This is a genomic window from Phytohabitans sp. LZ39, assembly GCF_059359075.1.
On the sequence record NZ_JCADBM010000005.1, the window covers coordinates 281,992 to 339,662 of the forward strand.

At 69.3% G+C, this 57,671-nt stretch carries 46 protein-coding genes (2 of these 46 only partly in view); 16 read left to right on the forward strand and 30 right to left on the reverse strand.

From position 1 onward, the window contains the following. Positions 1–1,043, forward strand: partial view of an MFS transporter gene (locus AC5L36_RS12810; protein WP_441215680.1) — the 3' portion only. 412 nt of this gene lie to the left of the window's left edge; the window shows 1,043 of its 1,455 coding nt (coding positions 413–1,455); the start codon falls outside the window, past its left edge; the stop codon is at positions 1,041–1,043. A 486-nt stretch (positions 1,044–1,529) separates the two neighbouring features. On the opposite strand, the gene AC5L36_RS12815 is transcribed toward AC5L36_RS12810, so the two are convergent. Continuing rightward, the gene (locus tag AC5L36_RS12815; protein ID WP_441215681.1) at positions 1,530–2,225 is read right to left on the reverse strand and encodes a DJ-1/PfpI family protein; all 696 of its coding nucleotides are present in this window, start codon (positions 2,223–2,225) and stop codon (positions 1,530–1,532) included. Positions 2,226–2,420: 195 nt separating this feature from the next. On the opposite strand from AC5L36_RS12815, the gene AC5L36_RS12820 reads away from it, so the two are divergent. From AC5L36_RS12820 to AC5L36_RS12835, 4 genes are read left to right on the forward strand one after another with little or no spacing between them, the layout of a single operon-like run. After that, complete coding sequence (locus tag AC5L36_RS12820) at positions 2,421–3,161, forward strand: YcnI family copper-binding membrane protein (protein ID WP_441215682.1); 741 nt, start codon at positions 2,421–2,423, stop codon at positions 3,159–3,161. Beyond that, positions 3,161–4,864, forward strand: coding sequence for a copper resistance CopC/CopD family protein (locus AC5L36_RS12825; protein WP_441215683.1), 1,704 nt, complete (start codon positions 3,161–3,163; stop codon positions 4,862–4,864). The genes AC5L36_RS12820 and AC5L36_RS12825 overlap by 1 nt, the downstream gene beginning before the upstream one ends. Next, positions 4,861–5,487, forward strand: coding sequence for a DUF1775 domain-containing protein (locus AC5L36_RS12830; protein WP_441215684.1), 627 nt, complete (start codon positions 4,861–4,863; stop codon positions 5,485–5,487). The genes AC5L36_RS12825 and AC5L36_RS12830 overlap by 4 nt, the downstream gene beginning before the upstream one ends. Positions 5,488–5,528: 41 nt before the next feature. Beyond that, positions 5,529–6,272, forward strand: a complete 744-nt coding sequence (locus AC5L36_RS12835; RefSeq protein WP_441215685.1) for a DJ-1/PfpI family protein — start codon at positions 5,529–5,531, stop codon at positions 6,270–6,272. Positions 6,273–6,787: 515 nt separating this feature from the next. On the opposite strand, the gene AC5L36_RS12840 is transcribed toward AC5L36_RS12835, so the two are convergent. Both AC5L36_RS12840 and AC5L36_RS12845 read right to left on the reverse strand, forming a co-directional pair. Continuing rightward, on the reverse strand, positions 6,788–7,267 hold the full coding sequence (locus AC5L36_RS12840; protein WP_441215686.1) for an NUDIX hydrolase: 480 nt from the start codon (positions 7,265–7,267) through the stop codon (positions 6,788–6,790). A gap of 46 nt (positions 7,268–7,313) precedes the next feature. Continuing rightward, positions 7,314–8,606 carry a serpin family protein gene (locus AC5L36_RS12845; protein WP_441215687.1) on the reverse strand — a complete coding sequence of 431 codons (1,293 nt, stop codon included), beginning with the start codon at positions 8,604–8,606 and terminating at the stop codon, positions 7,314–7,316. Between the two features lie 316 nt (positions 8,607–8,922). On the opposite strand from AC5L36_RS12845, the gene AC5L36_RS12850 reads away from it, so the two are divergent. After that, positions 8,923–9,453, forward strand: a complete 531-nt coding sequence (locus AC5L36_RS12850; protein WP_441215688.1) for an RICIN domain-containing protein — start codon at positions 8,923–8,925, stop codon at positions 9,451–9,453. A 65-nt stretch (positions 9,454–9,518) separates the two neighbouring features. Here the strand turns inward: AC5L36_RS12850 and AC5L36_RS12855 are convergent, their stop codons facing one another. The 4 genes from AC5L36_RS12855 to AC5L36_RS12870 all read right to left on the reverse strand — a co-directional run bounded on the left by AC5L36_RS12855 (position 9,519) and on the right by AC5L36_RS12870 (position 14,112). After that, positions 9,519–11,993, reverse strand: a complete 2,475-nt coding sequence (locus AC5L36_RS12855; RefSeq protein ID WP_441215689.1) for a CHAT domain-containing protein — start codon at positions 11,991–11,993, stop codon at positions 9,519–9,521. A gap of 76 nt (positions 11,994–12,069) precedes the next feature. Then, positions 12,070–12,570: a hypothetical protein gene (locus AC5L36_RS12860; RefSeq protein WP_441215690.1), complete on the reverse strand. Its 501-nt coding sequence runs from the start codon at positions 12,568–12,570 to the stop codon at positions 12,070–12,072. Beyond that, positions 12,567–13,151 carry an RNA polymerase sigma factor gene (locus AC5L36_RS12865; protein ID WP_441215691.1) on the reverse strand — a complete coding sequence of 195 codons (585 nt, stop codon included), beginning with the start codon at positions 13,149–13,151 and terminating at the stop codon, positions 12,567–12,569. The genes AC5L36_RS12860 and AC5L36_RS12865 overlap by 4 nt, the downstream gene beginning before the upstream one ends. A gap of 28 nt (positions 13,152–13,179) precedes the next feature. Then, positions 13,180–14,112 (reverse strand): S8 family peptidase, encoded by a 933-nt coding sequence (locus tag AC5L36_RS12870; protein WP_441215692.1) that lies wholly within the window; start codon positions 14,110–14,112, stop codon positions 13,180–13,182. Between the two features lie 325 nt (positions 14,113–14,437). Here AC5L36_RS12870 and AC5L36_RS12875 point away from each other — a divergent pair, with 325 nt between their 5' ends. Then, positions 14,438–15,040 carry an RICIN domain-containing protein gene (locus AC5L36_RS12875; protein WP_441215693.1) on the forward strand — a complete coding sequence of 201 codons (603 nt, stop codon included), beginning with the start codon at positions 14,438–14,440 and terminating at the stop codon, positions 15,038–15,040. A gap of 73 nt (positions 15,041–15,113) precedes the next feature. Here AC5L36_RS12875 and AC5L36_RS12880 read toward each other — a convergent pair whose 3' ends face one another. The 7 genes from AC5L36_RS12880 to AC5L36_RS12910 all read right to left on the reverse strand — a co-directional run bounded on the left by AC5L36_RS12880 (position 15,114) and on the right by AC5L36_RS12910 (position 22,504). Next, positions 15,114–16,031, reverse strand: a complete 918-nt coding sequence (locus AC5L36_RS12880; RefSeq protein WP_441215694.1) for a carbohydrate kinase family protein — start codon at positions 16,029–16,031, stop codon at positions 15,114–15,116. Then, positions 16,025–16,990 carry a glycoside hydrolase family protein gene (locus tag AC5L36_RS12885; protein WP_441215695.1) on the reverse strand — a complete coding sequence of 322 codons (966 nt, stop codon included), beginning with the start codon at positions 16,988–16,990 and terminating at the stop codon, positions 16,025–16,027. Before AC5L36_RS12885 ends, AC5L36_RS12880 begins: the two co-directional genes overlap by 7 nt. Positions 16,991–17,068: 78 nt before the next feature. Further along, complete coding sequence (locus AC5L36_RS12890) at positions 17,069–18,112, reverse strand: LacI family DNA-binding transcriptional regulator (RefSeq protein WP_441215696.1); 1,044 nt, start codon at positions 18,110–18,112, stop codon at positions 17,069–17,071. Positions 18,113–18,189: 77 nt separating this feature from the next. Further along, positions 18,190–19,311 carry a glycoside hydrolase family 172 protein gene (locus AC5L36_RS12895; RefSeq protein WP_441215697.1) on the reverse strand — a complete coding sequence of 374 codons (1,122 nt, stop codon included), beginning with the start codon at positions 19,309–19,311 and terminating at the stop codon, positions 18,190–18,192. Positions 19,312–19,341: 30 nt separating this feature from the next. Beyond that, positions 19,342–20,181: a carbohydrate ABC transporter permease gene (locus tag AC5L36_RS12900; protein WP_441215698.1), complete on the reverse strand. Its 840-nt coding sequence runs from the start codon at positions 20,179–20,181 to the stop codon at positions 19,342–19,344. Beyond that, positions 20,181–21,146, reverse strand: coding sequence for a carbohydrate ABC transporter permease (locus AC5L36_RS12905; RefSeq protein ID WP_441215699.1), 966 nt, complete (start codon positions 21,144–21,146; stop codon positions 20,181–20,183). The genes AC5L36_RS12900 and AC5L36_RS12905 overlap by 1 nt, the downstream gene beginning before the upstream one ends. Beyond that, on the reverse strand, positions 21,143–22,504 hold the full coding sequence (locus AC5L36_RS12910; protein ID WP_441215700.1) for an ABC transporter substrate-binding protein: 1,362 nt from the start codon (positions 22,502–22,504) through the stop codon (positions 21,143–21,145). The genes AC5L36_RS12905 and AC5L36_RS12910 overlap by 4 nt, the downstream gene beginning before the upstream one ends. Before the next feature lie 413 nt (positions 22,505–22,917). Between AC5L36_RS12910 and AC5L36_RS12915 the strand changes: the two genes are divergently transcribed. From AC5L36_RS12915 to AC5L36_RS12925, 3 genes are all read left to right on the forward strand, one after another. Continuing rightward, complete coding sequence (locus tag AC5L36_RS12915) at positions 22,918–23,112, forward strand: hypothetical protein (RefSeq protein WP_441215701.1); 195 nt, start codon at positions 22,918–22,920, stop codon at positions 23,110–23,112. 50 nt (positions 23,113–23,162) lie between these two features. Beyond that, positions 23,163–24,368: a NosD domain-containing protein gene (locus AC5L36_RS12920; RefSeq protein WP_441215702.1), complete on the forward strand. Its 1,206-nt coding sequence runs from the start codon at positions 23,163–23,165 to the stop codon at positions 24,366–24,368. Positions 24,369–24,566: 198 nt separating this feature from the next. Next, positions 24,567–27,350, forward strand: a complete 2,784-nt coding sequence (locus AC5L36_RS12925) for a GH32 C-terminal domain-containing protein (protein ID WP_441215703.1) — start codon at positions 24,567–24,569, stop codon at positions 27,348–27,350. Between the two features lie 378 nt (positions 27,351–27,728). Here the strand turns inward: AC5L36_RS12925 and AC5L36_RS12930 are convergent, their stop codons facing one another. Together AC5L36_RS12930 and AC5L36_RS12935 are read right to left on the reverse strand one after the other, a co-directional pair. Next, entirely contained in the window at positions 27,729–30,386 is a 2,658-nt protein-coding gene (locus tag AC5L36_RS12930; protein ID WP_441215704.1) for a cellulose binding domain-containing protein, read from the reverse strand. Positions 30,387–30,452: 66 nt separating this feature from the next. After that, positions 30,453–31,958 carry a cellulase family glycosylhydrolase gene (locus AC5L36_RS12935; RefSeq protein ID WP_441215705.1) on the reverse strand — a complete coding sequence of 502 codons (1,506 nt, stop codon included), beginning with the start codon at positions 31,956–31,958 and terminating at the stop codon, positions 30,453–30,455. A 180-nt stretch (positions 31,959–32,138) separates the two neighbouring features. Here AC5L36_RS12935 and AC5L36_RS12940 point away from each other — a divergent pair, with 180 nt between their 5' ends. Continuing rightward, positions 32,139–33,380: an ROK family transcriptional regulator gene (locus AC5L36_RS12940; protein ID WP_441215706.1), complete on the forward strand. Its 1,242-nt coding sequence runs from the start codon at positions 32,139–32,141 to the stop codon at positions 33,378–33,380. A 3-nt stretch (positions 33,381–33,383) separates the two neighbouring features. On the opposite strand, the gene AC5L36_RS12945 is transcribed toward AC5L36_RS12940, so the two are convergent. Genes AC5L36_RS12945 through AC5L36_RS12960 form a run of 4 tightly spaced genes read right to left on the reverse strand, consistent with a single transcriptional unit; the run spans position 33,384 to position 38,689 of the window. Further along, a complete protein-coding gene (locus AC5L36_RS12945; protein ID WP_441215707.1) occupies positions 33,384–34,232 on the reverse strand; it encodes an ABC transporter ATP-binding protein in 849 nt (282 codons plus the stop codon). After that, positions 34,229–36,004: a dipeptide/oligopeptide/nickel ABC transporter permease/ATP-binding protein gene (locus AC5L36_RS12950; protein WP_441215708.1), complete on the reverse strand. Its 1,776-nt coding sequence runs from the start codon at positions 36,002–36,004 to the stop codon at positions 34,229–34,231. Before AC5L36_RS12950 ends, AC5L36_RS12945 begins: the two co-directional genes overlap by 4 nt. A 2-nt stretch (positions 36,005–36,006) precedes the next feature. Continuing rightward, a complete protein-coding gene (locus AC5L36_RS12955; RefSeq protein WP_441215709.1) occupies positions 36,007–36,996 on the reverse strand; it encodes an ABC transporter permease in 990 nt (329 codons plus the stop codon). Positions 36,997–37,006: 10 nt separating this feature from the next. Beyond that, positions 37,007–38,689: an ABC transporter substrate-binding protein gene (locus AC5L36_RS12960; protein ID WP_441215710.1), complete on the reverse strand. Its 1,683-nt coding sequence runs from the start codon at positions 38,687–38,689 to the stop codon at positions 37,007–37,009. A 237-nt stretch (positions 38,690–38,926) separates the two neighbouring features. On the opposite strand from AC5L36_RS12960, the gene AC5L36_RS12965 reads away from it, so the two are divergent. Next, the gene (locus tag AC5L36_RS12965; protein ID WP_441215711.1) at positions 38,927–41,359 is read left to right on the forward strand and encodes a glycoside hydrolase family 2 protein; all 2,433 of its coding nucleotides are present in this window, start codon (positions 38,927–38,929) and stop codon (positions 41,357–41,359) included. A gap of 13 nt (positions 41,360–41,372) precedes the next feature. On the opposite strand, the gene AC5L36_RS12970 is transcribed toward AC5L36_RS12965, so the two are convergent. The 9 genes from AC5L36_RS12970 to kdgD all read right to left on the reverse strand — a co-directional run bounded on the left by AC5L36_RS12970 (position 41,373) and on the right by kdgD (position 51,594). Beyond that, positions 41,373–42,953: an amidohydrolase family protein gene (locus AC5L36_RS12970; RefSeq protein WP_441215712.1), complete on the reverse strand. Its 1,581-nt coding sequence runs from the start codon at positions 42,951–42,953 to the stop codon at positions 41,373–41,375. Between the two features lie 159 nt (positions 42,954–43,112). After that, on the reverse strand, positions 43,113–43,502 hold the full coding sequence (locus AC5L36_RS12975; protein WP_441215713.1) for a universal stress protein: 390 nt from the start codon (positions 43,500–43,502) through the stop codon (positions 43,113–43,115). Positions 43,503–43,518: 16 nt separating this feature from the next. Then, complete coding sequence (locus tag AC5L36_RS12980; RefSeq protein ID WP_441215714.1) at positions 43,519–44,691, reverse strand: L-talarate/galactarate dehydratase; 1,173 nt, start codon at positions 44,689–44,691, stop codon at positions 43,519–43,521. Positions 44,692–44,724: 33 nt separating this feature from the next. After that, positions 44,725–46,239 (reverse strand): tripartite tricarboxylate transporter permease, encoded by a 1,515-nt coding sequence (locus AC5L36_RS12985; RefSeq protein WP_441215715.1) that lies wholly within the window; start codon positions 46,237–46,239, stop codon positions 44,725–44,727. Between the two features lies 1 nt (position 46,240). Continuing rightward, a complete protein-coding gene (locus AC5L36_RS12990; protein WP_441215716.1) occupies positions 46,241–46,738 on the reverse strand; it encodes a tripartite tricarboxylate transporter TctB family protein in 498 nt (165 codons plus the stop codon). Beyond that, a complete protein-coding gene (locus tag AC5L36_RS12995) occupies positions 46,735–47,730 on the reverse strand; it encodes a Bug family tripartite tricarboxylate transporter substrate binding protein (RefSeq protein WP_441215717.1) in 996 nt (331 codons plus the stop codon). The genes AC5L36_RS12990 and AC5L36_RS12995 overlap by 4 nt, the downstream gene beginning before the upstream one ends. Positions 47,731–47,738: 8 nt before the next feature. Continuing rightward, positions 47,739–49,082 carry an enolase C-terminal domain-like protein gene (locus tag AC5L36_RS13000; RefSeq protein ID WP_441215718.1) on the reverse strand — a complete coding sequence of 448 codons (1,344 nt, stop codon included), beginning with the start codon at positions 49,080–49,082 and terminating at the stop codon, positions 47,739–47,741. Between the two features lie 5 nt (positions 49,083–49,087). Then, positions 49,088–50,674 carry an aldehyde dehydrogenase (NADP(+)) gene (locus AC5L36_RS13005; protein WP_441215719.1) on the reverse strand — a complete coding sequence of 529 codons (1,587 nt, stop codon included), beginning with the start codon at positions 50,672–50,674 and terminating at the stop codon, positions 49,088–49,090. 5 nt (positions 50,675–50,679) lie between these two features. Further along, positions 50,680–51,594 carry a 5-dehydro-4-deoxyglucarate dehydratase gene (gene kdgD / locus AC5L36_RS13010; protein ID WP_441215720.1) on the reverse strand — a complete coding sequence of 305 codons (915 nt, stop codon included), beginning with the start codon at positions 51,592–51,594 and terminating at the stop codon, positions 50,680–50,682. A gap of 115 nt (positions 51,595–51,709) precedes the next feature. Here kdgD and AC5L36_RS13015 point away from each other — a divergent pair, with 115 nt between their 5' ends. The 3 genes from AC5L36_RS13015 to AC5L36_RS13025 all read left to right on the forward strand — a co-directional run bounded on the left by AC5L36_RS13015 (position 51,710) and on the right by AC5L36_RS13025 (position 55,796). Further along, positions 51,710–52,597, forward strand: coding sequence for a LysR family transcriptional regulator (locus AC5L36_RS13015; RefSeq protein ID WP_441215721.1), 888 nt, complete (start codon positions 51,710–51,712; stop codon positions 52,595–52,597). A 460-nt stretch (positions 52,598–53,057) separates the two neighbouring features. Further along, entirely contained in the window at positions 53,058–54,071 is a 1,014-nt protein-coding gene (locus tag AC5L36_RS13020) for a mannonate dehydratase (RefSeq protein ID WP_441215722.1), read from the forward strand. Between the two features lie 15 nt (positions 54,072–54,086). Further along, positions 54,087–55,796 (forward strand): PHB depolymerase family esterase, encoded by a 1,710-nt coding sequence (locus AC5L36_RS13025; protein ID WP_441215723.1) that lies wholly within the window; start codon positions 54,087–54,089, stop codon positions 55,794–55,796. Positions 55,797–56,022: 226 nt separating this feature from the next. Here AC5L36_RS13025 and AC5L36_RS13030 read toward each other — a convergent pair whose 3' ends face one another. Beyond that, positions 56,023–56,976: an aldo/keto reductase gene (locus tag AC5L36_RS13030; protein WP_441215724.1), complete on the reverse strand. Its 954-nt coding sequence runs from the start codon at positions 56,974–56,976 to the stop codon at positions 56,023–56,025. A 201-nt stretch (positions 56,977–57,177) separates the two neighbouring features. On the opposite strand from AC5L36_RS13030, the gene AC5L36_RS13035 reads away from it, so the two are divergent. Then, on the forward strand, positions 57,178–57,671 hold the 5' portion of the coding sequence (locus AC5L36_RS13035; RefSeq protein ID WP_441215725.1) for a helix-turn-helix transcriptional regulator. 427 nt of this gene lie beyond the right edge of the window; 494 of the gene's 921 nt are visible here — the first part of the coding sequence; its start codon is at positions 57,178–57,180; its stop codon lies beyond the right edge, outside the window.

Consider the following 57,671-nt stretch of genomic DNA (forward strand, 5'->3'; position numbering starts at 1 on the left):
ACCGCGCGTTCACCGTGGCTGCTGTCTTCGGCGGCACCGCCGGTCTGGCCGGTGCCATCTGTGGCGGCATGCTCACCTCCGCCTTCGGCTGGCGATCGATTTTCCTGGTCACCCTCCCGGTCAATCTGGCGGTGATGGTCGCCGCGATACGGGTACTGCCGCTCGATCCGGCCCGGGCCGACCGGCGCCGGCGACTCGACCTGGTCGGGGCGGCACTGGTCACCGCCGGTCTGGTCGTCGTCATCTTCGGGCTCGGCCGGATAGGAGAGTCCGGCCCGTGGCACGCCGACGCACTCGGCGCTGTCGCGGCCGGTGCCGCGCTGCTCGCCTGCTTCGCGGCGGTGGAGCGGCGCACCGCCAACCCTCTGATGCGGCTGAATCTGTTGCGGTCTCGCCGCCTCACCGGCGGCAGCCTGGGTATCGCGGCGCACTCGGCGGTCCACTCGGTGATCGTCGTGGTGGGCAGCCTGCACCTGCAAGACGCCCACCGGCTATCCCCGGCCGCCGCCGGCCTGGCACTTACCCCCGCCCTGATAGCAGCCACCGCCAGCGGACCGCTCGGCGCCCGGCTCGTCGCCTGGACCGGTGCGCGCCCGGTGGCCGCGGCCGGCCTCGCACTCGACGCTGTCGCCCTCACCCTGCTGGCGGTCAACGCCGGCAGCCCCAGCTATGCCACCGCCGTCCTGCCCTGGCTGATTCTGCAAGGCATCGGCGGCGGCTGGATCTACCTCGCCCTCACCCAGGCCACCATCGGAGGCGTCGGCGACGCCGACCGGGGCACCCGAGCCGGCATCTTCGAGGCCGCGACACACATCGGCGGGGCCACCGCGGTAGCCACGTACCTAGCGCTGATCGCGTCAAGCCTGGGCTACCGCGGCGCCTACCTGGCCGGCGCCATCTTCGCCGTCGCCGGCGCGCTGGCGGTAAGCCTGGTCATGCCCAGAACTCTGGACCTGAGAAGCATCCGCCCCCCACTTCAGGCCGCACGACCCGCTCCACCGCACCCCGAACCATCGGCCCGGCCCGGACGTCCCAACGCATGATCGACGCAGCGATCGGGTCATCGTCGGGCCACTTGTCGATCCGCCCGCACCACGGCTCGTCGTGGGTCGCCGACGACCCCGCCCGGACCGGCTGCCGGCCACCTACACCCGCACGCACGGATCGCAGCGCTCGCCGAACCCCCCGGCCGTCCACTGCCAGCTCCGCGAGACAAGCCCGAGCGGGTCTACGCGGCCCCACCTGCACCACCCTGACGCAACGTAACCAGCCAAACGGACCAGACTTCCCCGTTGCTTTCCCGGATCGCCGATCCGGGAACAGACATTGTGGACAAACGTCGACCACCGGCGCGACCAACGGCGGACGGGTGAGGCCGCGGGAGCAACGGTCTGGACCACGACGGACATCGCGGTAGCTCAAATCTCTGTCCAAATAGGGGGGTCGAAGCCACCCCGACTCCGAAAGGTCTCGGATTCTCCCCGTCACCGCAACTGTCCTTGGTGGACAAAGGTGTGCCTACTGAGGTGTCAGGGAGTCCAGACGGTGCCGCGGGCCTCGTACTCCAGCACACCCTCGGTTCGGGTGGCCACGTCGGCGCTGACCTCGCGACGGACCAGGTGAAGGGCAAGCTCCAGGCCGGAGGTGATGCCGGCGGCGGTGACCAGGTCGCCGTCGTCGACCACCCGGGCGTTCTTGACCAGGCCACCGCGGGCGGTCAGCTCGGCCTTCGCCCCGGTGTGCGTGGTGCACGGCCGGCCGTTGGTCAGCCCAGCGGCGGCCAGGATGATGGCCCCGGTGCACAGCGACGCGATCGTCAGGCCGGGGCGGCGCGCGGCGGCTAGCTTGCGCGGCAGGTCGCCCTTGTTGATCTCAGGCCAGATGCCCGGCTCGTTCGGCCGGGCGAACCCGCCACCCGGCACCACGATCACGTCGGCGGAGTGGGGGGACCAACCCTGCTCAACCCTGACCTTCGTGCCGAACGCGAGCGTCACCACTCGCGGACGCCCACCGGTCACACAGGACACCGCGAGCGCGCCGCCGGACAGCCGCCCGGCCAACGAGAACACCTCGAAAGGGCCGGCGAAGTCCTGCTCCTCCGCGCCGTCGAACATCACGATCTGCACCCGCAGCGGCCCCGACGCCGCCCGCGCCGTCCCCGGCACGGCCGCACCAGCACCGGCGGCCAGCGCACCCGCCCCTGCCACGAAGCTCCTGCGCTCCACACCATCACCCTTTCCCGGCCGTCACCGCGCCACAGGGAAGTAGTCGGCGGCGACACCGGTCCAGTTCCCGCGACTCATCGACATTTCTAAATCGCCCCGCCGGGACTGCGTCGAGGCGGTCGGAACTTTTCCGGGCTCGGTGCCGACTACTACGAGAGCCGGATCCCCATCTCCCCGGCGGAAGGATTGAATGTCATGAGGACCGCGTTGCGGCGTACCGTGCAGGCCGGTGCGGCCGGCCTTTTCGTTGGTGGTGTCGTGTTGCTGACCGCCGGGCCGGCCGCCGCCCATGTCACCGTCAGCCCGACGGTTACCGCGGCCGGGTCGTACACGGTGCTGACCGTATCGGTGCCGCACGGCTGCGACGGCGCCGGCACGACCAAGGTGGCCATCAAGATCCCCGAGAAGATCATCGCGGTGACGCCGACGGTCAACACCAACTGGTCGGTGCGGAAGGTGATGGCTGACCTGAACCCGCCGGTCAAGGACAGCCACGGTAACGAGGTCACCCAACGCGTCTCCGAGGTCGTCTACACCGCGAAGGCACCGTTGCCCGACGACATGCGGGACAAGTTCGAGCTGTCGCTGAAGCTGCCGGACACGCCGGGCGAGACGCTGGTGTTCCCGTCCGTGCAGACCTGTGAGAAGGGCGAGACCGCCTGGGTACAGGTGCCGGCCACCGGGCAGAACCCGGACGACCTCGAGCACCCGGCTCCCGGCTTCAAGGTCACCGAGGCGGCCAAGGAGGGCGACGAGGCCGCCGTGAACGCCAACACGGCACTGACCAGCGCCCAGAGCGACACCGGTGACAATGACAGCGGCGGCACCAGCACAGTGAGCTGGATCGCGCTCGCCGTCGGCATTCTCGGTCTGCTGCTCGGCGGGTTCGCGGTCCTGCGCCCGACCCTCACCAAGTCCCGCGACACGACGGCCTGATGCCGGTCGCTGCCCGACGCCCGCTGGCCCGGCTGGTGGGCCTGGCCGGTGCCGTGCTCTGCGGCCTGCTGGTGGCGCTCGGGCCGGCGGCCCCGGCCCGAGCGCACGCCGCCCTGCTCGGCACCGACCCGGCGGACGGTGCGGTCCTGCCGGACGCGCCGGCCGAGGTCACGCTGACCTTCAACGAACCGGTCCAGGTCCGCACCGGTGCGGTCCGGCTGCTGAACGCCGCCGGCACCGAACAGCCGGCGGAAGTACGCACCGTGGACACCCGCATCGTGCTCACCGTGCCGCCCGGACTCGGCGACGGCAGCTACGTGATCACCTGGCGGGTGATCTCCGCGGACAGCCACCCGGTCGCCGGCGGTCTCACGTTCGCCATCGGTGCCCCCACCGCGACCGGCATCGACGTCGCGACCGTCCCGGAACCCAGCCGCGGTGTCCGCCTGACCAGGCAGGTCACCGAGGCGCTCGGCTACGCCGGCGTGCTCGGCACTGCCGGCCTGGCCGCCTTCGCGCTGCTGCTGCTGCCCCGGGCGGGTGGCTCCTCCGGCACCGTCCTGGTACGCCGCCGCGTCTACGCCGTCCTGCGCTGGTCGGTACCGGCCACCCTGGCCGTCCTCGTCGTGGCGCTGCCGGTGGTGGTCGCCTGGCAGGACGGCAGAGGTTTGGACGCGCTCGCCGAGCCGGGGACCTGGCGGACGGCCCTGAGCAGCGACACCACGCTGACCGCCCTACTGGCCGCCGTGGGCCTTGCCGTGACGTTCCTCGCCGTCCGCGTCGCCCGGGCGGACACCCATCCCCGGTACACGCCGGCCGGGGGCGCGGCCGCCGCCGCGCTGGCCGTCGGATCGCTGGCATTGGCCGGGCACACCCGCACCTTCGGCCCGGCCGCTCTGGTGCTCTCCGCCGACCTGCTTCACGTCACCAACGCGGCCCTCTGGCTCGGCGGGCTGATCGGCCTGACCCTACTGCTGCTGCCCTCGTCCGAGGCGACCGCGGGCGCGGCCGCGACGGTGGTCGCCGGGTTCTCCCGGATCGCCGCGTGGCTGGTCGCCGGCCTCGCCCTGACCGGCGTCCTGCTCGGCTGGCGGATCATCCGCTCCTGGTCCGCCCTGTTCGGCACCACCTACGGCGCCGCCCTGTTGGTGAAGGTCGGTCTCGTCGCCGTGATCCTCGGCATCGCCGCGTGGAACCGCTATCGCCTCGTTCCGCGCATCACGCCGCAGCAGAGCACCGGCCCGGCATGGCCGGCGCTGCGCCGCACCGTACGGGCCGAGGCCGGCCTGCTCGCCGCCGTCCTGGCCACCACCGGCGTCCTGGTCACCCAAAGCCCTGTCCAGGAAAGCACCGACCCGTCCACACCGCCGGACCGCCCGGCATCGGTGGAACTCACCGCGCAGCTCGGCGACCACAGCGCGGTCGTCGTGCTCACCCCCGGCACCACCGGCGTCAACTCGCTCCAGCTCAACATCCTCGACGCCGGCAAACGCCCGATCGAACCGATCGCGGCCCCCGAGCTCAGCTTCAGCCTGCCCGCACGAGACGTCGGACCGCTCGAACGCCCGGTCTCGCGTACCGCCCCGGGACGCTACGAGGCGGTCGCCGAGTTCCCGCTACCCGGCCGATGGATCATCGAGGTCAGCGTGCGCACGTCCAAGTACGAGAACCCGATCGCCCAGATCCCTGTGGAGATCTCGTGAAGCGCCGGACCGGACGACTGACCGTCATCGCGGCGGCCGCGGTGGCCGCCCTGCTGTTCGCCGGCTCCCCCGCGGCCGCGCACGTCCTGCTCGCCAAGGCACAACCCAACGGCGACGGCAGCACCACGCTCACCTTCACCTTCGATCACGGCTGCGGCGACTCACCCACCACCGAACTGATCGTCTCGCTTCCCGCCGGCGCGACGCCGCCGTCCCGCACCGAACAACCCGCGGGTTGGAAGGCGACCACCGAGCCCGGTCGCATCGCCTGGACCGGCCCTGGGCTCAAGGCCGGCGCCGAAGCCGCGTTCTCCCTTGTCACCCGGCTCACCGGCACGATCGGCCAGCCACTGCGCTTCCCCACCGTGCAACGCTGCGCCAACAAAGAGCAGTACCAGTGGACCGACCCGCAACCCGGCGACGAGCATCCGGCACCGAGCCTGATCGCCACGGGAGCGATCCTCGCTCCCCAGCCCGGAGCGGCGGCGCGAGCGCCCGCCGCGCCGACGGACACCGGCGCCGCCAGCCTCCCACAGGCAGCCCTCGCCCTCGCCATCCTCGTCGCCGCGGCCGCGGTCGCCGCCACCCTCATCACCCGCCGGGCAGCCGTTGCCCGCGGGTAGACCCGCTTGTCCATCCAGTCGATTTCTCGGGAGGAACCAGCATGAGTGAACGGCGTACGGTCCTGCGCGCGGCGGCGCTGGGCGGTGTCGGGTTAGGACTGTCCGCGGCGACCCCGGCAGCGGCCGCCACCGGACGGGGTCCGCGGATCGCGATCCTGCTCTACGACGGCCTCACCGCGCTCGACGCCGTCGGCCCATACGAGGTGCTCTCCCGGGTACCGGACGCGTCCGTGTTCACCGTGGCCAAACGGGCCGGGCAGCTACGCACCGACACCGGCGTGCTCGGACTGGTCGCGGACCGCTCCCTGCGCCAGGTAGGGCACGCCGACGTCCTGCTGATCCCCGGCGCCGGAAACCGGGGTGTCATCGCCGCCATGGACGACGCCGAGACCCTCGACTGGGTACGGCGGATCCACCGGCGCACCACCTGGACCACCTCGGTGTGCACCGGAGCCCTGATCCTGGGCGCCGCCGGCCTGCTCACCGGCGTACCCGCCACCACCTACTGGGCCTCCCGCACGTACCTGCGCGACACCTTCGGAGCCGTCCTCACCGAAGGCCGCTTCGTCGAGTCCGGGAAAATCATCACCGCGGCCGGAGTGTCCGCCGGCATCGACATGGCCCTGCACCTGGCCGCGAAACTGGCCGGCGATCGGGTGGCCCAGGCACTACAACTGGCGGTCGAGTACGACCCCGCGCCACCCTTCGACACCGGCAGCCCCGACAAGGCTGGACCGGAACTCCAGGCGCTCGCCCTACAACTTCTCGAGGCGGCCGCGAGGTGAGCTCGGCTCGCGATCGTGGCCGCCCACAGTGGACAGATGACGCGGCGGTTGGCGGCGGGAGAGGCACGTCGGTGTCCTTCACCGTGCCGTAGGTCGGTTCACGCTGCACGCCCCGGTCGGTGCGGGCGCCGGTACACACTTGTCGGTGTACGCAGATTTGGTGGCCGGATGCCGGCGGGAAGCCATAGCCCAGGCACGGGTACGGTCGCCGTGCCTACCGGCCGTGCCGGGAGCCGACCACGGTAGTCGTACGTGGGCCCGTCCATCCAGGACTGTCGTTGGTCCACGGCCTGCCTCCTCCGGCGCCGGTTTGTTGGGCCGCCCGCTGGCGCTCTGCTTTCCGACCCGACGTAGGCAATCCTCTTACCTCGCCGCCGTGATCGGAAGCTACGCCCACCGAAAGGGCACGCACCGTCGGCTTTCTGTCCTACGTCGGCGTGGCCTCCGTCGCCGCTTTCCTGGTACCGCCGCGCGCGATGACTTTCTCATCCCAAGGGCGTTGGGAGCTGCTGCGGTCAGCTGTGAGGTGGGCGAAAGTGGACGACGCGTCGCGCGATCTCCGCGTCCAGTGGGCTCATGTCGTGGCTCAGGAGCTCCGATGGAGGCCACCACCTGAAGGCCAGAGCCTCCTCGTTCACGGTCAGCCGGGGCATGAGCTCAAGGTGAACCTGGTAGACAGCGAGGAGTTCCCGGCGCTTCGGCCTCGCCAGAACGAACTCGGCCACGCCGGCGAAGGTAAGGCTCGGCAGGTCGATGCCGGTCTCCTCGCGCAGTTCCCGTACGGCGGTCTGGCGTGCCGTCTCACCTGGCTCACGCCGTCCGCCCGGCAGCTCCCACTGCTTTCGCCAGCTATCGAAGATCATTAGGACGGCATTCGCGTAAGTGGCAACCACCAACGACGCTGGCATGGGCACCTGCCCCAGGTCCTTCTCCGCGAGGAACCGGAAGTCGACCAAGGTGTTGCCCACACGATCACGAATCGGAAGCACAGCCATCCCGACACACGTCCGGAGATCTTTGGAGCGGCTGATCGCGGTGCGGTCAGGCCGCGCCGGTGACCAGCGGGTCGTGAACCCGGCCGATAAACAGCGGTACGCCGGTGAACCGGTCGTGGATGACATACAGGAACGGTCGGTCGACGAAGAACTGCGGGCCCTGCGGGATCGACGGCGGTCGGACGATGACGGCCGACGCGGCTGCCGCCTCGGTGCCCTTCTCGTCCACCGCGATGAACGTCTCGTGCACAACGTCGTCGATGCACAAGGCCGGATCGGTGCTCATGCCGGTGAAGTCGGCCCGTGACGTGAAGGCCGTAGGCATGCCGAGGCTGGCCAGCGCGGCACCCAGCTCGGCCGGGAGGCGGAACGTCCACCGTGGCAGGCGCAGCTGGACGTCGGTCACCTGGAACCCGGTCAGCAGCGCGCCCAGCCACGTGGCGTCGAGACTCGCCTCGACCGCGGCGAGATTGTCCCGGGTCGGCATGACGATGGCCATGGCCAGCCCGTCGCCCGCGTACGGCACGTCGACCGCGCGCCAGCCGTCCCCCTCGAGGTAGCCCATCCTGTCGAAGGGCCCGCGCATGATCGGGACGTCGACGACGCTGCCGTCATCCCGGGTGAACGCCCCGACCGCCGTGGCCGTCGCCTTGAATGGGTACTTCCAGGCCGCGACGAGGTAGATCGTGTTGGTCAGTATCAGGCTGGTGTCGGGGCTCAGGACGCCGGCCTGCAACAGCTCCGGGATCTTCGCGTTGGTCCGGTCGGACACCCAGGTGTTGATCTCGTGGCGGGCCACCTCCGGCGCGCCGCGGAAGTCGACCGGGCGCGGCGCGGCACCGTAGTAGCCGGCCAGGGTGTCCCGGAACCCGGCGCGCAGGCCCAGATCGAGCCGTGTCCACAGAGCGTTGGCCGTGGTCAGCCGCGGCTGCTTGATCCCGTCGCCGTCCTGGTATCGGCCGGCGAGCACCTGATCGACGGTGTTCAACCCGCTGTCGAGCGCACCCGGCCGCGGATACGGCGCGTGGAGCACGGCATCCATCTCGTCCGCCGTCGTCGAGCCGGCGCCCGCCCGGGTCATCGCGAGCGCGAGTCCCACCGAGTACGGCGCGCACACCACGTTGCCGCCCGCACGGGTGGACGCCAGCTTGCGGTAGAGGTCGGCCGTGAAGCCGCGTACCGCGGTCGCGGCCGCCTGCGTCGTGGCCGGATCGGGCGGAACGCGTAGCGGGTCCGTCGCCGTGGACGATCCGCCGATCCGGCGGGGATGACCTGGGGCGGCGGTAAGGGCAGCGGCCGCGAGCGGGAGCGCCCCGAGAACCGATCGACGCGAGACCATGCCGCGACGGTAGAACAGTCCTATGGGGACACGCCAGGCTCAGGTCCCAAATGCATCGAAGTTAACGAATGTTCTCTACGTGCACGCAGTCCCCGGCGGGCCACCCGATCCCGCCAATATTTCGGCTCACTCGACCTGCGTCTGACCCACTCGCTGCTCACGCCGAAGACTTCGCCCAGCTCGTGGAACGGGAGTACGCCATCGCAGCTGGGAAGATGCAGGGCCAACGTTCTGGCATGTATCTCGCGGTTGGTTGCGATCCCTTGTGCGGTAGCGGACCGACGCCGCCGGTAGCCACCGGAGAGGCGGACGGTCGATGGTGGATCGAGGGGGTCTCGTGCGGATTTCAGGTAGAGCAGGCCGGTGGGCGCTGGTTACAGCGTTGGTCGTTGGGCTGCTCGCAGTCGCTCCGGCAGCACCAGCGGTCGCAGCGCCGTACTTCGAGGTACGTGCGCAGCACAGCGACAAATGTCTGGACGTGGACAACGGCTACACGTACAACGGCGCCAACGTCAAGCAGTGGGACTGCGTCGGGGTTCCGCAGCAGCGCTGGATGCTGGCCTACATGGGTGGCGGCTTCTACGAGCTGCGCGCTCAGCACAGCGGCAAGTGTCTGGACGTGGACAACGCCTACACGTACAACGGCGCCAACGTCAAGCAGTGGGACTGCGTCGGGGTTCCGCAGCAGCGCTGGGCGCTGGAGGCTGTGGGGGGTGGCTTCTACCAGCTGCGCGCTCAGCACAGCGGCAAGTGTCTGGACGTGGACAACGCCTACACGCACAACGGCGCCAACGTCAAGCAATGGACATGTGACGGAGTTCCGCAGCAGCACTGGCGGCTGATCTGAGCTGCGGCTGATATCGGCGGTGGGCGGTCGCGTTTCACGGATCGCCCGCCGCCGCGCCGATTGCCTCAACCGGCGCCAAGGCAGATGAACCCAGTAGCGAGGTTGGCGGCCGCGAGGGCGTCCGCGGGCGTTTGTCCCGTTGCCGCTCGCTGGTGGTAGCGCACCATCACTTCCATCGCCGTGTGGTCGGCGACCCGGGCGACGCTGGCCACCACGGTCGCGGTCCCCGCGGCGAGCAGGGCTGTCGCCAGGCCGAGTGGCTCGTCGCCGGGTCTGAGTTCGGCTAAGCCCAGATCGCAGGAGGACAGGACGACGGTGTCTGGGGTAGCGAAGCCGTCGTGGAGGTCGTAGCCGAACAGTGGCCCCCCGGCGAGGTCGAGGCTGGAGAAGAGGGCGTTTTCGGGGTGATGGTGGCCGTGAGCTGTCAGGTGCGCGAGCGAGGCGTGGCCGAGGCCGGCCATGGTGGCGGCCGGCGTGCCTGAGTCTCCTTTGAGGACGGTCGCATCGGGATACAGTGCGGCGATTGCGTCTACCTCTGCTTCGCCACGGTCGTTGCCGGGGCCGGCCACGAGCAGCACCCGGGCGTCGCGCTGGATGCGACGTCGGCGTTGCCGGGCCGTATGCCAGGCGGTGGCCGATGCTGCGACGGTGACTGGCCGGCCGGTCCCGGCTGGCAGAGCCGACCAGGCGGCCGTCGCAAGCGCCCCAGTCGGTACCACGACAAGTGCCCGGTCTGCGATGTGGGGCAGGAGCGGGTCGAGGATCGCGGCGCTGAGGCGGGCGGCGTCGTAGCGAGTGGCGGTGGCCAGTGCCGTGGCCATGCGTGCTGGTAGGGCGCGTCCGGCTTGGGCGTCGAGGTCTGCCCGGAGCCGCGCGACCGTCTCCGCCACCGCGTTGTAGCTGCCGAGGTTGATCACCGTGGCCGTGCCGGTGGTGAGAACGAGGGCGCGCAGTGCCTGGCCGTCTTGCAGGTAGATCACCAGCGCCACGTCGCTGAGCTGATCTTTGAGTTCGCCAAGCGAGGCTAGTGCCGGCCCGGCGCCGGACCGGGTTCCGGGGGCTAACCAGCTCCGTTCCCGGATCGTCCGTTGTAGAGCGTCAATCCGTGTCCGTAGGCCGCTGGTCGGCCGGCCGGCCAGTTCAGTGTCCCGCAGTGTGTACCGGAGCTGGCGAAGTTCTTCCAGGGCGGCCGCGGCCATAGGGTCGGCGGGCGGCCGCACCGGTGGCAGCAACAGTGCCTGCGCCCTCGCCCGCTCGGACCATCGGTAGATCGCCGGCACCGACCCTTGCGCCAGTGCCTGGGCCAGGCCGGCCCGTGCGAGGTCGCGACCGTGTACGGAGGCTCCGGTTTGCAAATCGAAGGAGCCGAACTGGGTGCGGTGCCGGTGCACGGCGGTCAGCCCGGCACGCAGCTGCCTGCTCGCCTCGCCGGGGCGCCCGGCGGCCTGGGCCAGCTCGGCCAGCGCGAGGCGCCGCACGAGGCGGGTGTCGAGACGTTCGGCCCGACCCGGCCTTCCGAGTCGCTGGGCCAGCCGCGCGCCACGAGCCGGCTGCCTCGCCGCGACAAGAGCGCGCACGGCGACGAGGTCTGCGACGCGGGCGTCCTCCACCAACCCGAGCGGCCGGAGCCGGCGCGCCAGCCGTTGCGCCCGTGCGGCCAGCGCGGCGTGCCCGACGGCGCTGTTTGTCGTGGCCGCCTCGGCCCGAAGCCGCAGCAACGAGAGCAGGCCGGCCCGGCGCGCGTTGGCCCGGCTCAGAAACAGCGCACGGGCCCGTTCGGCCAACGCCGCCGCCTCCACGGGCCGATCGGCCAGCAGCGCGGCTTCGGCGCGCGCGTGCATCGCATCGGCATAGGTATGGCTGAGCCGCTGGCGCGCGGCGGCCTCGATCGCCCAGGCCAGCTCCCCGTCGGCCTCGCGGAACAGCCCTGCTGCCACGAGCGCACGGGCGTTTTCGACGGCCAGGATCGGCAGCCGGCCGGGCGCGATCGTCTCGTAGTCGGCGCGGCACTCGGCGAAGCGGCGCAGTGCCGAGAGCAGGTCTCCGGCCGCGATGTCGATGCAACCGAGGTTGACCCGGCTCATCGTCAGGTGTAAGGCGAGCCCATGGCGGGCCGCGATCTGCCCGCAGCGGCGCAGGTCGGCCCGGGCCTGCGTCACCCGGCCGGCCTCGAGGTGTACGAGGCTGCGGTTGTTGAGCACTTTGACCAGGTCGAGCGGGTGGTCGCGCTCGCGCAGCAGCGCCACCGCATCGTCGTAGTGGCGCAGGGCCAGGTCGTTGCGGCCGCGCCGTTTCAGCAGAAGCGCCCGCTGGGCCAGCAGGATCGGTCGTTGGGACCGGACCATCACCACCTCAGCCTCGTCGAGCAGCCGCAGTCCGAGCTCGACCCGCCCTCGCTCGGACTCGGCCCAGGCAAGGCTCAACAGCAGCCGGGCCCGGATCTCGTCCGCGGTACCGCCGTCGCCGCCGGCGAGCAGGGCGAGGCCGGTGCGAAGCTGGCGGATCGCGGTGGCCGGCCGCCCGTGGTCGCTCGACGTCATGGCGGCGGCATGCAGCCGACGTGCCTTCTCGATCCGCTGTGCCGTCGCCGATACGTGACTGGCGAGCGCCATCAGCTCACAGGGCCAGCGATGGCGTGACGACGCGCGGAACCGTGTCATCCGGCGGATGGACCAGCAACTGCGCTAACCCTCGCGCCACCTCGTCGAAGACAAACCGGCCGACCTCGTCGGCCTGCGCCGTCTGGGCCGGGGCAGGCTCGGGGAGGCGCAACTCGACCCGCAAGGGCGCGGCTGGCGCCAGCCAACCCTCCAGCCGGACCGACCCGTCCAGCCGCCCGACGATGGTGATCATGACGGTGCGACTGTCCGCTTCGAATGTAATTGTCCGGGTCCGTTCCGAGGCCCGGGCGCCGGAGCCGACCGGCACCTCCTCGACGAGTCGGGCAACCTCGAACTCCCAGACCGACTCGGACACGTCTGGATCCGGCCGCGAAAGGGCGAACCGTACGCGTGCGTCGAGGTCGGCGGGCGGTGGGTCGAGCTTGCCGTGTACGGCCGCGATGTGGTCCAGAATGGACAAGTCGACCTCGTCTAGCGGGGCGGCTGGATCGGTCATCGTTCTCTCCACAGAGGATCGGCCAGCAGAAGCTCTCGCAGCTTGGCCAGGCAACGGCCCCGGGTCGGGCCGATGCTTCCCCGTGGCATCGCCAACGCTTCGGCCACCGCGTCGTAGTTGGGCCGCTCGACGTGGGCGACGATGCGCAGAAGCTCACGGCAGCGGGGGGTTAGCTGCTGCAAGTGTCGCCATAGGCTCCGGTCACGCTCGTCGGACAGCAGCCGCTCGTCCAGCGGGAGCTGCGGGTCGGGCACCTCGTCGAGAACCGTATGCGGGTCGGCCATCTCGCGTCGTGCCCGGCCCCGCACGTGCCACGCCTCCCGTCGGGCCGCTGTGACCAGCCAGGCCGCAAGTGCCTGCGGCGACCGGATCTCGTCCATCCGGCGCAGAAACTCCATCCACGTCGTCTGCACGACGTCGGCCGCCTCTTCGACGCCGAGCCCCTGATCTCGGACCACACGCCACAACAACGGATTGAGCACCATCACGATGTCGTTGAGCGCTGTCTGATCCCCCACGCGGGCGCGATCCAGGCAGGCGGCAAGCCATGCGGTGCGGTCGGCCCGGTTCACCGTGGACATGGGCCAAATGGTACGGGCCGCTGGTGGCCTACACGACGGTTTCCACCTGCGCGGCGAATTCGCCGGCGACGATGGCGGCGGCGAAGGAGGTGCCGCTCCATTTCCCGTAGCCTTCCCCGGTCGATTTGCCCTGTGTTTCCTCCTTGGAGCCCGGCGTCAGGGGGATGGTGCTGACGATGTCGCCGGCGAGTCGCCAGTCGGTGACCCACCCTCCCCGGCTGCTGTAATCCTCCGGGAAGGTGGCCGATAGGCCCGCGCCGACGCTCACGACCATGCCGGTGGAGTGCCCGGCCACCCGCGCGTAGCTGGCCGGGAAGACCGGCTCATCGGTGCCGCCGTTACCAGCCGAGATCACCATCCGGACACCACGTCGGACCAAGTTGTCGATACCTTCCCTGGTCTGTTCGGCCTCGGCGGTCGTATCGTCCCCATCTTCGATCCGGCGGCCGAAGGCCAGCAGCGCGACGTCAACTGTCCCCGGATACTTGACCAGCCATTCTAGGGCGGCTACCACGTTTTTCTCGTCGACCTTGCCCTGATCGTCCATCACCTTCATCGACAACACCTGGGCATCGGGCGCGACCCGACGGATGATGCCGGCGATAAAGGTGGCGTGGCCCAGGTGGCTCCCGAAGTTCTCCTGATCGCCTACCTTGGCCAACTTTGGCATGGCGTTCGGGCGCGCCTCCTCCCACCCGGGAGCGTCGAGGACGAAGTCTTCCCCGCCCCGCTCAAGCAGCCAGGGATGCTCACGTACGCCGCTGTCCAGCAGGGCGACCACCGCTCGCCGGCGCGCCGGGCGCCGAGCGGGCGGGTCTCCCAACTCGGCACGATCGACTGGCATCCATGCGGCGTCGCAGCGTCCGTGCCCGCTCTTCTCGCCATACAGCTGGTAGATACCGGGGCGCGCCTCGCCATTGGTGGCGACCTCGTAGCCGCTCTTGCGGTGGGCGTCGTTCATCGTCAACTCCAGCGATTTGTGAACACGGTGTTGAAATCCAAGGGGACGTGGGAGGTCGCCCGGATACGTCCACCATCAGAGCACTCCGCCGCCGTGTCGATCCCCGGATCGGGTGTATCTGGCCACGCGCTTGCTCCCCTGACTTGTTACCAACCACCAGGAGTACCGAAGCAACCGTGCCAGCCTCCGGGACTGCTTTTCTGGGCCGCCGGCCGACGCTCAACTATCCGCGTCATAGCCACGCTCACCGAGGTAGCCGTGTTCCGGCAGAAGGAGTCTTGACCAATGGCGGGTCACGGGCTATTCCGACTGAAAGGGAGAGAGGATGAGAAAACGTTTCAGGAGGGTCGCACCTCTCAGCTTGGCCGCGGCTCTGGCGATCACCCTCTCGGCAGCGATCACACCGACACCGGCGTACGCGGCTGACACGCTCAGACAGGAGATCGCGATGGTCGGCAACGGCCTTCGGGCCGACGTCATGTGGGCGTCCGTCGACCCCTACACAGGCGTTTTCCTGTGGCCGAACAACACCAGCGCCTCGCAGGAGTTCGACCTGCTGGACAGCGGGAACGGTTTCTTCCGCATCAGGGCGCGGCATTCGAACCAATGCCTCATGCTCGACTGGCGGTCGGGGTCCTACGTCAACGGCACGCCGATCATCCAGTACCCGTATTGCGATGCCGGCTACGCGCCGGCGGAGTGGTACATCCGGTGGGTGGAGATCCCCGCGCACGGCGTCTGGGCTGCCGAGTGGAAAAGGACCATCGTAAACCGCCAAACCGGAAGGTGTCTGGAAGCGCCTTCCTCCTCCGGCCAGCCAGGCCAGCAAGCACGGCTGCAACAATGGGATTGCGTCACGTCCGGCGTCCAATGGAACTCCTACAACCAGATGTGGTACATCCAGTCACCTCCGGGCCCGATCCACTGAGCCCGGATCCGTATTGGACGGACCGCTCGGCTGGGCCACCTTCCACACGGCGCGTCGTATCGGTAGATCCCGGCTACAGGTCCGCGCGCCGTGGGGTGTCGGCGCCGGCGCGGGTGCAGGTGACGGACGCGACGTTGATGGCCTGGTCGATCACCGCGACGAGTTGTTCGCGGTCGAGGTCGCGGTTCGTCGCCGGCGTGCCGTGTCCGGTTGAGCGCAGTGCGGACAGCAGGCCCGCGGTGAAGGCGTCGCCGGCGCCGACGGTGTCCACGACGTCGATCGTCGGCGCGGTGCGGCGTACTTCCAGGTCGGCGTGCACGGCGTAGGCGCCCTCGCCGCCGAGGGTGACTACGACGAGGCTTGGGCCGAGGGTGGCCCAGTGGCGGGCGACGGCCGTCACCGGCTGGTCCGGGTAGAGGGTCTGGATGTCCTCGCTGCTGGCCTTGACCACGTGCGCGGTGGAGACCAGCCGGGTGGTCCGAAGCCGGGCCTCGGCCAGGTCACCCACCACAGTCGGGCGGATGTTCGGATCGAGGCTGAGCAGGATTTCTCCCTCCCCGCGCAGGCGGGTCAGCAGGTTGCTCACCGCGTCGGCGCCCGGCGGCCGGTAGCACGCGAGCGATCCGGTGTGCAGGATCGTGGTGCCGGCCGGCACGGCGAGCTCGGCCGGACGCCATTGCCAGTCGACTGTGCCGTCGAGGTAGAAGTCGTATCCGGCCACGCCGTCGCTGTCGAGGGTGACCACGGCCAGGGACGCCGGCTCGGGTTGGTCGGCCGGGCCGGTGACGGTGACTCCGTTGCGGTGGGCGTGCGCGTGCAGCAGTTGTCCGAACGCGGATCCGGACGTCCGCGCCAGCAGCGCGGTCGGCTCGCCGAGGCGGGCGTGGGCGACTGCCACGTTGAGTGGGCTGCCGCCGGGGTGGGCGCGATAGCCGCCGTCCGGGTCGGTGGGCAGCAGGTCGACGACGGCTTCGCCGAGGACGGTCAGCACGCTGCCACCGTGGTGGTGTCGGCCGTCAGGGTGCCGCCGGCCAGCCAAACCGGCATGGGGTCGCTGAGTCCACCGACGAACCGGCCGTCGGCGTCGGTGTTGTGGAAGGTGAGCAGCTGCCACCGCTCGGCCGGGTCCTTGACGAGGCGGCCGGCGTACAGGCTTTCGTCGGTGACCGGTCGGGCTTTGGCTGTGTCGAACGGGCCGAGGAGGCTGTCGCCGGTGACGGCCCAGACGCCGCCGGTCTCGCCGTCTTCGCGGCGGGCGGCGGAAAGCTCGGGTCGCAGGCAGGAGAACAGCAGCACCGGCTGGCCGTCGACGACCTCGACCTGCGGCACCTCCAGCTGGCCGAACCCGCTGCCGGGCTCGGTCAGCGGCGGCTGTGCTTCCCAGTGCAGCAGGTCCGCGGAGCGGGCGTGGCCGATGACGCCGCGGTCGTCGGCGGGGCCGTGGTTGGCCCGTGCGGTGACGAGCATGTGCCAGCCGTCGCCGTCGGGGTCGGCGAACACCCATGGGTCCCGCCATGCCTCGTTCGGCCAGGACGACTCGCCCAGCCGTTCGTACCAGCGCGGGTCGGCCTGGAGAACGGGTCCGCCCGGGTGTCGAGTCCACGTGGTCAGGTCGGCGGAGGTGGCCAGTCCGATGCGTTGCACAAGGCCGTCGTGGGGGCTGCCGACGCCGGTGTAGAACATGCGCCACAGCCCGTCCGGGCCGCGGATTGCCGACCCGGTCCAGGTGGCGATGTCGTCGAAGGCTGGCCGGTCGTCGTGGACCAGCGCGTCGTCGACCTGGGTCCACCGGCGCAGGTCGGTCGAGACGGCGTGGCCGATGCTGGCCCGGTAGTGCCGGCGGTCTGGGTCGCGCAGCGCCCGGGATGCCTGGAGGAAGAACAGGTGGTAGCTGCCGCCCTCGCGGGCCAGCCAGAAGTCCCACGACCAGGCGTTAGCGGGTTTGAACACAGAGAAGTCCTTTGGGTGCAGGGTGAACGCCGGTGCCGCGTCGTGCGCGGTACCGGGGTGACGGGGTACGCGTGCGGGTCAGGCGGTGGCGGGTGCCGCCACGGAGTCCCGCCGGACGATCGGACATTCCATGGTCGTTTGGGAGGACCGGCGGCGCCGGCGACGGGCCGGCTGTGTCTCGTCCAACATGTCGATCATGGTGTTGACCGCCCAGGCGCCCATCTCGTAGTGCGGCAGGGCGACGGTGGTCAGCCCTGGGTACAGGCCGTCGGCGATGAGTTCCTGGTTGTCGAAGCCGACCACTGACACGTCGTCGGGTATCCGCAGCCCCAGCTCGTGCGCGGCCCGGTAGGCACCCATGGCCATGCGGTCGTTGAAGCAGAACAGGCCGGTCGGCCGGTCTGGGCGGCGCAGCAGCTCCAACGCGGCGCGGTAGCCGCCGGGGGTGTCGGACTCCTCGACCACCACCAGTTCGGGCGTGAACGGGATGCCCGCGTCGGCGAGTGCCTGCCGGTAGCCGACGAGCCGGCCGTGGGTGGCCGGGATGTCGTCGATGTTGGTGGTGAACCCGATCCGGCGATGCCCGGCCGCGACAAGCTCCCGTACGGCCGCACGGCCGCCGCCGACCTCGTCCGGCACCACCGACGGGTATCGCGGGTCGGTGCAGCTGGCGTCCAGCAGCACGACCGGGACGCCGGTCAGCCGGTCCGGGACGGTGACCTGCCGGTGGTACATGGTCGCGTAGAGCACGCCGTCGACCTGGTGCTGGAGCAAGGCGTTGATCTCCCGGTCCTCCAGGTCGGGGTCGCCGCCGCTGTTGAGCAGCATGACGACCCAGCCCTTCGCCGAGGCCGCCTCCTGCGCGCCGAGGATGATGCGTCCCGCGTGCGGGGTGGTGGCGATCTGGTCCGACAGCAGGGCGAGGATCTGGGTGCGCTGGAGCCGCAGGCCTTGGGCGAGCTTGTTCGGGGCGTAGCCGAGCCGTGCGGCGACCGTGGACACGCGTTCGCGGGTCTCTTCGCTGACGCGTGCTCCGGTGGTGTTGTTGAGCACGTGCGAGACCGTCGTCACCGACACGCCCGCCGCGCTGGCTACATCCCGGATGCTTATGTTCCGTCCCATCGCCCAACCTATGCCGTTTTGATGTCCACCCGGGTGCCGCCGCGGCTGGCCGTGCCGGCACCACGCTAATCCAGCCGCTACTCATCCCACAGCCCGTGCTCCGGCCAGCGGCGCGGCAGCCGCTGCTCGACCGGCGGCAGCCGCGGTGTGGGCCGGTGCGGCAGGTGCTGGTACCAGAAGGCGACGCTCGAATAGTCGTTGCCCTGGTCGTTGGCGTGCCCGTGCTCGATGGTGACCCGGATCGAGGTGCTGAACCGCACCGGGTCTTCGATGTGGAACCGGTACATGCTCCACAGTCCGAAGTGTTCCTGCACGCTGCTGGCCAGCGTGATGCCGTGGTACGGGCCGGCGTACGCGCCGCTGGGAAAGCCCCAGGCCGCGCCGAAGTAGTCCTCGGTGCCGGTGCCGTGCAGCGACGGCGGCCACTGTTCACCGTCGATGAAGATCATGTCGTCGCCTTCGCCGGGCCAGGTGAAGACCTGGTTGGAGGCGTCGAAGTTGTCGATGCTCAGCACGCAGCCGACGTAGTGGCCGGTGCCTTCGGCGTCGAGGATGACGTAGTTGTCGGCGCCGGTGAGGTTGGTGCCGGGCAGGTCCCACGGTGCCGGCTTCTCCTCGGTGGCCGGGTGGACCACCTTCTGGGTCGGCTTCTCCTGGTGGTAGAGCGCGTGGAAGCGGCCGATGTCGTCGGGTACCGGCTCGTCGGTGAGGTCGTAGTCGACGTAGTAGAACAGGTTCTCGATCGGCTGGTCGCTCTCGTTGCGCAGGACGATCCGGGCCGCGGAGCCGAACGGCATCGGGAAGTAGCAGTTCATCGCCGCCGCGAACGGCCCCTTCGGCCCGCGCCGGGCGCCGAAGACCATGCTCAGCGGCAGCGACACGTAGTGGGTGCAGGTGGCGTGCCCGACGCCGAAGAAGTCACCGAGCGGGCTGCGCACGCTCGGGGTGTCCTCGCCGTCCCAGTACATCTCCAGCACCAGCTTGCGCAGGTACTGCGGGGAGTAGCAGCGCGTGGTGAGCCAGATGTGGGTAATGATGCCCGCGCCGGTCAGGTCGGCCAGCACGTGCGTGCCGCCGGCCGGGACGACCACGAAGTCGTGGTTGCCGCCGGTGCGGTCCCAACTCGACTCGCGCCGGGACCGGGCGGACTTGATTTTCGGAAGTCCGCCGAGCGGGCTGCTGGCTTGCCAGAACGTCACAGTGGTTTGCCTTTCGTGCTGTGCGGCGGGTCAGCCTTTGACCGCGCCGAGGCTGAGGCCGGCCACGATGCGCCGCTGAAGCAGCAGCGTGAGCACCACGGCGGGCAGGGAGTACAGGGCTGCGAGGGCGGTCATCGGACCCCAGTCGAGCCCGAACTGGCTTTGCAGGTTCGCGATGGCCAGCGGCGTGGTCTGCGCCTTGACCGAGGTCAGCAGCAGCGCGAACAGGAACTCGTTCCACGAGGCGAGGAACGCGAAGATCGCCGTCACCGCGGTGCCGCCGCCCACGACGGGCAGGATGACCGAGACCAGCGCTCGCGGTCGGGAGCAGCCGTCGACCAGGGCGGCTTCTTCGATCTCCCGGGGCACCGACTCGAAGAAGCTGGCCAGCAGCCAGATCGACAGCGGCAGCGCGACGGTGGTCTGGGCCAGCGCGAGCCCGGTGGGCGTGTCGGTCAGGTGGACCGCGCTGAAGATGCCGACCAGCGGCACGCCGATCGCGACCGCCGGGGTCATCCGGACCAGCAGCGAGCCGGCCAGCATGATCCGCCCCGCTCGGGTGCGATATCGGGTGATGCCCCAGGCCGCCGGGATGGCCAGCGCCAGCGAGATGACCGTGGCAAGCGTCGCGGTGGTCACGCTGTTGACGAACGAGGCGCGCACGCCTTCGCGGTTGAGGGCGGTGACGTAGTTGTCCAATGTGAACCGCTGCGGCAGGACCGTCGGCGGCACCGCGATCGCGTCGCTGGCCGGCTTGAACGAGGTCAGCAGCAGGTAGACGAACGGGAACGCGTAGGCCACGACGACCGCGGCGGCCAGCAGCCACAGCGCCGCGCGGCGGATCCGGCGGGCACGGTCACGACGGCTCATCACGACCCCCGGCCGGGACGCCAGATGGTCATCACCGCGATCAGCGCGACCACCATCATCACCGTCATGAACACGGTGCTGATCGCGGCGGCCGAGCCAGGGTCGCTGTAGGTGACCATCGTCTTGTAGATGTGCAGGCTGAGCGTCTCCGACGCGGACTGCGGCCCGCCGCCGGTCTGGATCAGGATCACGTCGAACGCGCGGGCGGCGTCGACCCCGCGGATGATCAAAGCCACCGCGATCACCGGCCGCAGCAACGGCAGCAGGATCGAGCCCAGCAGCCGCAGCCCTCGAGCGCCGTCCAGGCGCGCCGACTCCATCAGCTCCGGCGGGATGGACTGCAACCCGGCGAAAAGCATCAGCGTCATGAACGAGGTGGTCAGCCACACGTCCGGGATGGCGACCGAGAACAGCACGAGGTCCGGGTCGCTGAGCCAGGCGATGTCTCCCGTGCTGTCGATCGCGCCGACCCGGGCCAGCAGTTCGTTGACGATGCCGAAGTTGTCGATCAGCATGAACCGCCACAGCAGGCCGGCCACCAGCGGCGCGATCATCAGCGGATAGAGAAAGACCGTCCGCAGTATCTGCGACCGGGGGCCGAGCGCGTAGAACAGCAACGCCATCGCCAGGCCCAGCACCAACTCGGCGAACACGACCACGACCGTGTACACCAGGGTCCGCCAGGACGCCGCGCGCACGGCCGGGTCGCTGAACATCTCGCGATAGTTGGCCAACCCGGCGAACCGGCGGCCACCAATGTCGAATGTGGAGCCGCTGTACAGGCTGTCGACGACCAGCTTCACCAGCGGCCAGGCGACCAGGGCGAGCAGTACCAGCGCCGCCGGAGCGATCAGCAGCAGCGCGTAGCTGTTGTCGCTGAGGCTCCGGCGGCGTCGCCGGTGCGTGCTGGCGGCCGCACCGCGCAACGCGGGGCGCTGCGCGGTGGCCAGCGGCGTACGGGTCACTTGATGATGCCTTCGATCTGCGTACGGGTCGCCGCCAGCAGTGCGGCGTAGTCAGCGCCCGGTGCGACGGCCTTCTGCAACATGGGGATCAGCGCGCTGTCCACGATCTGCTGCCACTTCGGGTGTGCCGGCCTCGACGTGGTCGCCGGTGCGTCCAAAGTGGTCAGCAGCGGGCTGAACGCTTCGAATCCCTTCTTGTCGGCGTACTGCTGGTATGCCGACTTGCGCGCGGCCAGGCCGAGCGTGGTCTCCAGACTCAGCGCGTTGTTGTCGTAGCAGAACTGGATGAACTGCTTGGCCAGGTCCTGCTTCGTCGACGACTGCGGGACCGACAGGTACCACGGGCCCGGAATGCCGGCGACGCCGGCCGAGCCACCGATCATCGGCGCCACGCCGACCTTGCCGGCGACCGCGGCGTCGGCCGGGATCTGCCGGTACGCGTGCGCCCAGAACCGGGTCATCGCCGTGCTGCCCTGGTTGAAAAGGGTTTGCGCGGCGTTCCAGTCGGTCTGCGCCGCCCCGGCCGGGCTCACCTTGTACTTGTTTTGCAGGTCCGCGTAGAACGTCAGGGCCGCCAGGTGTTGCGGATTGTCCACGTTTACCGCGCCGCCGTCGTCCAGGATCACGCCGGGCGAGCCGGCCTGAAGCACGTGCGCCAGCCATTCGGTCTCGACCTTGCCCTTGACGTCCGTGCCGTACAGCTTCTGCGCCGGGCGGGTGAAGAACTGCGCGACGTCGGTGAACTGCTGCCAGGTGGTCGGCGGCGCCAGCTCGTAGCCGTACTTGGCCTGGAACGCCGTCTTCTCCTTGGCGTCCTCGAACAGGTCCGTGCGGTACAGCAACACCTCGGCGTTCGTCCACACCGGCATGCCGACGACGTGACCACCGACCTTCGGCTCCTTCACCAGTGCCGGGAACAGGTCGGCCTGCACCGCCGAGGTGAACAGGTCGTCGATCGGGGCCAGTTTGCCGGCGAACAACGGAAGCCAGACCGCGTCCACGGCGCACAGGTCAAAGCTCGCGTTGCCGCCACCCAGCTCGCTGGTCAACCGGTTGAACAAGCCTTCGTACGGCAGCTCGATCAAGGTGACGGTGGCGCCGGTCTCCCGCTGGAACTTGTCCACGATCGGCTGCAACTCGATCTTGCCGCCGCCCTCGCACACCAGCGACAGCGTCTTCGCACCACCCGAGCCAGAGCCGCTGTCGCCGCCGGCGCCACAGGCGTTCGCGAGCAGGGCCACACCCGCACCCGCGGAGAGGCCGAGCAGTCGCCGCCGAGTCAGGCTGGACGCACCGCCGCCGGCCGCCGGCCAGTCACCGCGGGCCGCGGAGCCGGCACCGCCACGTGCAGAAAACACGATCTCGCTCCTTCAATCGCGCCAACGACCGTCGAGCGCCGGGACGCGCGGGACGGCACGACCGCGCCGCCCGCGCCGACAGCTCGGCGTGCAGCGCTATATCGCCCATGACCAGCGAAGATCCCGCCGCCGGCCACGTGCCAAAACGTTTCGCCAAATGGTTTTGGCAACGATAGATCGCGGCTCGTGTAGCCGTCAAGTGTCGGCTGTGTTGCGGCGGCCATCAGCCATCGCCTGCCCGCGAGGCGGATGGTTGACGCTGCCGCCGTCACGGTGCTAGGAACGTCGCTGACACGAGCTCGCTCCTCTTGGCGTGGCGTCGCCGGCCCGCCCGAGGACGCGTCGGTCTGCCCCGGCCGTGTCGTTTCCGGCTCCCACACCAATCGCCGCTACCCACTTTCGAGGAGTGGCTCATGCCTGCCTACGTCAATCCAGTCGGCCGGCGCTCGGTGCTCAAAGCGCTGGCCGCCGCACCGGTCCTGGCAAGTCCACTGACCGCCGGCTCAACCGGCCGCGGCGAGCCCACCGGTCAACCGCACAGCCGCACGCCGCGCCGACCGTCCGGCGCGCCGGTCCTGGCGCACGAGACCCTCATCGGCGTCCTGTGACGCCGCAATCGCCTGCCCTGCCACGACTTTCTCAGGAAGGACGGTGGACCATGTCCACTGTGTACGACGTGACCCGCTGGACGATACCCGGACAGCCCGGGGTGACCGCGAAGCACGACATAGGGGCGGTCATCAACAGCATCATCGCCGACGTCAAGGCCCGGCAACCCAACCAGGCGTCCAAGCCCGGTGCGGTCATCTACATCCCGCCAGGTGACTACTCGCTCAAGACCCGCGTCGTCATCGACGTCAGCTACCTGCAAATCAAGGGATCCGGCCACGGCTTCGCCTCGTCGAGCATCCGTTACAACGCCGGCGACACCTCCAGCTGGCACGAGCTGTGGCCCGGGGCCAGCCACGTCAAGGTGGAAAACACCGACGGACACGCCGAAGCCTTTCTGGTCACCCGCGGCGGGGCACCCCGGCTCAGCTCCATCGAGTTCCGCGACTTCTGCATCGACGGGCTCAGCTTCACCCCGACCCAGAACTCCTACACCAACGGCAAGACCGGCATCCGCATCGCCTCCGACAACGACGCGCTCAAAGTCGCCGGCATGGGCTTCGTCTACCTCGAACGCGCCCTGGTCAACAACGGCGCCGACGCGTTCAACGTCACCGACAACTTCATCGCCGAATGCGGCAGCTGCGTCGAGCTGACCGGCGCCTCCCAAGCCAGCAAGATCACCAACAACCTCATCGGCGCCGGCTTCGTCGGCTTCTCCATCTTCGCCGAGAACGCCGAGGGCCTGCTCGTGCAGGGAAACAACATCTTCCCGCGCGGGCGCAGCATGGTGCACCTGAAGACCAGCAACCGCTGCTCGATCACCGGCAACCGGTTCCAAGCCTTCTACCCCGGCATGATCGACTTCGAGGGGGTCAACAAGGAGAATCTGATCGTCGGCAACCACTTCCGGCGCGTGCCGGAAGGTTTCCCGCCCTTGCAGGCCTTCGACAACGGCAAGGACGACCTGTACGGCCTGATCCACCTCGTCGGCGACAACAACATGGTGTCCACCAACATCGTCAGCTTCGACGTGCCGCCTTCGGCTATCACGCCGTCCGGCGCCACCCCGACCATGGTCCTGGTCGCTGCCGGCGACGCGAACTTCATCAGCAACAACCACTTCGTCACGAACACCGAAACAAACCACGTCGTCTTGGATGCCGGCACGACCAACACGAAGATCCTCGACAGCGGCACCGCCGCGCAGATCCTCGCGTTCACCACCAACTACACCCTCCGCCCGACCCCGTAACGCGGACGATCTCCAGGCCGGCATCGGCACCGGCGCACCATGCGCTGGCGCCGATGCCGGCTTGCGTGTTTCCGCGAGGCGCATTCCCTGCCAAACGATTTTGGCAGGGAATGTACGTTTCCAGGCCTTGATTAAACGTTTTGGCAACGGCACGCTCACATGACCGACACATTTCCCTTCTCGGAAAGGACGGTCGTGATGAGACGGTTGACCGGCGCCGCCGTCGCTGTCCTGCTCCTGCTCCACCCAGTCGCGCTGCCCGCACCGGCATCCGCGGCCGCAGCCGACATCGTCAACGCCGACTTCGAGACCGGCGACCTGTCCGGCTGGACCGCCACCGGGACCACCTTCACGCACGCGGTCACGAAGGACACCGGCTGGGGTTGGGGGTGCTGCTTCGGCCAGCAAGGCGCATCCCATGTCTGGGGTCACCGCACCGCCGGAGACGCGGCCACCGGGACGCTGACATCCAGTCAGTTCGAGCTGGGCGGCTCCGGGCAGGTCAGCTTCCTGCTCGGCGGCGGCAACGACACCACCAACCTCTACCTGGCACTCGTACGGGCCGGTGACGGCGCGATCCTGTTCCGCGCCACCGGCCGCAACGAAGAGAACTACCACCGCGTCACCTGGGACGCCTCCGCCCACATCGGACAGACCCTCTACCTACGCGCGGTCGACACCGCCACCGGCGGCTGGGGCCACCTCAACCTCGACGACGTGCGCCTGGACGAGCCCGCACCGGGCGACCTGGTCGCGCACTGGTCGTTTGACGAGCCGGGCGGCGCGGTGGCCCGGGACAGCGTCGCCGGCCGGGACGATCCGATCAACTACGTATTCAACAACGCCGTCTACAAGCCCTCCTCGCCGCCGCAGCGACGCCCGGGCGTGGTATCCAATGCACTGCTGTTCGACGGGTACTCCACCTGGCTGACCCGTTCCGGGCTGGACACCCCGACGCAGGCGCTGACCGTGCAGGCGTGGGTCGCGCCGCGTGCCTTCGAGTGGGGCGACGACCGCAAGCTGTCCGCGATCGTCGACCAGCACGACGAGGCCGCTCGACAGGGTTTCATCCTGGGCGTGGGCCGGCACGGCGCCTGGTCGTTCCAGGCCGGCATCGCCGGGACCTGGCAGTCGCTGTGGGCCGACTCCGCCAAGCCATTGCGCCGCGATCGATGGCACCACCTGGTCGCCACCTTCGACGCCGCGACCCGCACGATGCGGCTCTACCTCGACGGGACGCCGGCCGGGAGTCTCGGCACACCAGCCGGCGGCATCACCCCGTATCCCGGCAACCTTCAGATCGGACGGCACAACCAGGGCGTGGTCATCAACGGCACCTTCACCGTGAACATGTTCGCCGGGCTCATCGACGAGGTGAGCCTGCGCCGGCGGGCGCTCGGCCCGGCGGAGGTGACCGCCGCCTACCAGGCGGTGCCGGCCGCGCCGACCCCCGACCTGGCGATGCGCCGCAGCCGCTACGACGGGGACATCTATCGTCCCCAGTACCACTTCATGCCGCCCGAACACTGGATGAACGAGCCGCACGCCCCGGTGTACGCCGGCGGGCAGTACCACCTGTTCTACCAGCACAACCAGCACGGCCCCTACTGGCACAACATCAGCTGGGGACACGGCGTCAGCCCGGACATGGTGCACTGGCGCGACACCCCGGTCGCACTGGTACCCACCGCCGGGTCGGTAGCACCGGACGGCGTGTGGACCGGCAGCGCCGCCGTCGACGCCTCGGGCAGGCCGCTGCTGTTCATCACGGCCGGCGACGACTCGGTCTTCCCCAACCAGCGCACCGGCGTCGCCCGCGGCAGCGGCGGACCCGGCGACACCGACCTGAACACCTGGACCATGGACCCCGCGCCGGTCACCGTGCAGTCCCCCACATTGGACGTCGGCGCCGGCCGCAAGGTCCGCTACGGCGACTTTCGCGACCCGTTCGTCTGGCGGGAAGGCAACACCTGGTTTCAGCTCGTCGGCTCCGGCGTGCAGACCAGCTCGGGCGGCGACGTCGGGGGCACCGCCCTGCTCTACACCTCCGCCGACGCCAGAAACTGGACCTACTCCGGCCCGCTGATGGTCGGCGACGTCAACGCCTACCCCAGAACCGGCCAGGTGTGGGAGCTGCCCGTGTTCCTGCCCCTCGGCGGCGGCAAGCACATCCTGCTGACCAATCCGATGTGGAGCTACGGCACCGAACACAACGTCAAGTACGTGTGGTACTGGATCGGCGCCTGGAACCCGACCACCCGCACTTTCACCCCGGACAGCACCGCCCCGCGCCTTTTCGACTACGGCGAACACTTCACCGGCCCCAGCGGCTTCGTCGACCAGCAGGGCCGCTCCGTCGTGTTCTCCATCGCCCAGGACAAGCGCACCGAGCGCGCCCACTACGACTCGGGATGGGCGCACAACGCCGGCCTGCCCATCGTGCTGTCCCTCGGCCCGGACGGCGACGTCGCCGTCCAGCCACTGCCCGAGCTGACCACCCTGCACACGACAACCAACCCGCCGGTGTCCATCACGTCCGACACCTCCATCGAGGCCGCCAACCAGCAACTGGCCGGCGTCCGCGGTGACATGCTGCACCTGAGCCTCGAGCTCGCCGCGGGCGGCACCGGCCGCTACGGGGTCAAACTGCGCCGAAGCCCCGGCGGCGAGGAAGAGACCCTGCTGTTCTACGACACCGCGACCAGAACCCTCTCCATCGACCGCACCAGGTCCGGCAACAACTCCAGCCTCTTCGGCAACCTCGGCGTCCAGGGCGGGCCGCTGAACCTGGCCGGACAGAACCTCAAACTCGACATCTACCTCGACAAGTCGATGATCGAGGCATACGCCAACGGACGCCGCGCCATCACCAGCCGCGTCTACCCGTTCCGAGGCGACTCCCTGGGCCTGCAACTATGGGCCGAGGCGAACGTGACCGTGAAGAACCTCAAGGTATGGCAGATGAACCCCGCCTACGGCTGAGGCACCGGCCGTCCAGAATGGACGTAACTTCGGGGTCACCACAACGAGCGCGTAACAGGCTCTTGACTTCGTCGCAGTCGGAGAGCAAAGTCAACCTAAGCACGAAGCCAAAACGTTTGGGCAAAGGGATTCAGGCAAACGGCGGGCGGGGCGCCATGGTGCGATGGCGACGCACCACGGCGCACCGTTCGATTCCAGTTCGGGCGGCCGGTCAGCCAGCCGCCACCTCCCCGGCCGGCCTCAGCCGGCGGTCGACCCCACACGGAAGGCGGTGACGCGGGCGGATCGGACCCGTGCCCACGGGTGCCGGAGGCAGAACCGGCTTCCGTGGGCACGCACCCTGAACAGCATCGCCGCCACCGGGGTCAAGGGCGCCCCCTACGGCTTGCGGGCGCAGGTCACCGTGGGTGGGTTGTTGGCTCCGTTCCAGTTGCCCACAAACCCGAACGTCGCCGTCTGGCCGGGTGACAGCGCGCCGTTCCAGCCTTCGTTGAGTACGGTGTACGGACTGCTGCCGGGGATCGTGGTCCGGCCGCCCCAGATCTGGGACAGGGTCTGGCCGTTGGCGAAGGCCATGGTCACCGTCCAGCTCGTGGTGCCGGTCGTTCCGGTGTTCGCGACCCGGACCTCGCCCTGGAAGCCGCCGCTGCCGGTCCCCCACTGGCCCATCCGTACAAACGTGGCCGAGCAGCCATCCGTGCCCGTAGGCGGCGGCGACGTTGTCGTGGGCGGTGGGGACATGGTGGTCGTCGGCGGACGCGATGTCGTGCTGCTTGTCGGCGGACCGTTGGGATCGGCCACGAGTACGCCGCGCCCGTCGGTGCCGAGATACACCCGGCCGTAGACACTTGGGTCACCGGTGATGGCCTGGCCGGCGTTGCCGTACTGGTGCTGGTCGTCGTTGATCCGCACCCAGCTGACCCCGGTGTCGTTGGACCGGTACGCGCCCCGGACACCGTCGATCGTGGCCATCGTGTACAGCGCCGGGTCGGTGCGGCCGGGAGCCGGCGCGCCGAATCCGATGCTGACCGCGCTCGAGCTCGCCGCGATTTTGCCGAAGGTCGAGCCGGAGTTGGTCGAGTGGTAGAGACCCGTGTCGCTGGCGAGCCAGATGTCGCCCTCGACGCCGGGCGTGGTTTTGAACTGGCCGGTCGAGCCGAGGCCGGTCGCGGCCGCGGTGAAGCTCTGCCCGCCGTTGGTGCTCACGTAGAACGTGCCGCCCGAGAACCCGTAGAACTTGTTCGCGTTGACCCGGTCGGCCTCGACCCGAGCCTGGTTCGGCAAGCCGCTGGACTGGCTGAACGAGCCGCCCACGCTGGTCGAGAAGAACACGCCCGCGTTTTCGCTGCTCCACACGACGCGGCTGGCGTTGGCGTTCATGGCCACATGGCCGCGTTGCGCGCCGTTGGGCACGCTGCCCTGAAACCAGTTCGCTCCCGCGTCGGTGGAGTACGCGATGTTCGCCGAGTTCGTACGGTCGGTCTGGCCGACGCGGACCATCCACATCGGATTGCTCTCGGCGTAGTCGAGGCTGGTGACCGCGCTCATGAACGGCGTGTACATCAGGGCCGGCACGGCGTCGAGGTTCGTGTGCCGGAACCCGCCGATGTCGAGCAGGCCGGAGAACAGCGGTCCGCTCGGGTGGCTCACCAGATCGGTGACGACGCTCGACTCCATGCCTCGCACCATCGGCGCGAGGTTGACCGTGCCGCCGGTGTCCAGCGCCGTCAGGTTCGTCGTGCCGTAGACCGAGGCGCCGCCGTACATCATCCGGTTGGAGTTGAACGGGTCGATCTCCAGCGCCTCGGTCATCCAGCCGAGCTTCGGTGCCTGCTCCGGCGGCGAGGGCTGGGCGGCGTACGTCAGCCACGGCACCGAGCTGATGTCGAGGTTGTAGTGGTTGGTGCGGTTCGAGCCCGCGAAGTCGTAGAAGGATCGCCACGTCGCGCCGGCGTCGGTGCTGCGGAAGATGAACGTGTCCGGCCACCACGAGCTGTAGCCGGTGACCATGACGGTGTTGGTGGCCCGCTTGTCGACGGACAGGCCGGAGAAGCCGTACCAGTTGTCGCCGCCACCCGGCGTGGGCGGGGTGATGTCCGTCCAGGTGCCGGTGGAGATCTGGTACCTCGACACCGCGCCGGTGCCGCCGTCGTACGGGCCGCCCTTGTCGCTGGTCGCGATGTACAGCGCGCCGCCGGCGACCTCGCCCTGGTGGGCGAACGCGCCGGTCGGCTGGCCGGCGACCCGCTCCCATGTGGACCCACCGTTGGTGGAGCGGTACACAGTGTTCTGGAGGTCGGCCACGCCCACGTAGATGCCGGGCGTCGTGCTGCCGGAGGTCCCGCTGGCCTTGTCGAACGCGACCCACACCACGCCCTGGTTGAACGTCAGGTACTGGTTGGGGTCGGCCGCGTCCTGCACGTAGGTGCCGGCGTTGGGGAAATTCGTGACCCGCGACCAGGTCACGCCGGCGTTGGTGCTGCGCCACAGGCCCTGACCGGCCTCGGCGCCGAAGTACAGCACGTTGTTGTTGTTCGGGTCCACGGCCAGGCGTTCACCCATCCCCCGTCCGGGCATGTTGCCGCCCACCTTGAACGGCAGCTCGGTGACCTGCCACGTGGCGCCCCGGTCGGCGGAGCGCAGTATCGCGCCGTTGTTGGGATCCCAGCTGTTGAGGTACATGCCCGCGGCGGCGTACACCCGGGCCGGGTTGACCGGGTCGCTGGCCAGGCTCAGCACGCCGTTCCAGCCCCAGCGGTCCCAGCCGACCCAGTCCAGCATGGGCGTCCAGCTGCTCGTGCTCTGGTTCCACCGGTACGCGCCGCCGACGTCGGTGCGCGCGTAGATGAGGTTCTGCTCGGTCGGGTTGAAGACGATGCCGGAGACGAATCCGCCTGCGTCGAGGCGGACGTTTCTCCAGGAGTACGGCACGGACGTGGCTGCGCTGGCGCTCGGGGCATTCATCGTGACCAGAGCGACCGCCGTCGCGCCCGCGGCCAACGCGACTGATAGCGCGCCGGCGAGCTTCTTGCGCATGAGGGTCTCCTTTTGGAGGGTGGCCTCGGCCGATGCCCGACCGGCAGAGGCCACCGCCGGTGCGTGCTACGCGTACGGGTTCTGGGTCAGCAAGTGGGCCTTGAAGCCCTCGCCGACACCGGCCTCTGGGGTGCCGGTCCAGTCTTTGATGAGCACCGCGCCGCTGGTGCATCCCCATGGGTTCCAGGTCCAGGCCAGGTAGCTGAGGTCGTGTGCGTCGGCCCAGGTGACCAGGCGTTGCATGTAGTCGAAGCCGCAGTTGTCCTGGCCGAACTCACCGAGCACGACCGGTACCTGCTGGGCGAGCGGGGCGATCTGGGTGTCCCAGCAGGATTCGCTGGCGCACGCGTTGAAGCTGTAGGCGTGCCAGGACGCGGCGATGTTGTTCAGCGGGTCGTTCGGCTTGTATGCCAGCCACTCCCGCATGTCGTTGGTCCACTCCAGACCGCTGACCATGAGCAGGTTGGTGGCGCCGGTGGCCCGGACCGCGTCGACCAGGTCCTGCATGCCGGCCGCCTCGTACGGGAGGCCGGTGCAGGTGCCGCCATCACGAAGGCACTGCCAGCCCAGGGTCTTGTTCCATTCGGCGGGCATGTCCGGGTAGGGCTCGTTGAACAGGTCGAAGACGACGGCGTCGTTGCCCTTGAAGGCGTTCGCGACGCCGGTCCAGAACTGCGGGGCGTACCGCGCGTCCGGCATCGGCTTCTGGCAGACGGCGGCCGCGTCCTTGCAGTGCCAGTCCGGGCTGTTGGTATAGGCGCCCCAGTTCCAGTGCAGGTCGAGGATGACGTTGATGCCGTTGGCGACCAGCAGGTTGACGTACTCTTTGACGCCCTGCTGGTAGGTGGCGCCGCTGGGAGAGCCGTTGACGCCCAGCCAGCACTCTTCGTTCAGCGGGATGCGGACGGCGTGGATGTTCCAGGTCTTCATCGCATCCACGGAGGCCTGGTCGACCGGCCCGGAGTCCCACATGCCCTTGCCCTGCACGCAGGCGAACTCGCCGCTGGACCGGGACACGCCCAGCAGCCGGTACGGCTTGCCGTCCGCGAGGATCCTGTTGCCGGACACGCGCAGCTTCGGCGCCGGACCGCTCGGCGGGGGCGTGGTAGCGGTCGGTGAGGGGCTGGCGGTGGTCGGGCTGGCGGTCGGCGTGGTCACCGACCCGGTGCAAGTGGTGCCGTTGAGCGCGAACGACGCCGGGACCGGGTTGGCGCCGCTCCACGAGCCGACGAACCCGACCGAGGTGGACGCGCCGGTGCCCAGTGACCCGTTCCAGCCCATGCTGGCCGCGGATACCCGGGCGCCGGACTGTGTCCAGGTCGCGCTCCAGCCCTGCGTGACGCGCTGGCTGGCGTTGGGGAAGTCGAAGCCGAGCGTCCAGCTCGTCACGGCCGAGCCGAGGTTGGTGATGGCCACATTCGCGGTGAACCCGCTCGGCCACTGGCTCTGCACCGTGTACGTGACCGAACAGCCGGACGCGGCCGCCGAGGCGGGAAGGGTAGCCGTTGCCATGCCACCCAGTGCCAGCGCGCCGGCAGCGCCGACGGCCAGCAGTGCATGACGATGTTTCATCTGATCTCCCTAGGTATCGCGAGAGATCGATGGGAGCGCTGCTGCCATCTTTATTATGTTGATTACGAAAGTCAACCCACCGCATAGTCGGGTGTGGCACGGCAGGGCAGCCGGGCTCAGGCAATCGCGCAACGCGGTAAGTAAAGTAGCCTGGCAAAGCCGACGCGTAGGGGAGGGGACGTGGCGAGCAGCCCGATCTGGGCCAGCCGGCCGAAGACCCGTGGCCTGGTCCTGGATCTGATCAGGGCGGCGCGCACGATCAGCCGGGTGGAGCTCGCGACGGCGACCGGGCTCACCGGCGCGACGATCTCCGAGGTCGTGCGCGAGCTCATGGGCGACGGCCTGGTCGTCGAGGTCGGCCGGGGTGCGCCGACAGGTGGCAAGCCACGCACGATGGTCCAGCTCAACCCGCTGGCCCGCTACAGCGTCGGTGTCCAGCTCGAGCGCAACACGTGCGTCATCGTCGTCGTCGACCTGGCCGGCCGGCAGGTCGCCCGGACCTCGTTCCAGGGCGCGGCGCTGTCGCCGCCGGAGCAGGCGCTGTCGCTGGTGGCCTCGCAGGTGGAGGCACTGCTGGCCACGGCGGCCGTCGACCGCGACAAGGTACTCGGGATCGGCCTGGTCAGCTACGGCCCGCAGGACCGGCGCGCGGGTGTGCTGTTGACCCCGCAGCCCACCGAAGACTGGCTCGACTACCCGGTCGCGCGGCGGCTCGCGGAGAGCGTCGGATTGCCCGTCGTGCTCGACAACGACGCCGCGGCGGCGGCCATCGGCGAGTACTGGATGGGAGCGGTGGACCCGCGCAGCACCTATGGCTGCATCTACATGGCCACCGGGATCGGCGGTGGCGTCGTGGTGGCCGGCGAGGTCTATCGGGGCAGCTCCTCCAACAGCGTGGAGATCGGCCACATTTCGATCGACGTCCACGGCGAGGAGTGCCCGTGCGGCAACGTCGGCTGCCTGGAAAACTACGCCGGCCCGTCGGCTCTGGTCCGGCAGGCCGTAGCGACGCCGGGGCTGGCCCAGCGGCTGGCGCTCGACCCGGCCGGGGCAGACTTCCTCACCGAGTTCGCGCGGATCGCGGCCGCCGCGAACACCGGCGATGCCGAGGCCCGGGGCCTGGTCGAGCAGTCGGCCCGCTATCTGGGCGCTGCCGCCGTCACCATGACGAGCCTGTTCGACGTGGACACGATCGTGCTGGCCGGGCCGAGCTTCGCGGTCGCGGGCTCGATCTACCAGTCGGTGATCCAGCAGGAGGTGGACCGCCGCATGTTCGCGCGGCGGGCGCACCGGGTGCGGGTCGTGCCGTCGGTCAACGGGTCTGACGCGGCGGCGATCGGCGGGGCGGTCCTCGTCTTGCAAAGTGAGCTGACCCTCGGCAATCCGCGGCCAGAGGACGCACGCCCGGTGCCCGCATCCTGACCTCTACCTGTGCTCGTACGGCGGTGCGCTGCCGGCCGTGACCACCTCGGCCGGGTCGACGTCGAAGGACCGGCCTCGCGCGGCCGGATCGGGCGACGCCGCGGCCAGCAGCTTGGTGTAGGGGTGTCGCGGGTTGAGGATGACCTCGTCGGCCGGGCCCCGCTCGACCACCCGCCCGCGGTAGAGGACCAGGATGTCGTCGGCGAAGTGCCGCGCGGTCGCCAGGTCGTGGGTGATGTAGAGGACGGCGAGGTCCTGCTCGCGTTGCAGGCGGGCCAGGAGGTTGAGCACGCCCAGCCGGATCGAGACGTCCAACATGGACACCGGTTCGTCCGCCACCATGACGGTCGCGCCAGGTGCCAACGCGCGGGCGATCGCGACCCGCTGGCGCTGGCCGCCGGACAGCTCGTGCGGCCGGCGGTGCGCGATGTCCCTGGCTGGGAGGTTGACCCGCTCCAGCAGCTCTACCACCGCCGACCAGGTCTGCGCTCGTGTGTGAGTGTGGCCGTGCAGCCGCAGAGGGCGGGCCAGGTGGTGGGCGATGCTGTGGAACGGGTTCAGCGAGGCGAACGGGTCCTGGAACACCATCTGCACGTGGTGCCGGTAGCCGCGGTTGGGCACCGCTGCGCCGCCGGGCCCCCGCAGGATGACCCGGCCGCTCGTGGGCCGTTCCAGGCGGGCGATGATCCGGGCGATCGTGGACTTGCCCGATCCTGACTCGCCGACCAGCGCTACCGTGCGGCCCGGGGTGAGGGTGAACGAGACGTGGTCCACGGCCCGCAGCCGGGCGCGGCGCAGACCGCCGCGAATGCGGAAGTCCTTGACCAGATCCGCCACCTCCAGCGTCGTCACGGCGCACCCCCGGATCGCACGAAGCCCCCGCGCTCGCCGGTGAGGCTGGGGAAGGAGTCGAGCAGCCGCCGGGTGTACGCGTGCCGTGGCCGGTCCCGAATGTCCTCGGCGGGCGCGTACTCCACGATCTCGCCGTCGAGCATGATGGCGATCCGGTCGGCGACTTCCAGCAACAGCGGCAGGTCGTGGGTGATGAACAGGACGGCGAAGCCGAGCTCCCCGCGAAGCCGCATGATCTCCCGGAGGATGCCGCGTTGCACGACCACGTCCAGCGCGGTGGTCGGCTCGTCGAGGATCACGACCTGCGGGTCGAGTAGCAACGCCATGGCGATCATCACCCGTTGCCGCATCCCGCCGGACAGCTCGTGCGGGTAGGAGCGCAACCGCCGCGGGTCGACGCCGACCAGCGCGAGTAGCTCGGCGCAGCGGGCCCGCCGCGCCGCGCGGGACATCGCCGGCCGATGGGTGGTGAGCACGTCCTCCATCTGCGCCCGGATGGTGAGGACCGGGTTGAGCGCGTTCATGGCGCCCTGGAAGACCATGGACAGCTTCGACCACCGGAAGGTGCGCAGCTGCCGCGGCGTCAAGGCGAGTACGTCGAGGTCGCCGTCCGCGCGGTCGTGGAAGGTCACGGATCCGGCGGTGACTTCAGCGGGCGGGCGGTGCAACCGGTTGACCGCGTACGCGAGGGTGGTCTTGCCGCAGCCCGACTCGCCGGCCAGGCCGAAGATCTCGCCGCGGCGCAGCGTCAGAGAGACGTCCCGCACCGCGTGCACCGGGCGTTCGCCCTGGTACGTCACGGATAGGCCGGTCAAGGTGAGCACCTCGTCGGCACTGGGGCTCGGCACAGGGACGGTGGTCTGCCGGGCCACGGTGCCGACGCGCCGGCGCAGGTCCCGCAGCTTCGGATTGATGATCTCGTCGATGCTGAAGTTGACCAGGGCCAGACCGCAGCCGAACAGGGCGATGACGAGACCGGGCGGCACGAACCACCACCAGGCGCCGCGTTGCAGGGCGAAGCCGTTCTGCGCGTAGTAGAGCATCGTGCCGAGCGTCGAGGATGACGAGGCGCCCAGGCCCAGGAACGACAGGCCGGCCTCGCTGAGGATCGCGGCGATGACCGCGAAGACGAACTGGGACGCGAGCAGCGGCAACAGGTTCGGCAGGATCTCGACGCCGATGACCCGCCAGGGTCGCTCCCCGGCGACGCGGGCGGCCAGCACATAGTCCCGACCGCGCAGGGACAGGGTCTGAGCGCGCAGCACCCGGGCCGAGGCCGCCCAGCCGGTGATCGCCAGTACCAGCGCGATGGTCCACGCACCGCGCTGCTCCGGCGGCACGAACGCGGAGATCACAATCACCAGGGGCAGGCCGGGAATCACCAGCATCACGTTGGAGAACAGCGAGAACGCCTCGTCGACCACTCCCCCGACGTAGGCGCCCACGATGCCGAACAGCGCGGACAGGAATGTGGCCATGACGCCGACGAGGAAGCCGATGTAGAGCGATCCCCGGGTGGCATAGGCGATCTGGGCGAGCACGTCCTGACCGGTCTGGGTGGTGCCGAGCAGGTGCCCGCCGCCCGGTGGCGTCAGGCCGATGTTGTCGATCCGGTCCGGGTCGCCGACCAGCAGCGGCCCGACGAGACCGAAAACGGTGATCGCGAGGATGAGCGCGGATCCGACGGCGAGCTTGGGAGACCAGCGGGGCACGAGGTTGCGCCAGCCGGCGCTCGGTCGCGGCTCCAGCAGGTCGGGACTGAGGTTGGTCATCCTCAACCGCCGGTCCGGGTGCGGGGGTCGAGGATGCCGTAGAGCAGGTCGACGGCGAGGTTGGCGGCCAGCACCGCGACCGTGATGACCAGGAAGATGGCCTGCATGAGCGCGTAGTCGTTGTTCTGCACCGCTTGCAGCAGCTTCGAACCGATGCCGGGGTAGGCGAAGACCTGCTCGGTGACGATCGACCCCGCCACGACGAAGCCGAGAGAGATGGCGAACCCGGCGACCGACGGCAGGACCGCGTTGCGCGCCGCGTACCAGATCATGATGCGCCCCTCGCGCAGGCCTTTCGCGCGGGCGGTGAGCACGTAGTCCTCGGCCATGGTGGAGACCATCATGTTTCGGGTGCCCAGCAGCCAGCCGCCGACCGAGGAGATCACGATCGTCAGTGCGGGCAGGACGCCGTGGTAGAGGGCGGAGCCGAGGAAGTCGGCGTTCCAGCCCGGGGTGAGGACGACGTCGTACCCGCCGAGGAGGGGAAACCAGCCCAGCGCGGACCCGAGCACGGCGACCAGGATGAGCGCCAGCCAGAAGTAGGGCACCGCGGAGAGCACGGTGGTGGCGGGCACCAGCGAGTCCAGCCAGGTGCCGCGCCGCCACCCCACGAAAACGCCCAGCACGATCCCGAACAGGACCGCCAGGACCGTCGCGATCCCCACCAGCGCGACGGTCCACGGCAGCGAGGTGGCGATGACCGTCGAGACCGGCGTCGGGAAGTCGCTCACCGAGATCCCGAAGTCACCGCGCACCAGGTTGCCCAGGTACGACAGGTACTGCCGGAACAGCGGCTCGTCCGAGTCGGTGCCGAGCAGCAGCTCGTACGCCCGGCGGGCGGACGGGTCGACGCCGCCGCCGCGCTGCTGGAGCTTTGCCATGAGGATGTCCACCGGGTCGCCCGGCATCATCCGCGGGATGAAGAAGTTCAACGTCACCGCGGCCCAGAGTGCGACCAGGTAGAAGGCGAGCTTGCGCAGGTAGTACCGCATCGGCCCGGACTTACTTGCCGGCTGGCTTGAGCCGCAGGTAGACCTCCGCGTTGTCGGGATGCGCCCAGACCGCCGGGAAGGCGTACAGGTCGCCGTCGGTCGGCCAGCCGGTGAACTTGGCGTCGTGGTAGACGTTGATCGTGCCCTGGGTGAGGACCGGGATGTACGGCATCGCCTGCTCGATGCGGGTCTGGATCGTCTCCAGGTGGGGCTGCCGCGCGGCGGCGTCGGCGGGGTTGATGCGCTTGAGCGCCTCGAGGGCCTGGTCGACCTGCGGGTCGGAGAAGCGGCTGACGTTCGGGCCCGGCTTGGCGCCGACCTTGGCGGTCTGCGCGGTGCTGAAGAAGTAGTTGTAGACGTAGAACGGGTCCGGCGCCGGGCCCTGGTAGAGCGAGTCGATGACCAGCTGGTACTGGCCGCGGTCCTTGACGTCGACGAACTCGTTCCAGGACAGCTGCTGCGCGGTGAGCTTGATGCCGGCCTGCTTGAGCTGCTGGCCGATGGTGTTCACCGCGGTGATGTAGTCGGTCCAGCCGGAAACCGTCTTCAGCGTCAGCGACAGCGGCTTGCCGCCCTTGGCGTAGAAGCCGTCGGAGCCTTTGGCGTAGCCGGCGCCCTCCAGGATCTGCTGCGCCCTGGCCGGATCCGGCTGCATCGGGGCGGTCCGCTGCCGCAGCTTGCCGGAGATGAGCTCACCGTCCCGGTCCGGCAGCAGGAAGCTGGGTGAGACGTCGCGGCCGGTGCCTTCGAACGCCAGCGCGTTGAGCTGGGTGCGGTCGATGGCCTGGTAGATCGCCTGACGCACGGCCGGATCGGTCTGCGGGCCCTGGCAGCCCAGGGCGGCGCTGCTGCACGTCACCAGCACGATCTGGTTCACCGGGGTGATGACGGCCTTGTAGCCGGGATAGCGCTTCTCCACGTCCTTGACGTCCGGCACCGGCCCGGTCTGCCAGTCGATCTGGCCGGCCTTGAGTGCGGTGGCTCCGGACTGGTTGCCGGACAGCGCCAGGTAGCGGATCTTCTTCACCGCCGGCTCGCCGCCCCAGTAGGTCGGGTTCGCCTTCAGCGTGTACGCCTGCGGCTTGAACTCCTCCAGCTGGTACGGACCGGTGCCGACCGGATCCTCGACCACGGCGACGGCCGGATCGGCGATGTCCTTCCACTTGTGCTCCGGCACCATGTACGTCTTGCCCAGGACCGATGGGCCGTCCACGAACGACGGTTGGTCGAACGCGATGGTCACATGCGTGTCGTCGACCGCGGTGGCCCGCCCGGCGTAGCCGGTGCTGTTCATCCCCTTGTGCTTGCTGATCATGTCGAGCGTGAACACCACGTCGTCGGCGGTGAACCTCTCGCCGTCGGACCAGGTGACGCCGTCCCGGAGCGTGATCGAGAGCTGCGTGCCGTCGGCGTTCCAGGCGAACTGGGTGCCCAGCCGCGGTGTTGGCTCGTCGTCGCGGACGATGTTGTAGAAGAACAGGGTTTGGAAGATCGTCCCCGTCCCGCCGATGGCCGTCGGCGCGAATGGGTTGAAGTTGATCTGATAGTCGGTGGACTGGCCGGTGTACGCGACCAGCGTCGGGCTCTCGCCCTGGGCTGACGTACCCGACGATCCGCAGCCTGCGGCAACGGCCGCCGCGGCGGCCAGTATCACGGCGGCGCGCGTGCTCGCGCCGCGTTTCATCGACAACATCGCGAAGTCCTCCCGACGTGCGGTGTTCCTGGGATGTGCTACGACATGGAGCCCGCGCTGCGGCCATTATCAAGTTGGCTAAGAAAGTCGTCAATACCTGCACTTGCAGGAGTCCGGCGTTCGTTGGCGCTCCGGCAGAACTGGCGGAGATCGAGGGCTGTTGACTTACTTAACTTGCCTGCGTAAGGATTCGGGTCACCCCGCGTCCACTGCCGCCGACCGTCGAAGAGAGGGCGGATGATGCGCAAGACCTTGCACGATGGTTGGCGCCTGCGCGCCGTGGAAGGGCCGGTGCCCGACGTGCTCGCGGGACGGGACGTGCCTGCTCGAGTGCCCGGCAGCACCCACCTCGACCTGATGGCCGCCGGCCTCATCCCGGACCCCTACCTGGACCGCAACGAGGCGACGCTGACCTGGATGCACCGCGTCGACTGGCAGTACACGACGGCGTTCCCGGCGCAGGCGCCCCGCTCCGGTGAGCGGGTGGAGCTGGTCTTCGACGGCATCGACACGATCGCCACCGTCGAGCTGAACGGCGACGTGCTCGGCCGCACCGCCAACATGCACCGCGGCTACCGGTTCGACGTCCGGGAGTCGCTGCGGGACGGCGGCAACGACCTGACCGTTACGCTGAGATCCGCGCTCACCCACGCCGAGCAGATGGAGCAGGGACTCGGCTGGCGGCAGCGGGCCTACCCCCACCCGTACAACGCCATCCGCAAGATGGCCTGCTCGTTCGGCTGGGACTGGGGACCAGACCTTCAGACCGCCGGCCTGTGGAAACCCGTACGGCTGGAGCGTTGGGACACCGCCCGCCTGGCCCAGGTGCGTCCCCTGGTCACCGTCGAGGCCGGCGGCACCGGCCGCGTCGACGTACACCTGGAACTGGACCGCGCCTCCGACCGCGACTACACCGCGGTCGTGGCCGTCGGCGACCACGCGGAACGGGTGACGGTCTCCGGCGACGCCGCGCACGTCACCGTCCTCGTGCCCGACGCACGGCTGTGGTGGCCGGTCGGCTACGGCGACCAGCCGCTGTACGAGCTGACCGTCACGCTCCTGGCCGACGGCGAGCCGGTGGACACCGACCGGCGCCGGATCGGGTTCCGCACGGTCACCGTGGACACCGAGCCGGACGAGATCGGTACGCCGTTCACCTTCGTCGTCAACGGCAAACGCGTCTTCGCCAAGGGCGCCAACTGGATCCCCGACGACCACTTCCTCAGCCGGATCACCCCGGAGCGGCTGGCCCGCCGGATCGACCAGGCCGTCGAGGCGAACATGAACATGCTGCGGGTCTGGGGCGGCGGCATCTACGAAACCGACGACTTCTACGACGCCTGCGACGAACGCGGCGTGCTGGTCTGGCAGGACTTTCCCTTCGCCTGCGCGTTCTACGCCGAAGAGGAGCCGCTGCGCGGCGAGGTCGAGGCCGAGGCCCGGGAGAACATCACGCGGCTCGTTGCCCACCCGTCGCTCGTGTTGTGGAACGGCAACAACGAGAACCTCGTCGCCTACACCGACTGGGGCTGGCAGGACAGCCTGGACGGGCGCAGCTGGGGCGTCGGCTACTACACCGAGCTGCTACCCAAGCTCGTCGCCGAGCTGGACCCCACCCGCCCGTACGCGCCCGGCAGCCCGTACAGCCCCGGCGACCTGCCACCCAACGACGCCTACCACGGCACCCGCCACGAATGGGACGTCTGGAACCGGGTGGACTACACCCACTACCGCGACCACATCCCGCGGTTCTGCGCCGAGTTCGGCTTCCAGGGGCCACCCACCTGGGCCACCCTTACCCGATGGGTCCACGATCAGCCGCTGACGCCCACCTCACCGGCGTTCCTGCTCCACCAGAAGGCCGATGACGGCAACGGCAAACTGCACCGCGGCCTCGCCCCCCACCTGCCGGTCCCGGACGACTTCGAGCAGTGGCACTGGGCGACCCAGCTCAACCAGGCCCGCGCGGTGGCCTTCGGCATCGAACACTTTCGCTCGTGGTGGCCACAGACCGCGGGGGCCCTCGTCTGGCAGCTCAACGACTGCTGGCCGGTCACCTCATGGTCCGCTGTGGACAGTGACGGACGACCCAAGCCGCTCCACTACGCGATCAAGCATGCGTTCGCGCCACGCCTGCTGACCGTACAGCCCCGTGACGGAAGGCCCACCCTGGTCGCGGTCAACGACCACGACCGCCCCTGGACGGGGACGGTCCTCGCGACGCGACAGACCTTCGCCGGCGACGTGCTCGCCACGGCTGAGCTGCCGCTCAGCGTGCCGGCCAGGTCAACCGCCCTGCTGGATCTGGCCGACGACTTGCTCAAGCCCGTCGACGTGCGAAGCGAGGTGCTGGTCGCGACCGCTGGGGATGCCCGTGCCCACCATTTGTTCGCCGAGGACCGCGACCTCGCGTATCTCCCGGCGCCGTTCACGGCCACGGTCACACCTGTGGCACGCGGCTACCGGGTCGACGTACGGGCCACCTCGTACGTCCGGGATCTCGCCCTGCTGGCCGACAAGGTGGCCCCCGACGCGGTCGTCGACGACATGCTCATCTCGCTGACGGCCGGTGAAACCCACGGCTTCTTCGTACATACATCGGCGAGCCTACGCGAACCGTCCACTTTGCTGCGTCCTCACATCCTCCGCTGTGCCAACGCCTTGGCGTAGATGACGGCTTGGATCAGAAGGCGGGCGGCGTGGGGCTGGTCGGTGTGAGGATGCCGCCGGCTCGGGTGCGGACCGCGTGTGCCGCTCGTGCGGCGTCGCGGACCACCTTGTCGACGTCGTGGCTGACCATCTCCCGGTTCCGTTTGACGATCCGGCCGTCGATGAGGACGGTGTCGATGTTCGCCGGGGTCGCGGAGCGGACGAGGGTGGATTCCAGGTCGCCGATCGGTGCGATGTTGATGTCGTCGGCGCGGATCAGGAGGATGTCCGCGCGCTTGCCGGGCGTTATAGAGCCGGTCGTCGCATCGAGGCCGAGAGCGCGTGCTCCGTTGATGGTGGCCATCTCGATGACCTGATGGAAGACGACGGCCGGCAGGTTGGCGGTGTCCGTCCCGAGGTACGGGATGCCGAGGTTCCACGCCACGTTCATGGACTCGAACATGTTGATCGGCGCGAGGGAGCTGGCGTCGAAGGAAAGCGAGACGGTAATGCCGGCGGCCAGCATGCGCAGCAGTTGACCGTGGAAGCCGCCGGCCGTGCCCAGCCGCAGTTCGGAGTGGACCGAGAAGCTCACGGGCGCCTTGGTCCGCAGCATCGCCTGCCGATCCGCCTCGTCGAACGGCAGGGCGTGGCACAGCAGGAAGTCCGGTCCGAGAAAGCCCATCCGCTCGAGGTCCGCCGCGCGTACCGCCGTGGTCGGTCCCTGACCTGAATGCACAGAGATGGGCAGCTGGCGTTTCTTGACCTCGGTCATCTCGACGAGGAAGTTTTGCAGCTGGCCGGGGCCGCGCAGGTTGACGCCGAGGTGTACCAGTCCGTCGAAGGGTGACTTTGGGCCGAACCAGGTGGCCCGTACCCGGTCGATGTCGGCGAAGTCTATTGGCTGGGTGGCCGGTTGGCCGTCGCGGTGCCCGTACGAGTAGCGGGCCCGGACCAGACCGTCGGCGTGGGCGTGGAGCTCGGCGTCGGCGTACTCGGGCCCGCGTACGTTGTGCGCCCAGTTGTTGACCGTGGTGATGCCGGCGCTGGCGCATTCGACGAGTCCAAGCAGGACGCTGTGGTAGAAGTCGTCCGGTGTGTACGCGGCGACGGTCGCCGATTTAGCGGCGAAGTACTCGAACCCGGTGGAGACGAAGTTGCGGCCTAAGGCGCTCCACATGTGGTAGTGCGTTTCCACGAAGCCCGGCATGGCGATCATTCGGGACGCGTCGATGACCTGGGCGCCGCGGACCCGCAGGTGGCGGCCGACCTGGATGATCCGGCCGTCGCGGACCTCGATGTCGGCCACGGCCCGGTTGCCGATCAAAGGGTCGACGGACACCAGGGCGGCGCCCTTGATGAGGTAGTGGCCGCGTCCGGGGCGTTCGCCGGGCTTGCGGGCGCCAACAAGGTCCGGCTTGCGCGAACCCGCGGCGGCGGTCGGTGCGGCGGCGAGTGGAGCGGCGGCCGCCGCCCCGACCGAGACGAGCAGAGTACGGCGCCCGAGCCCGTGGGCCGGCAACGGGCGGCCGCAGTCGTCGACGACCGCCGTGTTTGCTGGACCGTCCGGGGGGCCGTCCGCGGGTGGGGTGCCCGACCTTGTCGTGATCAACATGCCCGGACGGTAAGGACCGGCGGTTTCCGACGTGTCACTGATCTTGGACAACCGCATGAACCGTCCGCCTCACCGCGGCGCCGGCGCTGATTCCTTTGCCCGACGATGTTAGTGCCTCCCGCGCGTGCGTGCAGGATGGGTTGGGCTGGTGTCGCAGGATCACGCTTTGACGGCGAGCACGGGCGTGTGTGCCTCCATGAGCACGCGTTGGGCGCTGCTGCCGAGGACGAACTTGCCGACGGCGGTCCGCCGCCGCAGCCCGATGACAGTTACTTCGACGCCGGGTTCGCTGGAGGCGTCGATGAGGTCATCGGCGGCGGAATGCCCGTCGACCGGTTGCCGGATTTCGACCTCCACGGCCGCCGCGGCGCTGTCCGCACGGAGCCGGTCCAGGTCGGCTTGGCTCGCGAGGGCCGCATCGACCTGGGCGCCGGCGCGGGCTGAGTTGACGATGACGAGGCCGGTGGACCGTCTTGCCGCCTCCGCGAGCGCGTACGCGAAAGCCGCGTTTCCCTCCGGGGTGGGCAGGTAGCCAAGCAGCACGCTCATCGGGGTCCTTTCTGCGTCAGGAGGTGATCTCCACCCCGTCGATACGGTGAACCGCGGCGAAGTCGCTGAGGCTCAGACCGAGTCCTGGGCGGTGGGGTACGAGCATGTGGCCGTCGCGCAGTTCGAGACGTTCGTTCCAGAGGGGTTCGAGCCACTCGAAGTGTTCGACCCACGGCTGGTGCGGGTAAGCCGCGGCCAGGTGCAGGTGGATTTCCATCGCGAAGTGGGGCGCCATGCGCAGTCCCGCGTGGTCGGCGAGGGCCGCGACGCGCAGGAAGGGGGTGATGCCTCCGACACGTGGCGCGTCGGGTTGGACGAAGTCCGCCGCGCCCGCCTGGATCAGTGTCCAATGCTCGGCGACGCTGGTGAGCATCTCCCCGGTGGCGATGGGTGTGTCCAGCGAGGCGGCGAGGGCGGCGTGGCCCTGGGCGTCGTACGCGTCCAGCGGCTCCTCGATCCACTCCAGATTGAACTGTTCCAGGGTGCGGCCGATGCGTCGGGCGGTCGCGCGGTCCCACTGCTGGTTGGCGTCGACCATCAGCGTCACATCGTCGCCGAGCCGCTCCCGTACGGCCGCCAGCCGTCGCAGATCGGCTTTCGCGTCGGGCTGACCGACTTTGATCTTGATGCCGCCGATGCCGCGGGACAGCGCCTGTTCTGCGTTGTCGAGCAGTTCGTCCAACGGTGTGGACAGGAAACCGCCGGAGGTGTTGTAGCAGCGCACGGCGTCACGGTGGGCACCGAGCAGCTTGGCCAGTGGCAGGCCGGCGCGTTTGGCCTTGAGGTCCCACAACGCGATGTCGGTCGCGGCGATCGCCTGGGTGGCCAGGCCGCTGCGTCCGACGGATGCGCCGGCCCATACCAGCTTCGTCCACAGTCGAGCGATGTCGTTGGGGTCTTCGCCGATGAGCTCCGGCGCGACCTCGCGGGCGTGGGCATACAGGCCCGGGCCGCCAGCGCGTTTGGAGTAGCTGAACCCCAGGCCCTGGTGTCCGTCCGACGTGCCGATCTCGGCGACCAGCACGGCGACCTCGGTCAGTGGCTTCTGCCTGCCGGTGAGCACCTTGGCGTCGCTGATCGCCGTCTTGAGGGGCAGCCGGACAAGGCTGAGTCGGATGCGGTCGATGCGGTCGGTGCCGCCTGCTGGCGTAGGCGCCGGCTGGAACGGCTGAGTGCTGTGGGTCGTCATGGGTTCCGTTCCGTCGAAGTGCTGGAGGCCGGGCTATACCTGCCTTGTTTCACGGGCGATTCGGGCCGCCTGGCGGTTGCGGACCATGCGCAGGAGCGGGATGACGACGACGGTCAGCACCAGCACGGCGACAAGGACGGCCGACACCGGACGCTGGAAGAATCCGAGGACATCGCCGTCGAACAGGCGCATCGACCGGCGGAATGATGCTTCGAGGAGCTTGCCGAGCACGAAGGCGAGCACGAAGGGTCCGGGTTCGAAGCCGAGCTTCTTCATGCCGTAGCCGAGGATGCCGAGCGCGACGACGAGGAACATGTCGAAGGCGTTGTTTCTGATGCTGTAGACGCCGATCATCGTGACCAGCACGGTCAGCGGCGCCAGGATGCCCGCGCGGACCCTCAGCAGCCGCACGAACACGCCGATGAGTGGGATGCTGAGCAGCAGCAGGATGATGTTGCCCAGGTACATGGAGTTGACGACGCCCCAGAACACGTCGGGATGGTCGACGATCAGCTGTGGTCCGGGCGGGATGCCCTGCAACAGCAGGGCTCCAAAGAGGACGGCCATGGTGGCGTTGGCGGGGATGCCGAGCGTCAACAGGGGAATGAACGAGGACGTCGCCGCGGCGTTGTTGGCGCTTTCCGGACCGGCGACCCCCTCGATCGCGCCCTTGCCAAACCGGGACGGGTCTTTGGCGGAGCGCTTCTCCACGGCGTACGCCACGAGCGAGGACATCGTGGCGCCGCCGCCGGGCAGCACGCCGAGGACGAAACCGACGATCGAGCCGCGCAGGATCGCCATCCGGGACTGGAGCCACTCCAGTCGTCGCGGGATGGCGCGGCCGAAGGAGAGCACCGCCGGTTGTGGCCGCAGCCGGTGTTCGAGGTTGTAGAGGATCTCGCCGACGCCGAATACGCCCATCGCGACGATGACGAAGTCGATGCCGTCGGACAGTTGGTCGCTGCCGAACGTGAACCGCGGAGTGCCCACGAGCGGGTCCAGGCCCACCGTGGCGAGCAGGAGCCCGACGCCGGCGGCCGCGACACTCTTGATGAGCGCGCCGTTTCCGAGGGTGGCGACCAGGAAGATGCCGATCAGCGCCAGGACGGTGTATTCGGCTGGCCCGAACTCCAGTGCGGCGTCGGCGACGAGCGGGGCGATGAACGTCAGCAAAACGATCGAGGCGGTCCCGCCGATGAACGAGCCGATCGCCGCGATCCCGAGCGCGGAGCCGGCCTTGCCCTGGCGGGCCATCTGATGCCCGTCCAGCGCGGTGACCACAGTGGACGCTTCGCCGGGAAGCTTGAGCAGGACCGAGGTGATGGTGCCGCCGTACTGGGCGCCGTAGAAGATGCCGGCGAGCATGATGACGGCTGGCGCCGGCTCGATGTTGTAGGTGATGGGCAGCAGGATCGCGATGGTGGCGGCCGGGCCGAGGCCGGGCAGCACGCCCACCAGCATGCCCAGGGTCACGCCGATCACGCAGTACAGGATGTTCTGCGGCTCGAACACGACCTCGAACCCGGACAGCACGGAACCGAAGTCCATGTCAGCTCCCGATCAGGTGCGGCAGCGGCACGCCGAGCCCGGTGATGAACAGCAGGTACGCGGCCACGGTGGCCAGCACCGACACCACGGCGGTGACCCGCCAACTCTCCCCGCCCAGAAACCGCAGCCACAGTGCCAGCAGCAGCACGGTGGGTATCTCGAAGCCGATCAGTTCGAACAGGTAGGCGTAGATCGCCAGGCTGGCCGCACCGATGACGACGGCCGTGGTACCGCGGGTGAAGGCTTCGGTGTCGCGTGCCGCGCGGGCCCGGACCGCGATGGTGGCGCCGGCGCCGATCAGCAGCACCGCGACGATGCTCGGCCACAGCCCTGGTCCGGGGTCGGCGAGGGCGCCGAAGCCGAGAGCGCGGGCGTACCACAGGGTGGCCAGGCCGAGCGCGACGGGGATCGCGCCGGCGATGGCGGACAGGGCCGGGCCCCCGGTCGGGGGCCCGGCCTCGTCGGACGCCTCGGTTGGCGTGGACTGCTCGACGGTCATGACTTGAAGGTGAGGCCGAACTTCTGCGTCAGGGACGCGAACTGCGCGGCGGAGTCCGTCAGGTGCTGGCGCGCCTCTTGGTCGGAGACCTCCCAGCGCGCCATGTAGTTGTCCTTCAGGAACGTCTCGTAGGCGGGGTCCTTGCGGGCCTCGGCGAACGACTGCTCCAGCTTGGTGGAGACGGCCTCGGGCAAGCCGACCGGGGCGATGATGAACCGTCGCTGGTCGACCACGACGTCGTAGCCCTTCTCCGTGGCGGTGGGCACCTCGGGCAGGAACTCGCTGCGCTCGGTGGAGAAGATGGCCAGCGGCCGCAGCTTGCCGGCCTTGATGTGCTCCATCGTCTCGGCGAGGGAGCCGGACATGGCGTCGACCTGCTTGCCCAGCAGTGCCGTCACCGCGGGCGCGCCGCCGTCGAACGGCACGTCGGTCGCCTTGGTGCCGGCACCCTTGAACAGCAGCGCCTGGGACAGCTGGCCGCCGGTGCCCACGCCCGGGGTCGCGTACTTCACCGATGGCGCCTTCACCAGGTCCTCGACCGTCTGGTGCGGCGATTGCGCGTTGACGACCAGGACGTAGTCCTCCTGGACCAGCGTCGTGACGATCTCCATCTTGTCAGGCTGGATCGCGGTGGGATCCTTGACGACCAGCGGCGTGATCGCGAACAGTGACTTGACCGCCAGCGCGATGTTGTAACCGTCCGGCGACGAGGCCAGCACCTCCTTGCCGCCTACCGCACCGTTGGCACCGGGTTTGTTGGCGATGACGATCGACTGCCCGAGCGGCTTCTCGGCGGCCTTCGCGACGGCGCGGCTGATCAGGTCGCCGCTGCCGCCGGCCGCGAACGGCACGGTGAAGTTGACGGCCCGCGTGGGGTAGTCACTGCCGGCGTCGTCGCTACCACCCTTGACACCGCCGCAGGCGGCGACGGGCAGGATGGACACCGCTGCGAGGGCGGCCAGGACGCGGCGGCGGGTATAGGACTCACTCATGACGACTCCTAGAAGAGAGCGGACAGACAGGGTCGCTTGGGGTCGAACGTCCAGTTCGGGATGAGGTACTGCATGGCGACGGCGTCGTCACGGGCGCCGAGGCCCTGCTTCAGGTACAGCTCGTGCGCCGCCTCCACCCTCTCCAGGTCGAGGTCGACGCCGAGTCCCGGTGCGGTCGGCACCGCGATGGCGCCGTCGCGAATGGACAGCGGGTTCTTGGTGAGCCGCTGGCCGTCCTGCCAGATCCAGTGCGTGTCGATGGCCGTGATGTCGCCGGGCGCCGCCGCGGCGACGTGTGTGAACATGGCCAGCGACACGTCGAAGTGGTTGTTGGAGTGGGATCCCCAGGTCAGGCCCCATGCGTCGCAGACCTGGGCGACGCGCACCGCCCCGCTCATGGTCCAGAAGTGCGGGTCGGCGAGCGGGATGTCCACCGCGTTGGCGCGGACGGCGTGTCCCAGCTCCCGCCAGTCGGTGGCGACCATGTTGGTGGCGGTACGCAGTCCGGTGGCGCGCCGGAACTCGGCCATCGTCTCGCGGGCGGAGTAGACACCCTCGGCGCCACAGGGATCTTCGGCGTACGCGAGCACTCCGTCCAAGCCTCGGCACAGCGCGATCGCGTCGCGCAGCAGCCAGCCGCCGTTCGGGTCGACGGTGATACGAGCGTCCGGGAAGCGGGCGGCCAGGGCGGCCACCGCTTCTGCCTCCAGCGGGCCGGGCAGCACCCCGCCTTTGAGTTTGAAGTCGGAAAATCCGTAGCGGTTCTGGGCGGCCTCGGCTTGGGCGACGATGGCCTGCGGTGTCAGGGCCGGTTCGTCACGCAGTCGCAGCCAGGGGTCGGCGGTGTCCGCGGCGGAGCGGTACGGCAGATCGGTCCGGGTGCGGTCGCCGACGAAGAACAGATATCCCAGGGTCGGTACTGAGGTCCGCTGTTGCCCGTCGCCGAGCAGCGCGGCGACGGGCACCTCCAGGAACTGCCCGAGCAGGTCCAGCAACGCCGCCTCCAGGGCGGTAACGGCGTGGATGGTGGTGCGAAGGTCGTAGGTCTGCTGGCCGCGCCCGCTCCCGTCGCGGTCGGCGAACCGGCTCCGTACCTCACCGAGAACAGCGTGATGCTGGCCGATCGGGCGGCCGACCACCAGGTCGCGGCCGTCTCGGAGGGTCTGGGTGATGGCCGCCCCGCCGGGCACCTCGCCCACGCCGACATGCCCGGTCGTGTCGGTGAGGATGACCAGGTTGCGGGTGAAGAACGGGCCGTGCGCACCGCTGAGGTTGAGCAGCATCGAGTCGTACCCGGCGACCGGCACGACTCGCATGTCGGTCACGACCGGTACGGCATGGTCAGCAGGCATGGCGGTCACCTTTCAAGCCGGCCCTCGACGCGCCGCCACAGCCCTGACGGGTTGTCGTCGGTCACCGCCGGCGGCAGCAGTTCCGCGGGAACGTTCTGGTAGCTGACCGGCCGCAGGAACCGGTCGATCGCGAGCGTGCCGACCGAGGTGGTGCGGGCATCGGAGGTCGCGGGGAACGGTCCACCGTGGACGATGGCATGCCCGACCTCGACACCGGTAGGCCAGCCGTTGAACACGATGCGGCCGGCGATCAGCTCCAGTAGCGGAAGCAGACTTCGCGCCTGCTCGTGATCCTCGGCGGTCGCGTGCACGGTGGCGGTGAGCTGCCCCTCAAGCCGGTCCAGGATCTGGCATAGCTGGCCGCTGGAGGCGACCCGCACGATCAGCGCCGCCGCTCCGAAGACCTCCTCGTGCAGCATCGGGTTGGCCAGGAACGTGGCGCCGTCGGTGACGAACAAGCCGGCGCGGCCGGCGGCGGCAATCGTGTCGTCGTCTTCGCCTTCGGCGGCGACGGTCACCCCACTGGCGGTGCGGAGCCGCTCGACGCCGTCGGCGAACGCGGCGTGGATGCTCGCGCTCAGCATCGGCGCCGCCGGGGTGGCTCGCACCGCGTCGCTGGCCGCGGCCAGGAACTCGCTGAAGCCGTCGCCGTCCGGGACGAAAACCAGGCCGGGGCAGGTGCAAAGCTGGCCGGCGCCCGTGGTGAGCGAGCCGACCAGCGCCAAGCCGAGCGCCGCACCGCGCTCGGCCAACGCGCCCGGCAGTACGAATACCGGATTGACGCTCGACATTTCGGCGTAGACGGGGATGGGTTGGGGGCGGGCGGCTGCCGCCGCGACCAGGGCGAGGCCGCCGGCGCGGGACCCGGTGAACCCGACCGCTTGGACGCGTGGATGGGTGACCAGGTCGGTGCCGAGCCCGGGGCCGTCACCGAACAGCAGCGAAAAGGTGCCTTCGGGCAGTTCGTGCTCCTCGACCGCGGCCTTGACCGCGCGGCCGACCAGCTCGGACGTGCCGGGGTGCGCGCTGTGTGCCTTGACGATCACGGGTGCGCCGGCCGCGAGCGCCGACGCGGTGTCTCCGCCGGCCACCGAGAAGGCCAGCGGGAAGTTGCTCGCGCCGAAGACCGCCACCGGGCCCAGGGGAACGCGCCGCTGCCTGATGTCTGGCCGTGGCAGCGGGATCCGGTCGGGTCGGGCCGGGTCGATCCGTACGCCTTGCCAGCTGCCTTCGCGTACGAGCTCGGCGAACAGCCGCAGCTGCCCGCACGTGCGGGCGCGCTCGGACTCCACCCGGGCCTGCGGGAGTCCGGTCTCGCGGCGCACCCGGTCGATCAGGTCGTTGCCGAGCGCTTCGATGTTCGCCGCGATCGTGTCCAGGAACGCGGCCCGCCGCGGCAGGTCGCTGTCGCGGTAGCCGGCGAACGCCGCCCAGGCCAGCTCCGCCGCACGGTCGACCTCCTCGGTGCCGCCCAGCCCGTATGCCGGTTCCATCGCCTGCCCGGTGCGCGGGTCGACCGCCCGGACCTCGCCCTTGCCGCCGCGGATCTCGCTGCCACCGATCAGCATCGCGCCGGTCAGAACGCTGGTCACAGGTATCACCCCAGCTTCTCGATCAGGGCCGTCAGCTTGATCATCTCTTCGTCGGTCAGATCCGTCAGCGGCGGTCGGACCGGTCCGGCGGGTCGGCCGATCGCGCGCATACCCGCCTTAACGATCGACACCGCGTAGCCCGGCCGCCTGTTCCTGATCTCCACCAGCGGCAGTACGAAGTCGTTGAGCCGGCCATAGACGCCCGCCCGATCCCGGGCCCGCACCGCGTCGTAGAACTCGAGCGCGAACTTCGGCACGAAATTGAAGATCGCTGAGGAGTACGTGGTCACCCCGAGTTCCAGGTACGGCAGGGCGAACGTCTCGGCGGTCGGCAAGCCCCCGATGTAGAGCAACCGGTCACCCACCGTCGCGTACAGGCGCGTCATCAGCTCGATATCACCCACGCCGTCCTTGAACCCCACCAGGTTGGGGCAGGTGCCGACGAGCCTCTCGATGGTCGGCACACTGAACGCGGCGTTGGCGCGGTGGTAGACGATCACGCCCAGCGAGGTGGCCGCACAGATCGCCTCCACATGCGCGGCCAACCCGTCCTGGCTCGCCTCGGTCAGGTACGGCGGGAACAGCAGGATCGCATCCGCACCGGCCGCCTCGGCGTCGCGGGCCATCTCGACCGCCTGAGCCGTGCCGTACCCGGCGGGACCGATGATCGGGACCGTCCCCGCGGTCTCCTGGACGGCGGCGCGCAACACCCGCCCCACCTCGCCGATCGTCAACGAGAAGAACTCACCGGTGCCACCCGCGACGAACAGGCCAGCCGCCGGATGGGACGACAGCCAGCCCAGGTTGTCGCGGTAAGACGCCTCGTCGAAATCCAGTTCGGCCGTGAAGTGGGTGACCGGGAAAGACAACAGCCCGGTACCCAGCGCGTGCCGGATCTCTTCCGGGGCGTATCGCGTCATGACGTCGAACTCCGTTTCGATGAGGTGACCGGTACGTTAAGCGGACAAGGCCATACCGATCCAACACAGATTTGGCATCGCCCAATACCTTTCAGGCATCATGCTGGGGGCGTCGATGTACACGCTTGATCAACTTCGGGGTTTCGTAGCCGTCGCCGAGGAGGGGCACGTCGGGCGGGCGGCCACCCGACTCCAGATGACGCAGCCGCCGCTGAGCCGTCAGATACAGCGGCTCGAGCGCGGCATCGGCATCGTGCTGTTCGACCGCACCCCCACCGGCGTGACGCTCACCCCCGCGGGTCGCGTGTTTCTCGACGAGGCACGCCGCGTGCTACACCTCGCGGCGGCCGCACCTCTCCTCGCCCGGCGAGTGGCCGCCGGGACGGCCGGAACCATCCGGATCGGGTTCACTGCCGTCTCAGCGCTGACCGTGCTCGGACATTGGATCGCCGTAGCCGCGAAGCATCTACCCGAAGTCGACCTGGTCCTGCACGAGATGGTCACCCACGCTCAACTCGACGCCATCCTGGCCGGCGAGATCGAGGTGGGACTGGTGCGCCAGGTGCCGCAGTCCGAGGTGCTCTCGTCCCGACTGGCCCACACCGACTCGCTCGTGCTGGCGGCGCCCCGCGGACACCCGCTCACCGCCCTCGGCCGACCACCTCGCCTCGCCGACATCGCACACCATGACGTGGTGACATACTCGCCGTCCGAGGCGTGGTACTTCTACGAACTCGTCGTCGCGGCCTTCCACCGTGCTCAACTCAGGCCCCGGTACGTGCAGCACATCAGCCAGATCCACACCGTCCTGGCCGTCGTGAACGCCGGGCTCGGTGTGGCTCTCGTGCCACGGTCGGCCTCCGCGCTCCGGTTGCAGAACCTCACCTTCCTGGAAGTCGAAGACCTTCCGGACGACACCGTGACGCTGCACTGCGTCTGGCGTACCACGCACGAGAATCCGGCGCTGACAGCGCTCCTGGAGCGGGTAGCGAACGAGAAATAGGCACATGCCAATGAGGTATCGGTCGATACCAAACCTGTGTTTGATCGGCATGACAGACCACGCTTAACGTACCGGTCACCAGTTCGAAACAGAGTTCGGCCATCGATTGGTCCGGACGTATCACGGTTACCCGGGCGGCATCCGCGAGCGTGCCGTCGGCCTTGCAGGAATCCGCATCAGGCGGGCGGCTTGGCCAGTCAACTCGAGGGTCACGGGCAACGCCACCCCGACCCGACCACCGACGTCGCGCGCCGGAACGCGTTTCTGTGCGCACAACGCGTGAATGATCTTGGTTTCTCGTTTGGAGGTCCCCATGGGTCAGGAGTCGATCAACCGCAGGGCATTGATCCAGCTAGGTGGGGTGGCCGCGGCCGGCGCGGGGACGGGGGGACTGCTTGGCCCGCCGTCCCCCGCACAGGCAGCTGGCGGAGACCGCCACCGGCCACCCCGCAGGCTCAAGATGTACGTCGGTACCCAGCGCCGCGCCTCGACACCGGCCGTACTGCGCGAATTCACCCGGCACGGCGTGACCCACTGGGTCGGCTACCCGCCCGCCCCTCCCCTGGCAGAGGGCCGTGGCTACTGGCTGCCGTCCGAGGTCGAGCAGACCCGCGAATTCGCCGAGCAGAACGGCGTCACCCTCGACATGGTTGCCCTACCGATGCTGACCTCGTCGCACATCGACCGCGACCCGCGGCCAGCGATCATGCTCGCGAAAAGTCCCGAACGTGACAAGGACATCGACGACATCCACCGGATGATCGAGGCGTGCGCGATCGCCGGCGTGCCGGCCTTCAAATACAACATGAGCCTTCTGGGGGTTCTGCGCACCGGCGAGGTCCCCGGCCGCGGCGGATCCTTGTACGGGCAGTTCCGGGCCGCCGACCTTCCCAAGAACGAGCCGCTGACCCGTGCCGGCGTCGTCGACGCGGACGCCTTCTGGGAACGCATCGACTACTTCATCCAGCGGGTGATCCCCGTCGCCCACCACTTCAAGGTGCGCGCGGCATGCCACCCACAGGACCCAGGAACGCCGCCCGGCGGCTACCGCGGCATCACCAACGTCCTGAGCGTCCCCGGCGGCAAGGGCCTGTTCACCTTCCTGTCCCTCCACAAAAGCCCCTACCACGGACTCAACCTCTGTGTCGGCACCCTGGCCGAGATGCTGTGGAACCCCCAGCGAGAGATCTACGACATCGTGCGCCGGCTGGCCCGGACCAAGCGGCTGTTCAACATCCATCTGCGCAACATCAAGGGCCGCCGCGACGACTTCATGGAGGTGTGGCCGGACGAAGGCGACATCGACCACGCCCGCGTCATCCGCATCCTGGCCGAGGAAGGCTACGCGTACAACGTGGACCCGGACCACGTTCCCGACCACCCGGACGACCCAGGCGGCAAACAGGCGTACGCCCACGGATACGGCTACCTGCGCGCCCTGATGCAGGCGGTCGAGAGCACCCTCGACCGCTAACGAGGAGACGACACTGTGAAACGAATAGGCACCGCCGTGGTGGCCGTCGCCTGTCTGACCGGGCTTACCTTCGCCGCCCCCTCCGCCGCGTCGTCCGCCCCTCCCACCGAGCCGGGCCTGCGACCGCTGCTGGACCAAACGCTGGTGGTCGACGGCATCACCAGGCAGTACGCCGTGTACGTCCCGAGCCAACAGCCCGTTTACCGTGTCGCGGACCCCAAGGACAACCCGATCGTGGTGATCCTGCACCCGGACGGCGAAACCGCCCATGAATACGCGCTGCGCACCCAGTGGTCACGGGTCGCCGAGGAGGAAGGCTTCATCGCCGCCTTCCCCACCGCCCAGAACGGCACGTGGAACGCCCACCTGGACCCGGGCCGGCCCGACGACATCGGTTTCGTCACCGCCGTAACAGACGCTGTCCGCGGCGCCTACCAAGGCAGCTCCGTCAACGTGTACATCGTCGGCGAAGGCACCGGCGCGGCCGTCGCCAACGAGGTCGCCGCCATCAACTCACCCAAGTACGTCGCCGTCGCCAGCCTCACCGGCGGCGCGCCCGCCGACTTCTACCAGACCGCCAGCACCCGCCTGCGAAATACCACGATGGCGAGCTGGACATTCGTCAACGGTCGCCTCAGCGGTGACGAACACCGGCAGATCGAGTACTGGAAACACGCCAACAAGGTCAACCCACGGCCTCAACACGAACACGGGAGAGACTTCAGCACCACCATCTACCGCAACCCCAACAATCCGCTGGCCCAGGTCCGCGTCTCCTACCTACGCAGCCCGTCCGCGCTCGGCGGCACCAGCGTGGCGCGAGCGGTATGGCGCGGCATGTTCCACCCGACCCTGCGCTTCACCGACCAGGACTCCACCAACGGACGCCTCGTCCCGTTCCAGACCGCCAGACAGATGCGGCTGACCGAGCACACCGCCAGCATCGCCGGCCAAACCCGCCGCTGGCTGGTCTACCTTCCCACCAACTACCGCAAGCTGACCAACCATGGCCGCAAACTCCCCCTTGTGCTCGCCTTCCATGGCCGCAACGGATCCGGCCGCTACATGGCCCAGCAAACCGGCTGGCACCAGGTCGGCGAAGCGCGCGGCTTCATCGTCGTCTACCCGCAAGCCGAACCAGCCACCGGACCCAACATCGGCTTCAGCGGAAGCATCGACGCGGCCAACCCCGACGTCTCCTTCACCCTCGACGTCCTCGCCGACCTCTCCGCCCGCTTCGCCGTTGACACCACCAGAGTCATCGTCACCGGCGTCTCCCAAGGTGCGGCCTTCACCAACCGACTCGCCGTGCAATACCCCCAGCTGTTCGCCGCGATCGCACCCTGCTACTCCGGACATCTCAACGCAGCCAGCTACAGCGACCCCATCGTGCGCACCGACGTACCCCTACCCGTGTGGCAATGCCGCGGCGTCAACGAGGTACCCACCGACTACCCTGGCGGCACCGCCGGCGAAGCCACCGCGAGAGTCTTCTGGCGGGAAACCGTCAACAAGAACACCGCACCACCAACCGTCGAGGTCGACGGCAGATACACCACCGACATCTACCACGACGGCGCCGCCGAGTATCGCTGGACCGTCAACGGCGACATCGGCCACTTCTGGCCCAAAAACCTGGGCTTCAAGCTATGGGACGACTTCCTGGCCCACTACCGGCGCCTCCCCAACGGCAGCCTCGGCCCGGCCGCGCTCCCGGATCGATGAGACCGGGACGTGTGCGCCCTCCGTGCCCTGGGTGCCGCCGGGGCGGGTCTCGTTCAGCGTGGTCGGAACTCGATGCGCAGGATGCGGTCGTCGCCGGGTCGGGGTTCGGTGCCACCCCAGTCCATGGGGGTATGGTCGCGCGCCAAGAGAGAGTTCGGCCGTCAGATGGCGGACGAATCTCCCCCTCCTTTCCCGCGTGGTCTCTGCTTCGGTCCACCGACGACTGCTACATCTCCTGCTCCCACCAGCCGCGCGTGTCGACGTCCGCGGCGTCCGCCAGCGCCTCCAGTTCCGCGATCTGCTCGTCGGCGAGCTCGATGCCACGAGCTCGGATCATCCCGTCGATGTAACCCGCCTTCGTGACCCCGATGATCGGGGTGGTCCCCTTGGCGATGGCCCAGGCGGTGGCGACGTCGGCGGCGGACGCGCCTCGGTCCTCGCCGATCGCCGCCATCCTGTCCGTCAGCGCCTGAAGCTGGGGCAGGACGCCGTTGTACGTGGCCGCCCGGCTGCTGCCCTCCGGCAACGGATGGGCCGGGCTGTACCTGCCGCTCAACGCCCCCTGCTCGAGGACCATGTAGGAAAAGAACGGCACGTCGTGCTCGCGGCAGTGATCAAGAATGCCCGCGCGCTCAGCGGCCCGGTACAGCAGACTGTAGTGGTTCTGGACCGCCTCCACGCGGAAGCCGGCCTCGCCGAGGATCTGATCGGCGAGAGCGATCTGCTTCAGGTTGTGGTTCGAGACACCGACATGCTTGATCCTGCCGCTTTGCAGCAGCGGGATCAGAAGCGGCGTCCACCGGGCCACGTCGGCAGGGTTGTGGATCCAGTACAGATCCACATAGTCCGTACCCATCCGGTCGAGGCTCTGCTCGAGCATGTCCGCGACCGGATCGTCGCCGTCGCCCGCGGCCTGCGGGGTGAACTTCGTCGACAACTGGTACTCGCTGCGGGCGTAGCCCTTCAGCGCCTGAGCGAGGACCGACTCCGAGCGACCCATGCCGTACACCACCGCCGTGTCCCACAGCGTGAACCCGTTCGACTGCGCCTTTTCGACGACCTCTCGCAGGCCGGACGCGGTCAGCTGACTGCCGAAATAGCCGTCGCCCACCTCGCCGCTGTCTCCCCAGGCCCACGTGCCCAGCGCCACCGCCGGCACTGTCAGCGTCTTGCTCGTCATGTCCCCTACCTCCATCGCTTGTCCGTCGGCCGCGGCAACTTGTCGTGAACGCCCAGTCGACAGCTCCGCCCGAGTCACGCACGCCCACGGAACGTTCGACCCCCAGAAGACCGCGATCGCCGGCGCCGGAGAAGGTCGCGTTTATCGGGGGTACAACCTCAACCCCCCCTCGCGCCGTGACCAGCGGCTACCGTGAATGACATGGACCAGCAGCCCGGAAACCGCGGCGAAATCCGGGACTTCCTTGCCAGCCGACGCGCCAAGATCACCCCGGCGGATGCCGGACTGCCGACCAGCGCCCGTCGGCGGGTCGCCGGGCTGCGGCGCGAGGAGGTCGCCGTCCTTGCCGGCGTGAGCACGGAGTGGTACACGCGGCTGGAGAAGGGTCACATCGGCGGCGTGTCCGAAGACGTCCTTGACGCGGTCGCTCGCGCCCTGCACTTGGACGACGACGAACGCACCTACCTGTTCGACCTGGCCCGGTCATCGCGGCCCGACAGTCGCACGCCGTCGCGTCGCCGGGACGTCGAGGTCCCGCCCCGGGTCCAGTGGCTGCTGGACTCCATGACGATGTCCTCGGCGTTCGTACGCAACGGCCGCATGGACGTCGTCGCCAGCAACCCCCTGGCCCGAGCCCTCCTCACGCCGATGTTCGACAGCGCCACCGTCGACAAGCGCGGCCGCCCCAACGTCGC

Excerpts from the sequence above, each read along its gene's own strand:
- AC5L36_RS12820 (WP_441215682.1), top strand. The coding sequence starts at position 2,421 with ATGAGGACCGCGTTGCGGCGTACCGTGCAGGCCGGTGCGGCCGGCCTT.
- AC5L36_RS12825 (WP_441215683.1), top strand. The coding sequence starts at position 3,161 with ATGCCGGTCGCTGCCCGACGCCCGCTGGCCCGGCTGGTGGGCCTGGCC.
- AC5L36_RS12835 (WP_441215685.1), top strand. The coding sequence starts at position 5,529 with ATGAGTGAACGGCGTACGGTCCTGCGCGCGGCGGCGCTGGGCGGTGTC.
- AC5L36_RS12840 (WP_441215686.1), bottom strand. The coding sequence starts at position 7,267 with ATGGCTGTGCTTCCGATTCGTGATCGTGTGGGCAACACCTTGGTCGAC.
- AC5L36_RS12845 (WP_441215687.1), bottom strand. The coding sequence starts at position 8,606 with ATGGTCTCGCGTCGATCGGTTCTCGGGGCGCTCCCGCTCGCGGCCGCT.
- AC5L36_RS12850 (WP_441215688.1), top strand. The coding sequence starts at position 8,923 with ATGGTGGATCGAGGGGGTCTCGTGCGGATTTCAGGTAGAGCAGGCCGG.
- AC5L36_RS12855 (WP_441215689.1), bottom strand. The coding sequence starts at position 11,993 with ATGACGTCGAGCGACCACGGGCGGCCGGCCACCGCGATCCGCCAGCTT.
- AC5L36_RS12860 (WP_441215690.1), bottom strand. The coding sequence starts at position 12,570 with ATGACCGATCCAGCCGCCCCGCTAGACGAGGTCGACTTGTCCATTCTG.
- AC5L36_RS12865 (WP_441215691.1), bottom strand. The coding sequence starts at position 13,151 with ATGTCCACGGTGAACCGGGCCGACCGCACCGCATGGCTTGCCGCCTGC.
- AC5L36_RS12870 (WP_441215692.1), bottom strand. The coding sequence starts at position 14,112 with ATGAACGACGCCCACCGCAAGAGCGGCTACGAGGTCGCCACCAATGGC.
- AC5L36_RS12875 (WP_441215693.1), top strand. The coding sequence starts at position 14,438 with ATGAGAAAACGTTTCAGGAGGGTCGCACCTCTCAGCTTGGCCGCGGCT.
- AC5L36_RS12890 (WP_441215696.1), bottom strand. The coding sequence starts at position 18,112 with ATGGGACGGAACATAAGCATCCGGGATGTAGCCAGCGCGGCGGGCGTG.
- AC5L36_RS12900 (WP_441215698.1), bottom strand. The coding sequence starts at position 20,181 with ATGAGCCGTCGTGACCGTGCCCGCCGGATCCGCCGCGCGGCGCTGTGG.
- AC5L36_RS12915 (WP_441215701.1), top strand. The coding sequence starts at position 22,918 with ATGCCTGCCTACGTCAATCCAGTCGGCCGGCGCTCGGTGCTCAAAGCG.
- AC5L36_RS12920 (WP_441215702.1), top strand. The coding sequence starts at position 23,163 with ATGTCCACTGTGTACGACGTGACCCGCTGGACGATACCCGGACAGCCC.
- AC5L36_RS12925 (WP_441215703.1), top strand. The coding sequence starts at position 24,567 with ATGAGACGGTTGACCGGCGCCGCCGTCGCTGTCCTGCTCCTGCTCCAC.
- AC5L36_RS12930 (WP_441215704.1), bottom strand. The coding sequence starts at position 30,386 with ATGCGCAAGAAGCTCGCCGGCGCGCTATCAGTCGCGTTGGCCGCGGGC.
- AC5L36_RS12935 (WP_441215705.1), bottom strand. The coding sequence starts at position 31,958 with ATGAAACATCGTCATGCACTGCTGGCCGTCGGCGCTGCCGGCGCGCTG.
- AC5L36_RS12950 (WP_441215708.1), bottom strand. The coding sequence starts at position 36,004 with ATGACCAACCTCAGTCCCGACCTGCTGGAGCCGCGACCGAGCGCCGGC.
- AC5L36_RS12955 (WP_441215709.1), bottom strand. The coding sequence starts at position 36,996 with ATGCGGTACTACCTGCGCAAGCTCGCCTTCTACCTGGTCGCACTCTGG.
- AC5L36_RS12960 (WP_441215710.1), bottom strand. The coding sequence starts at position 38,689 with ATGTTGTCGATGAAACGCGGCGCGAGCACGCGCGCCGCCGTGATACTG.
- AC5L36_RS12965 (WP_441215711.1), top strand. The coding sequence starts at position 38,927 with ATGATGCGCAAGACCTTGCACGATGGTTGGCGCCTGCGCGCCGTGGAA.
- AC5L36_RS12970 (WP_441215712.1), bottom strand. The coding sequence starts at position 42,953 with ATGTTGATCACGACAAGGTCGGGCACCCCACCCGCGGACGGCCCCCCG.
- AC5L36_RS12975 (WP_441215713.1), bottom strand. The coding sequence starts at position 43,502 with ATGAGCGTGCTGCTTGGCTACCTGCCCACCCCGGAGGGAAACGCGGCT.
- AC5L36_RS12980 (WP_441215714.1), bottom strand. The coding sequence starts at position 44,691 with ATGACGACCCACAGCACTCAGCCGTTCCAGCCGGCGCCTACGCCAGCA.
- AC5L36_RS12985 (WP_441215715.1), bottom strand. The coding sequence starts at position 46,239 with ATGGACTTCGGTTCCGTGCTGTCCGGGTTCGAGGTCGTGTTCGAGCCG.
- AC5L36_RS12990 (WP_441215716.1), bottom strand. The coding sequence starts at position 46,738 with ATGACCGTCGAGCAGTCCACGCCAACCGAGGCGTCCGACGAGGCCGGG.
- AC5L36_RS12995 (WP_441215717.1), bottom strand. The coding sequence starts at position 47,730 with ATGAGTGAGTCCTATACCCGCCGCCGCGTCCTGGCCGCCCTCGCAGCG.
- AC5L36_RS13000 (WP_441215718.1), bottom strand. The coding sequence starts at position 49,082 with ATGCCTGCTGACCATGCCGTACCGGTCGTGACCGACATGCGAGTCGTG.
- kdgD (WP_441215720.1), bottom strand. The coding sequence starts at position 51,594 with ATGACGCGATACGCCCCGGAAGAGATCCGGCACGCGCTGGGTACCGGG.
- AC5L36_RS13015 (WP_441215721.1), top strand. The coding sequence starts at position 51,710 with ATGTACACGCTTGATCAACTTCGGGGTTTCGTAGCCGTCGCCGAGGAG.
- AC5L36_RS13020 (WP_441215722.1), top strand. The coding sequence starts at position 53,058 with ATGTACGTCGGTACCCAGCGCCGCGCCTCGACACCGGCCGTACTGCGC.
- AC5L36_RS13030 (WP_441215724.1), bottom strand. The coding sequence starts at position 56,976 with ATGACGAGCAAGACGCTGACAGTGCCGGCGGTGGCGCTGGGCACGTGG.